This window comes from Pseudomonas sp. 14P5.3.2 (assembly GCF_057799175.1).
In genome coordinates this window covers 1-57,404 of the sequence record NZ_JBYOKU010000007.1, presented here as the reverse complement: position 1 = coordinate 57,404, position 57,404 = coordinate 1, and the positions used below count along the sequence as shown (strand labels likewise).

Annotated in this window: 49 protein-coding genes and 2 pseudogenes (1 of these 51 running past the window's edge); 30 read left to right on the top strand and 21 right to left on the bottom strand. The window is 61.1% G+C overall.

Annotation, left to right across the window (positions count from 1 at the left end; genetic code table 11):
* Positions 1-1,029 carry the 5' portion of a glutamate--ammonia ligase gene (gene glnA / locus AC27VU_RS07700; protein WP_003220788.1) on the bottom strand. The gene continues 378 nt to the left of window position 1, outside the view, so the window shows 1,029 of its 1,407 coding nt (coding positions 1-1,029); it begins with the start codon at positions 1,027-1,029; its stop codon lies beyond the left edge, outside the window.
* Between the two features lie 329 nt (positions 1,030-1,358).
* Here glnA and thiI point away from each other — a divergent pair, with 329 nt between their 5' ends.
* Positions 1,359-2,813, top strand: coding sequence for a tRNA uracil 4-sulfurtransferase ThiI (gene thiI, locus AC27VU_RS07695; RefSeq protein ID WP_003220790.1), 1,455 nt, complete (start codon positions 1,359-1,361; stop codon positions 2,811-2,813).
* Positions 2,814-2,952: 139 nt separating this feature from the next.
* On the top strand, positions 2,953-4,773 hold the full coding sequence (gene typA / locus AC27VU_RS07690; protein WP_003220792.1) for a translational GTPase TypA: 1,821 nt from the start codon (positions 2,953-2,955) through the stop codon (positions 4,771-4,773).
* 226 nt (positions 4,774-4,999) lie between these two features.
* On the opposite strand, the gene AC27VU_RS07685 is transcribed toward typA, so the two are convergent.
* Entirely contained in the window at positions 5,000-5,437 is a 438-nt protein-coding gene (locus AC27VU_RS07685; protein WP_045122258.1) for a YkgJ family cysteine cluster protein, read from the bottom strand.
* 258 nt (positions 5,438-5,695) lie between these two features.
* Here AC27VU_RS07685 and AC27VU_RS07680 point away from each other — a divergent pair, with 258 nt between their 5' ends.
* The 5 genes from AC27VU_RS07680 (at position 5,696) to AC27VU_RS07660 (ending at position 15,312) form a co-directional block, all read left to right on the top strand.
* Complete coding sequence (locus AC27VU_RS07680; protein WP_003220794.1) at positions 5,696-8,146, top strand: glycogen/starch/alpha-glucan phosphorylase; 2,451 nt, start codon at positions 5,696-5,698, stop codon at positions 8,144-8,146.
* Positions 8,147-8,417: 271 nt separating this feature from the next.
* Positions 8,418-12,005 (top strand): DUF2339 domain-containing protein, encoded by a 3,588-nt coding sequence (locus AC27VU_RS07675; protein WP_488723810.1) that lies wholly within the window; start codon positions 8,418-8,420, stop codon positions 12,003-12,005.
* On the top strand, positions 12,002-13,366 hold the full coding sequence (locus AC27VU_RS07670; protein WP_488723809.1) for a DUF3999 domain-containing protein: 1,365 nt from the start codon (positions 12,002-12,004) through the stop codon (positions 13,364-13,366). The genes AC27VU_RS07675 and AC27VU_RS07670 overlap by 4 nt, the downstream gene beginning before the upstream one ends.
* A gap of 329 nt (positions 13,367-13,695) precedes the next feature.
* On the top strand, positions 13,696-14,706 hold the full coding sequence (locus tag AC27VU_RS07665) for a class 1 fructose-bisphosphatase (protein ID WP_003220797.1): 1,011 nt from the start codon (positions 13,696-13,698) through the stop codon (positions 14,704-14,706).
* A 3-nt stretch (positions 14,707-14,709) separates the two neighbouring features.
* Positions 14,710-15,312 (top strand): DUF924 family protein, encoded by a 603-nt coding sequence (locus AC27VU_RS07660; protein ID WP_488723808.1) that lies wholly within the window; start codon positions 14,710-14,712, stop codon positions 15,310-15,312.
* A 10-nt stretch (positions 15,313-15,322) separates the two neighbouring features.
* On the opposite strand, the gene AC27VU_RS07655 is transcribed toward AC27VU_RS07660, so the two are convergent.
* The 4 genes and pseudogenes from AC27VU_RS07655 to AC27VU_RS07640 form a co-directional block, all read right to left on the bottom strand.
* Positions 15,323-15,655 (bottom strand): type II toxin-antitoxin system RelE/ParE family toxin, encoded by a 333-nt coding sequence (locus AC27VU_RS07655; RefSeq protein WP_003220799.1) that lies wholly within the window; start codon positions 15,653-15,655, stop codon positions 15,323-15,325.
* Positions 15,652-15,924 carry a type II toxin-antitoxin system Phd/YefM family antitoxin gene (locus tag AC27VU_RS07650; RefSeq protein WP_488723807.1) on the bottom strand — a complete coding sequence of 91 codons (273 nt, stop codon included), beginning with the start codon at positions 15,922-15,924 and terminating at the stop codon, positions 15,652-15,654. Before AC27VU_RS07650 ends, AC27VU_RS07655 begins: the two co-directional genes overlap by 4 nt.
* 203 nt (positions 15,925-16,127) lie before the next feature.
* Positions 16,128-16,892, bottom strand: a complete 765-nt coding sequence (locus AC27VU_RS07645) for a methyl-accepting chemotaxis protein (protein WP_371920137.1) — start codon at positions 16,890-16,892, stop codon at positions 16,128-16,130.
* Positions 16,893-16,985: 93 nt separating this feature from the next.
* Positions 16,986-18,008 (bottom strand): annotated as a pseudogene (locus tag AC27VU_RS07640) (cache domain-containing sensor histidine kinase); the annotation flags it as partial.
* A 294-nt stretch (positions 18,009-18,302) separates the two neighbouring features.
* Here AC27VU_RS07640 and AC27VU_RS07635 point away from each other — a divergent pair.
* Positions 18,303-18,557, top strand: coding sequence for a hypothetical protein (locus tag AC27VU_RS07635; protein ID WP_003220802.1), 255 nt, complete (start codon positions 18,303-18,305; stop codon positions 18,555-18,557).
* A gap of 31 nt (positions 18,558-18,588) precedes the next feature.
* The gene (locus AC27VU_RS07630; RefSeq protein ID WP_488723806.1) at positions 18,589-19,158 is read left to right on the top strand and encodes a lipocalin family protein; all 570 of its coding nucleotides are present in this window, start codon (positions 18,589-18,591) and stop codon (positions 19,156-19,158) included.
* Between the two features lie 121 nt (positions 19,159-19,279).
* Here the strand turns inward: AC27VU_RS07630 and AC27VU_RS07625 are convergent, their stop codons facing one another.
* Positions 19,280-20,644 (bottom strand): formimidoylglutamate deiminase, encoded by a 1,365-nt coding sequence (locus AC27VU_RS07625; protein WP_400498560.1) that lies wholly within the window; start codon positions 20,642-20,644, stop codon positions 19,280-19,282.
* Positions 20,645-20,832: 188 nt separating this feature from the next.
* Between AC27VU_RS07625 and hutC the strand changes: the two genes are divergently transcribed.
* The 18 genes from hutC (at position 20,833) to AC27VU_RS07535 (ending at position 43,421) form a co-directional block, all read left to right on the top strand.
* Complete coding sequence (gene hutC / locus AC27VU_RS07620; protein ID WP_232324077.1) at positions 20,833-21,501, top strand: histidine utilization transcriptional repressor HutC; 669 nt, start codon at positions 20,833-20,835, stop codon at positions 21,499-21,501.
* The gene (locus AC27VU_RS07615; RefSeq protein ID WP_488723805.1) at positions 21,498-22,067 is read left to right on the top strand and encodes a HutD/Ves family protein; all 570 of its coding nucleotides are present in this window, start codon (positions 21,498-21,500) and stop codon (positions 22,065-22,067) included. The genes hutC and AC27VU_RS07615 overlap by 4 nt, the downstream gene beginning before the upstream one ends.
* Before the next feature lie 481 nt (positions 22,068-22,548).
* Positions 22,549-24,246 carry a urocanate hydratase gene (gene hutU, locus AC27VU_RS07610; RefSeq protein ID WP_488723804.1) on the top strand — a complete coding sequence of 566 codons (1,698 nt, stop codon included), beginning with the start codon at positions 22,549-22,551 and terminating at the stop codon, positions 24,244-24,246.
* Positions 24,247-24,406: 160 nt separating this feature from the next.
* The gene (locus tag AC27VU_RS07605) at positions 24,407-25,879 is read left to right on the top strand and encodes a purine-cytosine permease family protein (protein ID WP_003220810.1); all 1,473 of its coding nucleotides are present in this window, start codon (positions 24,407-24,409) and stop codon (positions 25,877-25,879) included.
* Between the two features lie 70 nt (positions 25,880-25,949).
* Entirely contained in the window at positions 25,950-26,918 is a 969-nt protein-coding gene (locus AC27VU_RS07600; protein WP_488723803.1) for an ABC transporter substrate-binding protein, read from the top strand.
* 84 nt (positions 26,919-27,002) lie between these two features.
* Positions 27,003-27,854, top strand: a complete 852-nt coding sequence (locus AC27VU_RS07595) for an ABC transporter permease (RefSeq protein WP_488723802.1) — start codon at positions 27,003-27,005, stop codon at positions 27,852-27,854.
* Positions 27,851-28,681, top strand: coding sequence for a quaternary amine ABC transporter ATP-binding protein (locus AC27VU_RS07590; protein ID WP_003220814.1), 831 nt, complete (start codon positions 27,851-27,853; stop codon positions 28,679-28,681). The genes AC27VU_RS07595 and AC27VU_RS07590 overlap by 4 nt, the downstream gene beginning before the upstream one ends.
* Before the next feature lie 190 nt (positions 28,682-28,871).
* Positions 28,872-30,395, top strand: coding sequence for a histidine ammonia-lyase (hutH, locus tag AC27VU_RS07585; protein WP_488723801.1), 1,524 nt, complete (start codon positions 28,872-28,874; stop codon positions 30,393-30,395).
* Positions 30,396-30,512: 117 nt separating this feature from the next.
* Positions 30,513-32,045 (top strand): histidine ammonia-lyase, encoded by a 1,533-nt coding sequence (gene hutH, locus AC27VU_RS07580; protein WP_003220818.1) that lies wholly within the window; start codon positions 30,513-30,515, stop codon positions 32,043-32,045.
* A 245-nt stretch (positions 32,046-32,290) separates the two neighbouring features.
* Entirely contained in the window at positions 32,291-33,496 is a 1,206-nt protein-coding gene (gene hutI, locus AC27VU_RS07575; RefSeq protein WP_488723800.1) for an imidazolonepropionase, read from the top strand.
* 10 nt (positions 33,497-33,506) lie between these two features.
* Entirely contained in the window at positions 33,507-34,310 is an 804-nt protein-coding gene (gene hutG / locus AC27VU_RS07570) for an N-formylglutamate deformylase (protein ID WP_488723799.1), read from the top strand.
* Between the two features lie 260 nt (positions 34,311-34,570).
* A complete protein-coding gene (gene pip / locus AC27VU_RS07565; protein WP_003220824.1) occupies positions 34,571-35,542 on the top strand; it encodes a prolyl aminopeptidase in 972 nt (323 codons plus the stop codon).
* Positions 35,539-35,976 carry a D-aminoacyl-tRNA deacylase gene (gene dtd, locus AC27VU_RS07560; RefSeq protein ID WP_103519967.1) on the top strand — a complete coding sequence of 146 codons (438 nt, stop codon included), beginning with the start codon at positions 35,539-35,541 and terminating at the stop codon, positions 35,974-35,976. The genes pip and dtd overlap by 4 nt, the downstream gene beginning before the upstream one ends.
* 307 nt (positions 35,977-36,283) lie before the next feature.
* A complete protein-coding gene (locus AC27VU_RS07555) occupies positions 36,284-38,068 on the top strand; it encodes a glucan biosynthesis protein G (RefSeq protein ID WP_198286788.1) in 1,785 nt (594 codons plus the stop codon).
* On the top strand, positions 38,061-40,631 hold the full coding sequence (mdoH, locus tag AC27VU_RS07550; protein ID WP_003220831.1) for a glucans biosynthesis glucosyltransferase MdoH: 2,571 nt from the start codon (positions 38,061-38,063) through the stop codon (positions 40,629-40,631). Before AC27VU_RS07555 ends, mdoH begins: the two co-directional genes overlap by 8 nt.
* Before the next feature lie 173 nt (positions 40,632-40,804).
* The gene (locus tag AC27VU_RS07545) at positions 40,805-41,602 is read left to right on the top strand and encodes a transporter substrate-binding domain-containing protein (RefSeq protein WP_003220833.1); all 798 of its coding nucleotides are present in this window, start codon (positions 40,805-40,807) and stop codon (positions 41,600-41,602) included.
* 132 nt (positions 41,603-41,734) lie between these two features.
* A complete protein-coding gene (locus AC27VU_RS07540; RefSeq protein WP_103485248.1) occupies positions 41,735-42,694 on the top strand; it encodes an amino acid ABC transporter permease in 960 nt (319 codons plus the stop codon).
* Complete coding sequence (locus AC27VU_RS07535) at positions 42,687-43,421, top strand: amino acid ABC transporter ATP-binding protein (protein ID WP_097086999.1); 735 nt, start codon at positions 42,687-42,689, stop codon at positions 43,419-43,421. Before AC27VU_RS07540 ends, AC27VU_RS07535 begins: the two co-directional genes overlap by 8 nt.
* Before the next feature lie 147 nt (positions 43,422-43,568).
* On the opposite strand, the gene AC27VU_RS07530 is transcribed toward AC27VU_RS07535, so the two are convergent.
* The 11 genes and pseudogenes from AC27VU_RS07530 to ubiE all read right to left on the bottom strand — a co-directional run bounded on the left by AC27VU_RS07530 (position 43,569) and on the right by ubiE (position 51,771).
* On the bottom strand, positions 43,569-44,282 hold the full coding sequence (locus AC27VU_RS07530) for a methyl-accepting chemotaxis protein (protein ID WP_371851388.1): 714 nt from the start codon (positions 44,280-44,282) through the stop codon (positions 43,569-43,571).
* 141 nt (positions 44,283-44,423) lie between these two features.
* Positions 44,424-45,368, bottom strand: a pseudogene (locus AC27VU_RS07525) (methyl-accepting chemotaxis protein); the annotation flags it as partial.
* A gap of 343 nt (positions 45,369-45,711) precedes the next feature.
* Positions 45,712-46,419, bottom strand: a complete 708-nt coding sequence (locus AC27VU_RS07520) for a 16S rRNA (uracil(1498)-N(3))-methyltransferase (RefSeq protein WP_201136009.1) — start codon at positions 46,417-46,419, stop codon at positions 45,712-45,714.
* A complete protein-coding gene (tatC, locus tag AC27VU_RS07515) occupies positions 46,416-47,207 on the bottom strand; it encodes a twin-arginine translocase subunit TatC (protein WP_003220842.1) in 792 nt (263 codons plus the stop codon). The genes AC27VU_RS07520 and tatC overlap by 4 nt, the downstream gene beginning before the upstream one ends.
* Entirely contained in the window at positions 47,204-47,653 is a 450-nt protein-coding gene (gene tatB / locus AC27VU_RS07510) for a Sec-independent protein translocase protein TatB (RefSeq protein ID WP_338800592.1), read from the bottom strand. Before tatB ends, tatC begins: the two co-directional genes overlap by 4 nt.
* A 9-nt stretch (positions 47,654-47,662) precedes the next feature.
* Positions 47,663-47,944, bottom strand: a complete 282-nt coding sequence (locus AC27VU_RS07505) for a twin-arginine translocase TatA/TatE family subunit (RefSeq protein WP_003220847.1) — start codon at positions 47,942-47,944, stop codon at positions 47,663-47,665.
* Positions 47,945-47,969: 25 nt separating this feature from the next.
* Positions 47,970-48,302 carry a phosphoribosyl-ATP diphosphatase gene (locus AC27VU_RS07500; RefSeq protein ID WP_003220849.1) on the bottom strand — a complete coding sequence of 111 codons (333 nt, stop codon included), beginning with the start codon at positions 48,300-48,302 and terminating at the stop codon, positions 47,970-47,972.
* Positions 48,295-48,696, bottom strand: coding sequence for a phosphoribosyl-AMP cyclohydrolase (gene hisI, locus AC27VU_RS07495; protein WP_003220851.1), 402 nt, complete (start codon positions 48,694-48,696; stop codon positions 48,295-48,297). The genes AC27VU_RS07500 and hisI overlap by 8 nt, the downstream gene beginning before the upstream one ends.
* A gap of 80 nt (positions 48,697-48,776) precedes the next feature.
* Positions 48,777-50,381 (bottom strand): ubiquinone biosynthesis regulatory protein kinase UbiB, encoded by a 1,605-nt coding sequence (gene ubiB, locus AC27VU_RS07490; RefSeq protein WP_134785240.1) that lies wholly within the window; start codon positions 50,379-50,381, stop codon positions 48,777-48,779.
* Complete coding sequence (locus tag AC27VU_RS07485; RefSeq protein ID WP_488723798.1) at positions 50,378-51,001, bottom strand: ubiquinone biosynthesis accessory factor UbiJ; 624 nt, start codon at positions 50,999-51,001, stop codon at positions 50,378-50,380. Before AC27VU_RS07485 ends, ubiB begins: the two co-directional genes overlap by 4 nt.
* Positions 51,001-51,771, bottom strand: coding sequence for a bifunctional demethylmenaquinone methyltransferase/2-methoxy-6-polyprenyl-1,4-benzoquinol methylase UbiE (gene ubiE / locus AC27VU_RS07480; protein WP_003220857.1), 771 nt, complete (start codon positions 51,769-51,771; stop codon positions 51,001-51,003). Before ubiE ends, AC27VU_RS07485 begins: the two co-directional genes overlap by 1 nt.
* A 154-nt stretch (positions 51,772-51,925) precedes the next feature.
* Here ubiE and AC27VU_RS07475 point away from each other — a divergent pair, with 154 nt between their 5' ends.
* The 3 genes from AC27VU_RS07475 to AC27VU_RS07465 all read left to right on the top strand — a co-directional run bounded on the left by AC27VU_RS07475 (position 51,926) and on the right by AC27VU_RS07465 (position 53,768).
* Positions 51,926-52,201: a polyhydroxyalkanoic acid system family protein gene (locus AC27VU_RS07475; RefSeq protein WP_003220859.1), complete on the top strand. Its 276-nt coding sequence runs from the start codon at positions 51,926-51,928 to the stop codon at positions 52,199-52,201.
* Positions 52,202-52,450: 249 nt separating this feature from the next.
* Entirely contained in the window at positions 52,451-52,873 is a 423-nt protein-coding gene (locus AC27VU_RS07470) for a phasin family protein (protein WP_003220861.1), read from the top strand.
* Between the two features lie 10 nt (positions 52,874-52,883).
* Positions 52,884-53,768 (top strand): phasin family protein, encoded by an 885-nt coding sequence (locus AC27VU_RS07465; RefSeq protein WP_488723797.1) that lies wholly within the window; start codon positions 52,884-52,886, stop codon positions 53,766-53,768.
* A 199-nt stretch (positions 53,769-53,967) separates the two neighbouring features.
* Here AC27VU_RS07465 and AC27VU_RS07460 read toward each other — a convergent pair whose 3' ends face one another.
* From AC27VU_RS07460 to phaZ, 3 genes are all read right to left on the bottom strand, one after another.
* Positions 53,968-54,588 (bottom strand): TetR/AcrR family transcriptional regulator, encoded by a 621-nt coding sequence (locus AC27VU_RS07460; RefSeq protein ID WP_103486230.1) that lies wholly within the window; start codon positions 54,586-54,588, stop codon positions 53,968-53,970.
* Positions 54,589-54,618: 30 nt separating this feature from the next.
* A complete protein-coding gene (gene phaC / locus AC27VU_RS07455; protein WP_103486231.1) occupies positions 54,619-56,301 on the bottom strand; it encodes a class II poly(R)-hydroxyalkanoic acid synthase in 1,683 nt (560 codons plus the stop codon).
* 139 nt (positions 56,302-56,440) lie between these two features.
* Positions 56,441-57,295 carry a poly(3-hydroxyalkanoate) depolymerase gene (phaZ, locus tag AC27VU_RS07450; RefSeq protein ID WP_003220867.1) on the bottom strand — a complete coding sequence of 285 codons (855 nt, stop codon included), beginning with the start codon at positions 57,293-57,295 and terminating at the stop codon, positions 56,441-56,443.
* Positions 57,296-57,404: the final 109 nt, after the last annotated feature.

Sequence of the window (57,404 nt, the reverse complement as noted above, 5' to 3'; positions counted from 1 at the left end):
GATCGAGGCGGAACGGTTGCGAGCCGAGTAGGCCAGCATCACCGGTGCTTCGAAACCTGGCACCAGACGCTTGTAGGAGTTGGTGGCCGGGTTGGTGAAGCCGTTCAGGGCCTTACCGTGCTTGATGATACCGCCGATGAAGTACAGAGCGGTTTCGGACAGGCCGGCATAGCCTTCACCTGCGAAGGTGTTCTTGCCGTCTTTGGCGATGGACATGTGCACGTGCATGCCCGAGCCGTTGTCGCCGTACAGTGGCTTCGGCATGAAGGTCGCGGTGCGGCCGTATGCGTCGGCAACGTTGTGTACAACGTATTTCAGCGTCTGAACTTCGTCAGCTTTCTTCACCAGGGTGTTGAACTTGACACCGATTTCGTTCTGACCGGCAGTCGCCACTTCGTGGTGGTGAACTTCAACGGTCTGGCCCATCTCTTCCAGTGCGTTGCACATGGCAGTACGGATTTCGTGGTCGTGGTCGAACGGCGGAACCGGGAAGTAGCCGCCTTTGATACCAGGACGGTGGCCTTTGTTGCCGCCTTCGATGTCCTGGTCGGACATCCACGAGCCTTGTTCGGAGTAGATCTTGAACATCGAACCGGAGATGTCGGACTTGAACTTCACTTCGTCGAAGATGAAGAACTCTGGCTCGGGACCTGCGAAGACGGTGTCACCGATACCGGTGGTCTTCAGGTATTCCTCGGCACGGTGAGCGATGGCGCGCGGGTCGCGATCGTAACCTTGCATGGTCGACGGTTCGATGATGTCGCAGACCAGGATCAGGGTCGCGTCTTCGGTGAACGGGTCCAGAACGGCAGTGTCGTCGTCCGGCAGCAGGATCATGTCGGAGGCTTCGATGCCTTTCCAGCCAGCGATGGAGGAACCGTCGAACATCTTGCCGACTTCGAAGAAGTCGTCTTCCAGCGCATCGCGAGCCGGCATGGTCACGTGGTGCTGAGTGCCTTTGGTGTCCGTGAAGCGCAGATCAATCCACTTGACGTCATGATCTTTGATGAGTTGAACCGACTTCGACATAGTGTCCTCCGGGGTGGCTTAGGGCTTGGTAGTGGATGCCCTTAATATGGGTGATGCCGGCGCAGATACTCTGCCAAGGCAACCTGCCTCACAAGGGAGCAAATTGCATGCCAGTGCCCCAGCATGGGTTTTTTGCCCCAAATTCACGCTTTCACAGGACGAAAGCGCCATAAAGGCGAAAATCTCGCCCTTTAATGTAGCGTCTTAAATCAAAAATGACCCGTTTTGGTGCAAGTGAAACCTTCTGCATATTAACTGGTTAAACCTTGAGCAATTTCCGCTATAATCCGCGCCCCCCTTTTTCGGCTGGCCCTGCGCGCGCTGTTTTCATGAAACTAATCGTAAAAGTCTTCCCCGAGATCACCATCAAAAGCCGCCCTGTCCGGATGCGTTTCATCCGCCAGCTGGCCAAGAACATCCGCGCCGTGCTCCGCGATCTGGACCCGGCCGTGGTGGTGAACGGTGTGTGGGACAATCTCGAGCTGGAAACCCGTGTTACCGACCCCAAAGCCTTGAAAGAGATGGGCGAGCGCCTGACTTGCACTCCGGGTGTCGCGCACTTTCTGCAGATCGACGAGTACCCGCTGGGCGACTTCGACGACATCACCGAGAAGTGCAAACAGCACTACGGCGATGTGCTGGCCGGGAAGATTTTCTCGGTGCGCTGCAAGCGTGCAGGCAAGCATCCGTTCAGCTCGATGGACGTTGAAAAATACGTCGGCAGCAAGCTGCGTCGTGAGTGCGGTGCGGCCGGAATCGACCTCAAAGACCCGCAAATCGAAGTTCGCATCGAAGTTCGCGACCAACGGTTGTTTGTCATTCACAGCCAGCACAACGGCATCGGCGGATATCCGCTCGGCGCCCTGGAGCAGACGCTGGTATTGATGTCCGGCGGCTTTGACTCGACGGTTGCCGCGTACCAGATCATGCGCCGCGGCCTGATGGCGCATTTCTGCTTCTTCAATCTGGGCGGGCGTGCCCACGAATTGGGCGTGATGGAAGTCGCGCATTTCATCTGGAAGAAGTACGGCAGCTCGCAACGCGTGCTATTTGTCAGTGTTCCGTTCGAAGAAGTGTTGGGCGAAATTCTCGGCAAAGTCGATAACAGTCATATGGGCGTCGTATTGAAGCGTATGATGTTGCGCGCATCGTCGGCCATCGCCGATCGGCTGCACATCGACGCGCTGGTCACCGGCGAAGCGATTTCCCAGGTATCGAGCCAGACGCTGCCGAACCTGTCGGTGATCGACTGTGTGACCGACAAGCTGGTCCTGCGCCCACTGATCGTTGCGCACAAGCAGGACATCATCGACACGGCCAACGAGATCGGCACCGCCGATTTCGCCCGGCACATGCCGGAGTACTGCGGGGTCATCTCGGTCAATCCGAAGACCGCCGCCAAGCGCCACCGTGTTGAGCACGAAGAGAAAGAATTCGACATGGCGGTTCTCGAGCGTGCGCTCGAAAACGCCAAACTGGTGTCGATCGATCGGGTGATCGACGAATTGGGCCAGGATTTGCAAATCGAAGAAGTCGGCGAAGCGCTGGCCGGTCAGATCGTCATCGACATCCGTCACCCGGATGCGGCCGAGGATGACCCGCTGGAAATCGCCGGCATAGAAGTACAGACGATGCCGTTCTATGCAGTGAACGCTCGTTTCAAGGAGCTGGATCCGACTCGCCAGTACCTGCTGTATTGCGACAAAGGCGTGATGAGTCGCCTGCATGCTCACCATTTGCTCAGTGAGGGGCATGCCAATGTGCGCGTTTATCGACCGAGCTAAGTGCCCGGGGCTGTTTGCCTGTGGCCTGCGTCACCGGCCCCCCGACACTGCCGTCAAGCTGTAACGGCCATGCCGGACACTACTGTTAATCGCTGCCAAGACTTGTCAGCAAACCGAATCCTCTGATCGAGATACACAAGTGATCGAAAATCTACGTAACATCGCCATCATTGCCCACGTTGACCATGGTAAGACCACCCTGGTAGACAAACTCCTGCGTCAATCCGGCACCCTGGAGCGCAACGAGCTCAACGACGAGCGCGTGATGGACTCCAACGACCAGGAAAAAGAGCGCGGTATTACCATTCTGGCGAAAAACACCGCCATCAACTGGAACGGCTACCACATCAACATCGTGGACACCCCGGGCCACGCCGACTTCGGCGGCGAAGTAGAACGCGTAATGTCGATGGTTGACTCCGTTCTGCTGCTGGTTGACGCTCAAGACGGCCCTATGCCGCAAACCCGTTTCGTGACCAAGAAGGCGTTCGAAGCCGGCCTGCGTCCAATCGTGGTGATCAACAAGGTTGACCGTCCAGGCGCGCGTCCGGACTGGGTTCTGGACCAGATCTTCGATCTGTTCGACAACCTCGGTGCTACCGAAGAACAACTGGACTTCCAGGTTGTTTACGCTTCGGCCCTGAACGGCATCGCCGGTCTGGACCACACCGCCATGGCGGAAGACATGACCCCGCTGTACCAAGCGGTAGTCGACCACGTTCCGCCTCCGGCCGTTGACCGTGACGGTCCGTTCCAGATGCAGATCTCCGCTCTGGACTACAACAGCTTCCTGGGTGTTATCGGTGTTGGCCGTATCGCTCGTGGTCGCGTCAAGCCGAACACCCCGGTTGTCGCTATCAGCGCCGACGGCAAGCGCCGCAACGGTCGTATCCTGAAGCTGATGGGTCACCACGGTCTGCACCGCATTGACGTTGAAGAAGCAGCGGCCGGCGACATCGTCTGCATCAGCGGCTTCGACGAGCTGTTCATCTCCGACACCCTGTGCGATATCAACACCGTCGAGGCGATGAAGCCGCTGACCGTTGACGAGCCAACCGTTTCCATGACCTTCCAGGTAAACGACTCGCCATTCTGCGGTAAAGAAGGCAAGTTCGTGACCTCCCGTAACATCAAGGATCGTCTGGACAAAGAGCTGCTGTACAACGTTGCACTGCGCGTTGAAGAAGGCGACTCGGCTGACAAGTTCAAGGTTTCCGGCCGTGGTGAGCTGCACCTCTCGGTACTGATCGAAACCATGCGTCGCGAAGGCTTCGAGCTGGCTCTGGGCCGTCCTGAAGTGATCATCCGTGAAGTTGACGGCGTGAAGCAGGAACCGTTCGAAAACGTCACCATCGACATCCCTGAAGAATCGCAGGGCAAGGTCATGGAAGAGATGGGTCTGCGTAAGGGCGACCTGAGCAACATGGTGCCGGATGGCAAGGGCCGTGTTCGTCTGGAATACAACATCCCTGCTCGCGGTCTGATCGGTTTCCGTAACCAGTTCCTGACCCTGACCAACGGTGCTGGCATCCTGACCTCGATCTTCGACCGTTACGCACCAGTGAAGTCGGGCCACATGTCCGGCCGTCAGAACGGCGTTCTGGTTTCGGTTGAAACCGGCAAGGCACTGACCTACTCGCTGGAAACCCTGCAGGCTCGTGGCAAGCTGTTCGTAGAACACGGCCAGGAGATCTACAACGGTCAAATCGTTGGTCAGAACAGCCGCGACAACGACCTGGGTGTGAACCCTACCAAAGGCAAGAAGCTCGACAACATGCGTGCTTCGGGTAAAGACGAAACCATCGCTCTGGTACCACCTGTTCGCTTCACTCTGGAACAGGCTCTGGAATACATCCAGGAAGACGAGCTGTGCGAAGTCACGCCTAAGTCCATCCGTCTTCGCAAGAAGATCCTGGACGAAAGCGAGCGTACCCGCGCTGCCAAGAAAGCCAAGGCGTAATTTAGCCCGAGCTTGAAAAAACGCCCCCGGTCGCAAGACCGGGGGCGTTTTTGTTTGTCCGGGATTTAACCGAGACGGGGGCGGTGTTTGTGCTGGCCGCTTCGCGAGCAAGCCCGCTCCCACAGTAGATCTCGGTGAACACAAATCTTGTGTACGCCATAGTTCCCTGTGGGAGCGGGCTTGCTCGCGAAGGCGGCCTGACAGGCGCCGAAAATTTCAGGAACGATCAGAACTTCTCGATCGACCGCGAGTTCTGCACTCGCTCCACTTCTTTGGGCTTGTACGCGCAATACCCCGGACGCGGGCCGATTTTCGGGTGGTTACGGCAGGTGTCCGGGCGCTTGTCATAAATGGTGCACAGGCGCGATTTACGATCCAGGTAGTAGCAATCGTTGTTGCTCATGCGCTGCAGGGTGAAGATCCCCGACTTCTGGTTGAAGCGTTCGACCAGCCCTTCCTTTTGCAGGCGCTTGGCGATGTTCTTCGGCGGATCGCCCAGCTCGAACTCGTCGACCACGCCGATGCGCACCAGATCCTTGATCTTGACCTCGACCGGCAGCGTGCAGCAGCTGGAGATACAAGAACCGCACATCGGGGCCGAATATTTGGCCCACGTATCGAGACGATCGATCTCGGCGGCGGCAATCAGGTTGGGCTTCATCATCGGGAGTTACCAGGCGTGTGCATCAGGGCGCGCGATCATACCGGGACTGGTGGATTTTTGAACAACCTTTCGCCAGATTTTTTCATCGCCCGCCAAAATTGGCGCTTAACCCGGCACGGGCCATGCATCGATCAGCGTGCTCGCCAAGGTTATGCCGGGTGATCTCACACTCTCAAGAAAAACTGCCGAACCAGAGCCGCCAGCGTCGGTCAGACCGTCTAGGCTCAGACAATTCCCCGCTCGCTCGAGGTCCTATCGATGACTCAAGAACCACTAGTTCGCGAAGCAGAGGTGGCCGCATTCCGCGATGCCGTCCTGACCAAGCTCACCTATGCAGTGGGCAAAGACCCGGATCACGCCTTCGACCATGACTGGTTCGAAGCCATTGCCCTGGCGGCGCGCGACCACATGGTCGAGCACTGGATGGACCACACCCGGCAGATCTACCGCAAAGGCCAGAAGCGGGTGTATTACCTCTCGCTGGAATTTCTCATCGGTCGTTTGCTCTACGACAGCCTGAGCAACCTTGGCCTGCTCGACGTCGCCCGTGAAGCGCTGACTGAACTCGGTGTCGATCTGGAACGGATCCGCCTGCTGGAGCCGGATGCGGCACTCGGCAACGGCGGCCTCGGGCGTCTGGCGGCGTGCTTCATGGAAAGCATGTCGACCCTCGGCATCGCCGGGCACGGATACGGCATTCGCTACGAACACGGTCTGTTCCGTCAGGCCATCGTCGATGGCTGGCAGCAGGAACAGACCGAGCACTGGCTGGATTTCGGCAACCCGTGGGAGTTCGAACGTCCGGAAGTGGTGTACTCGATCGGCTTCGGCGGCAGCGTCGAAACCGTGACCGATGCGAGCGGCAAGACCAAACAGGTCTGGTCGCCTGCGGAAACCGTGCGGGCGATTGCCTATGACACGCCAGTGGTCGGCTGGCGCGGCGCGAGCGTCAACACCCTGCGCCTGTGGCGCGCCCGGGCGATGGAAGATCTGCACTTGGAGCGCTTCAACGCCGGTGACCACTTGGGCGCCGTCGCCGAAGTCGCCCGGGCTGAAAGCATTTCCCGGGTTCTCTATCCGGCCGACAGCACCGAAGCCGGGCAAGAGCTGCGTCTGCGTCAGGAGTATTTCTTCGTCGCCGCTTCGCTGCAGGATTTGCTGCGCCGCCATCGCAACATGCACACCTCGGTGCTGACCCTGGGCGATCACGCGGCGATCCAGCTCAACGACACCCACCCCTCGATTGCCGTCGCCGAATTGATGCGCCAACTGGTCGACGTCTACGACGTGGCCTGGGATGCGGCGTGGCAAGTCACCGTCGACACCCTGTCGTACACCAACCACACGCTGCTGCCGGAGGCGCTGGAAACCTGGCCGGTGGGCCTGATGGAGCGCATGCTGCCGCGGCACATGCAGATCATTTATCTGATCAACGCCCAGCACATCGACTCGCTGCGGGCCAAAGGCATTCACGATTTCGACGTGCTGCGCGCAGTATCGCTGATCGAAGAGGACAACGGTCGCCGGGTGCGCATGGGCAACCTCGCGTTCCTCGGTTCGCACAGCGTCAACGGCGTATCGGGGCTGCACACGCAGTTGATGCGCAAGACTGTATTTGCCGAACTGCACAAGCTCTACCCCGAGCGGATCAACAACAAAACCAACGGCATCACCTTCCGCCGCTGGCTGTTCCAGGCCAACTCCGAGCTGACCTCGATGCTGGTCGACTCCCTCGGCCCGGAGGTGTTGGATAACCCGGAAGAGCGCTTGCTCGATCTGGAACCGTTCGCCGAAAAACCCGCCTTCCGCAAAGCCTTCGCCGAACAACGCCTGCACAGCAAAAAGGCCCTGGCCTACCTGATTCACGAGCGGCTGGGGATCGCGGTCAATCCGGCGGCGATGTTCGACGTGCAGGTCAAACGGATCCACGAATACAAGCGTCAGTTGCTCAACCTGATGCACACCGTGGCGCTGTATCAGGCGATCCGCGCCGAGCCGGAAACCGACTGGGTGCCGCGAGTGAAAATTTTCGCCGGTAAAGCGGCAGCGAGTTATCACCAGGCCAAGCTGATCATCAAACTGACCAACGACATCGCCCGGGTGGTGAACAACGACCCGACCGTACGCGGCTTGCTGAAAGTGGTGTTCCTGCCCAACTACAACGTCAGCCTGGCGGAGAGCATCATTCCGGCGGCGGACTTGTCCGAGCAGATTTCCACGGCCGGTTTCGAGGCCTCGGGCACCAGCAACATGAAGTTCGGCCTCAATGGCGCACTGACCATCGGCACCCTCGACGGCGCCAACGTGGAAATGTGCGAGCGCATCGGCGCCGAGCACATGTTCATCTTCGGCCTCAGTGCGCAGCAGGTCGAAGCGCGTAAACAGAACCACGAGTTCAGCGCCGCACCGGATATCGCTGCGTCCCATCGTCTGAACGATGTGCTGCAAGCGATCCGTAGTGGTGTGTTTTCGCCGGACGACACGTCGCGCTACACCGGGCTGATCGATTCGCTGGTGGACTACGACCGCTTCCTGGTCTGCGCCGACTTCGACTCGTACTGGGAAGCGCAGATGCGCGTCGATGCGCACTGGCACGATTCCAACAACTGGTGGCGTTCGGCAGTGCTCAACACGGCGCGCATGGGCTGGTTCTCCTCAGACCGGACGATTCGTGAATACGCCACCGATATCTGGAAAGCGCTGGAGTAATCTTTCGCAACAAATGTGCGCAAGGCCCAGCGTTTGTTGGGCCGGATCGATATACTGAGCGCCGGTTACCGAATGTGTCAGTTAGCACAAGACCCCCTTGTGGGAGCGGGCTTGCTCGCGAAGGCGTTGTATCAGTCAATTGGATATCGACTGACACAACGCCTTCGCGAGCAAGTCGAATCGTCGCACCGCCGCTCCCACATTGGATTTTGCCTAGACTGAAGCGACTGTCGGGATTGCCCCGCCTTGGGGCTGCTTAGGGATATCGACCATGCAATGGATGTTCATGTTGATCGGGCTATTGCTCGGCTGGCTGCTCGACGAGTCGTTCAGTGATGCACTGCTGGGTGCGCTGCTCGGACTGGCGATTGGGCAAACGCTGCGCATCGCCCAGCTCGGCAGGCAGACTGCGGAGCAACAGCGCCAACTTGAACAGACGAAGGTGGCCTTGCAAGGCGTCGCGCAGCGCCTGTATCTGCTGGAAGGCTCGCCCTCTCACGCGGTGCCAGCGGCAAGCGCGGAACCGGTCAGCGAGCCTGCCATCGTCGCCGAACAAGCACCCGCCGACGCGCCGGATCTGGTCTGGGAACTGCCACCCGAGCTCGAACCGATCACCGTCACTGCCAGCGAAACCAGTCAGCCACTGCCGGCCGATGTCTGGCATCTGGACGCCGTCACTGCCGAGCCATCGCCCCCCGCACAACCTGCCGAACCCCGTGGCCCGAACCTGATCGAGCGTGGCATCCGCGCTGCGCGCAACTGGCTGTTCGGCGGCAACACCGTGCTGCGGGTCGGTGTGGTGCTGCTGTTTTTCGGTCTGGCCTTCCTGCTGCGTTACGCCACCGAAGGCATGGTGGTGCCGATCGAATTGCGTTACGCCAGCGTCGCGGCGGCGGCGTTGGCCCTGCTGGCGCTGGGCTGGTGGCTGCGTACGCGCAACAGCAGTTATGCGCTGATCCTGCAAGGCACCGGGATCGCGGTGCTGTACCTGACGGTGTTTGCGGCGATGCGTCTGCATCCGCTGCTCGATCCGTCCGCTGCGCTGGGTCTGCTGGTGGCGGTCACGGTGTTCTCGGCGATTCTCGCCATCACTCAGGATGCTCTTGGACTGGCCGCCGCCGCCGCGCTTGGCGGTTTCGCCGCACCGATCCTGACCTCGACCGGGGAGGGCAACCATGTCGCGTTGTTCAGCTATTTCGCGCTGCTCAATGCCGGCATTCTTGCCATTGCGTGGTTCAAGGCCTGGCGCCTGCTCAACCTGATCGGGTTCGTCGGCACGTTCGGTATCGGCTTCGCCTGGGGCCTGCGTTCCTACGCCCCGGAGCTGCTGTGGAGCACCGAGCCGTTCCTGATCCTGTTCTTCCTGATGTATCTGGCCATCGGCCTGCTGTTCGCCCGGCGCAAGTTGCTCGACATGCCCGATGCGCCAGCGGACGGCGATCGCGAGGCGCTGCTCCAGTGGTCGGCGCGCAAGGGCGACTACGTTGACGGCACGATGTTGTTCGGCCCGCCGATCGTGGGCTTCGGCTTGCAGTTTGCGCTGGTGCAGCACCTGGAGTTCGCCGCCGCGTTCAGCGCACTCGCACTGGGCGTGATCTATATGGGGCTGGCCCGGGTGTTGATGGGCGGCCGCGCATTGCTGCTCGGTGAAACCTGTCTGGCGCTGGGGGTGATTTTCGCCAGTCTGGCGATCCCGCTGGGCCTCGATGCGCGCTGGACTTCGGCGGCGTGGGCAGTGGAGGGCGCGGGGATTTTCTGGCTCGGCCTGCGTCAGCATCGGCCGTTCGCCCGGGCGTTTGCCTTGCTGCTGCAACTGGGTTCGGCATTGGCGTTCCTCAGTCAATTGCGGATCGGCGAAAGCAGTCTGCTCGACGGCGCACCGTTGGGCGCATTGATGCTCGGCATCGCGTTGCTGTTCAGTTTCTATCAGTTGCGCAAAGCGCAGGTCGAACACACTTCGGCGTGGGAGCGCCAGGGCCTGCCGGTGCTGGCGGCACTGGGCCTGACGTTCCTGTACTTGTTGGCGCCGCTGTTTTTCTTGGTTCAGGCGACCGCGATCAGTTGGGCCTTGGCCGGGCTGGTGACCTTGTTTGTCGGCCTGCGCCTGCAATCGCGCACGTTCCTGTTCACCGCGTTCGCCGTGCAGTTGCTCGGCGGCGCGCTGTTCCTGTTGCGCCTGCAAGGCGCGGGCGAGGATTCGGCGGCCGTATTCAGTGCCGGTTGGAGCGGTTTGCTCAGCGCATCGCTGATCGGTCTGGCGTTGATCGCCGGCATGCTGCTGGCGGCGCGCGACGAGATGGTGCGCGGCGATGTGCGGCTGCTGCGTGGCTTGTCGGTGGTGTTGCTGGCGGGGTTGGTGCTGATCAATCTGGCGGTGCTGTTCGTGCTGCCGTGGCAAACCGCGAGTGCGGTCTGGGCGGCCAGCGGTCTGTTGATCATCTGGCTCAGCCTCTACCTCAAACAGCGCGTGAGTTTTTTCTTTGGGCTGTTGTTGCAGTTGATCGGCGGCACGGCGTTTTTGCTCGCCGGCCCCGCGTTGCTCGGGCCGCTGTCCAGCGAAGGTCTGCGGCCGCTGGCCCATGGCGGCTTCTGGACGCCGCTGGTGCTGGGGTTGGCCGCGCTGGTCGGTGCCTGGCGCCTGCAATTGGGCAATCATGCCTCGGCCTTCGATGCGCTGAGTTTGCAACGCCTGTCCGAAGTGCTGCTGGTGTGGGGCGCCGGTTGGTGGGCGTTGGCGTGGGTCAGTGAGGTGCTGCGTTTTGCGCCGCTGAATTTGCAGGCGACGCTGTTGCTGCTGGTCGCTGCGCTGAGTGTGGCGTTGTGGACGCTGTTGGCGCTGCGCCTGAAATGGCCGGCGCTGGGCCTGCTCTGCACCTTGCTGATTCCGGCGGCGGGGCTGGTGTTGCTGGCGGCGTGGCATGCGCGTTATCACCCAGCGGCGAATTTCGGTTGGCTGGCGTGGGTATTGGTGTTCGCCGTGCATTTTTTCAGCCTGCGGCGTCTGGCGCCGATGCTGCCGGCTCGGGCCTTGAGCACTGCGCATGTGCTGGGTTGCTGGCTGCTGATCGGCGTGCTGGCGCTGGAGCTGCGCTACGGTCTGCTGCTGTTGTCCGAGCAATACAACGCCTGGCGCTGGCTGGGCTGGGCGATCCTGCCGAGCCTGTATCTGCTGTTGGCGGCGGCTCCGCGCAACTGGCCGTGGCCGGTGGCAGCGTTCCCTCGCGAATATCGTTTGTACGCTGCCGCGCCGCTGGCAGTGCTGATGCTGGCGTGGTTCTGGCTGGCCAACGGTGTCAGCGACGGCAACGCCGAACCGCTGCCGTATGTGCCGCTGATCAACCCGCTGGAACTGGGCCTGCTGTTCGCCCTGTTCGGGGTTTACGTGTGGTCGCGTCATGCGGTGACGCAGTTTGCCCTGCGCAAGGATTACGCCGAGTACGCCACGCAACTGGTCGCCGGTGTTTCGCTGTTCGCCTTCTGCACCGCGCTGGTGACCCGCGCCGCACACCATTGGGCGGGGATTCCGTTCGAGCTGGATCTGCTGCTCGAATCGATGCTGGTGCAGGCCGGGTTGTCCATCGTCTGGACCCTGATGGCGTTGGGTCTGATGATCGGCGGGCATCTGCGCCATCGTCGTGAAGTGTGGCTGATCGGCGCGGCGCTGATTGCGCTGGTGGTGGCCAAACTGATTTTTGTCGAATTGAGTAACCGTGGCGGCCTCGCCCGGATCGTCTCGTTTATCGGCGTCGGTGTGTTGCTGCTGGTGGTGGGCTACTTTGCACCGCTGCCACCGAAACGCGCCGAAGCCGAACCGGCGGCGGACAAACCCGTCCCGGACACCGAAGGAGTTTCATCTTGAGTCGCATGCTGAATCTGGGGTGGTTGGCGCTGGGTGTGGTGATGACTGCCGGCGCCCTGGAAAAACCGGCGGACTTCGCCACGCAGGTGCCGCTGGCGGTGAGTGGCAACGGTCCGTGGTATCGCCTCGACCTGCCGTTGAGCGCGCAATTGCAGGCACGCCAGACCGATCTCAGCGACCTGCGCATATTCAACGCTGCCGGTGAACCGCAAGCCTACGCCCTGGCCCGCGAATCGGCGCAGACCCGCGACGACGGGCAGTTGCATGAGGTGAAGTGGTTCCCGCTGTACAACGCCGCCGATGCCAGTGAGCGTGCGCCGAACGTGCGCGTGCAATCGACCACCACCGGCACATTGGTTGAAGTGCAGCCGTCGACTCAACTGGAGGCCGGCGAAGAAGTGCTGCGTGGCTGGCTGCTCGATGCCAGTGCGATCAAGGCGCCGCTGCAGCAGCTTATTCTCGACTGGACCAGCGAGCGTGACGGCTTCCAGCGCTTCAGCATCGAGGCCAGTGATGACTTGCAGCATTGGCAGGCGTGGGGTGAGGGGCAGGTGGCACGGCTGACCTTTTCCGACGAGCGCATCGAACAGCATGAGGTCGCGCTGCCGGGGCAATCGGCACGCTATCTGCGCCTGTTGTGGGAGGCGCCGACGTCGGCGCCGATCCTGACTTCGGCACAATTGAAAAGCAGCGATCCACGCAACGTGCCGCTGCCGTTGGTCTGGTCGCAAGCGCTGGCGGGCAACAGCACCAAGTCCGGTGAGTACACCTGGCAGTTGCCGATGGGCCTGAATGTCGAGCGGGTGCAGGTCGAGCTGAAGCAGCCGAATAGTCTGGCGCCGGTGACGCTCGCGGGCCGCCGCGAAAGCAGCCTGCCGTGGCAGACACTGAGCAACGGCTTGCTGTATCGCCTGACCCAGAACGGTCAGGACGTGGTGCAAAACGAATTGCAGTTGTACGGGCAGACTGTGCAGCAGCTGAAACTGAGCGTGGATGAGCGTGGCGGCGGTCTGGGTGAGCAGGCACCGAGCCTGAAGTACGCGGTGCGGGCGACCCAGGTGATTTTCCTTGCGCGTGGTGAAGGGCCGTACAGTCTGGCGCTGGGCAATCCGACGGTGAAAACCGCGAACCTGCCGCTGAGCACGCTGATTCCGGATTTCAAACCGGAAAAACTCGCGACGCTGGGCAAGGCAACGGTGCAGGGCGCAGTGGTCACCACGCAGGTGGCGAGCAGTGAGGCGGCGGCGATGCCGGAGACCAACTGGAAGAAGATCGGCCTGTGGGCGGTGTTGCTGGTGAGCGTGGTGTTCCTCGGGGCGATGGCGGCGAGTCTGTTGCGCAAGCCACCGACCAATTCCTGAGCATGGCTGGCGCTGCGCGCCATTCGCGAGCAAGCCCGCTCCCACATTGATCGCGTCCAGCAGGGCTACTCGGTCAACTGTGGGAGCGGGCTTGCTCGCGAAGGCGGCCGATCGGCCAACAAGAATTTCAGATCGGTCGCGGATCCGCATGCACCACCCGTCCCGTTTCGAACTACGCTGAATGCGGTGCCTGAACTCTCTCGACCCGTTCACGTCTGATGGAAGCAATTGCGCCCCAATGCACGTTACCGGGCGTCATCGCTCGCTACGTTTTCAGACTCCCTGTAAACTGCGCGGGTTTTTAGCCCCCCATTCCACCGGAGCCGTCCATGTCCCGCGTTACCCTGAGTCGCTATTTGATTGAGCAGACCCGCAGCAATAACACTCCTGCCGATCTGCGCTTCCTGATCGAAGTGGTGGCGCGTGCTTGCAAAGAGATCAGCCACGCCGTGTCCAAAGGCGCCCTGGGTGGTGTTCTGGGCAGCATGGGCACTGAAAACGTCCAAGGCGAAGTGCAGAAGAAACTCGACGTGCTGTCGAACGAAATCCTGCTCGAAGCCAACGAATGGGGCGGTCACCTGGCCGGCATGGCGTCCGAAGAAATGGACAATGCCTACCAGATCCCGGGCAAATACCCGAAAGGCGCCTACCTGCTGGTATTCGACCCACTGGACGGCTCGTCGAACATCGACATCAACGCCCCGGTCGGCACCATTTTCTCGGTACTGCGTTGCCCGAACGAATACCTGAGCCAGAACGAAGCGCTGAACGAAAAAGCCTTCCTGCAGCCAGGCACCCAGCAGGTTGCTGCCGGTTACGCGATCTACGGCCCGCAGACCATGTTGGTACTGACCCTGGGCGACGGCGTCAAAGGCTTCACCCTGGACCGCGAAATGGGCAGCTTCGTGCTGACCCACGAAGACATCACCATTCCTGAAACCACCCAGGAATTCGCGATCAACATGTCCAACCAGCGCCACTGGGAAGCCCCGGTACAACGCTACGTCAGCGAACTGCTGGCTGGCGAAGAAGGCCCGCTGAAGAAGAACTACAACATGCGCTGGGTCGCCGCGATGGTGGCCGACGTACACCGCATCCTGACCCGTGGCGGTCTGTTCATGTACCCACGCGACAGCCGTGAGCCATCCAAGCCCGGCAAACTGCGTCTGATGTACGAAGCCAACCCGATGTCGTTCCTGGTGGAACAGGCCGGCGGCGCGTCCACCGACGGTCACCAGCGCATCCTCGACATTCAGCCGGAAGGCCTGCACCAGCGTGTAGCGGTATTCCTCGGTTCGAAAGAAGAAGTCGCCCGCGCCACGGCTTACCACAAGGAATAAGCCATGAACGCGCCCTGGCAGCCGTTGCTCGACTGGTGGTTCGGACACGCCGAATCACCGGACGAGATATCGGCTGACAAGGGCAAGTTGTGGTTCGGCAAGAAAGACAGCCAAGACCTCGAAGCGCGTGAGCGTTTCGGGGTCTTTGTCGATCAGGCTCTCGCTGGCGAATTGACCGAGTGGACGCAACGTCCCGAAGGTTGGCTGGCGCTGGTGCTGCTGCTTGATCAACTGCCGCGCATGATCTTTCGCGACACGCCCAAAGCATTCTCGGGTGATCTGCGTGCGCAGAAACTTGTCGCCCAAGGCATTGCGGCGGACTTCGACCGGCAACTGAAGCCGATCCAGCGGGTATTCATTTATCTGGTGTTCGAACACTGCGAAAACCTCGCGGTGCAGAACGAAGCCGTTTCGCGCTTTATCGCTCTGCTGGCCGAACAGCCGGAAGCCGAGCGGGCGGTGTTTGCCGACAATCTGGACTATGCCGAGCGGCATCGGAAAGTGATTGCGCGGTTTGGAAGGTTTCCGCATCGCAATGCGGTGTTGGGGCGGGAGTCTACGGCTGAGGAGTTGGCGTTTCTCAGTCAGCCTGGGTCACGGTTCTGATTTGTTGAGTTCAAGGATTGCCGTTCAACAGCCTCTTCATCAAAAGTGAAGGCAGGCTTTTTCTTGAGTCGACAATGATATGAACGAAGACGGTTTTTTCTCTGACTTCATAAATGACTCGGTTCATCCCGGAAATGATTTGTCGGTATTGACCAAGGTTGAGCTTCTCGATTTCCTCGGGGATTGAACCGGAATAAGGAAGGTCTGCGAGACCAAGAATGGCGTTCTTGAGGTTAGCGTAGGTACTCTGCCACGTCTGACTCGAGGACTGTTTGATAAGGTAGGTCCGGAGTTCTTTGAGATCTGTCTGTGCGGACTGAAGAATAACGACCTTCAAACTCATTGATGGTCGGCCCTGTCCACGTCCGCGAAAACATCCTCAGCGTCTCGATACTTGCCTTCCTCAATCTCCCGATTGCCCATTGCCAATAGCTTCAGCAAAGCCATTGTGTCTTCCTGCTCCTCAAAGCTTTTCACGTCCATAACTACAAGCTTGGCTTCACCATTTTGGGTGATGATCAATGGCTCACGGCTTTCAGTGATCGACTTGACGATCTCCGCTGTATGACTTTTGAGGTAGCTGATCGGTTTGATTTGCGATGAAAGCTTCATGGTTGAGTCTCGCCAAATTGAACAGGACTGAGTTTAGTCTTAATTCAGTCCTGCGTCATTGCGAGCTGACCAGCGTATTTCAACTCAAAATTCAATCGTCGCTAACGCCGTCATCGCCAGCAGGCTGCCTCCCAAAGGAGATCTGTGTCGTTCACAAAAACCTGTGGGAGCGAGCCTGCTCGCGAGAGGCCAGTGGCCGCGCCTTAGATCCTGAAGCTGCCTACCAGCTGCTTCAACCGTGCCGCCTGCTGCTCCAGATCCGAGCAAGCCCGCAAGGTCGCCTGCAGGTTCTCCACACCTTCCTGGTTCAGCGTGTTGATCTCGTTGATGTCGACGTTGATCGACTCGACCACCGCGGTCTGCTCTTCGGTCGCGGTAGCCACCGACTGGTTCATGCCGTCGATCTCGCCGATGCGTTGGGTCACGCTGCCCAGACGTTCGCCGGCCTGGTTGGCGATGCCGACGCTGCTTTCGCTCTCGCGCTGGCTCTCGGTCATGATGCTGACTGCCTGGCGTGCGCCGACCTGCAGTTCTTCGATCATCTTCTGCACTTGCTGCGCCGAATCCTGGGTACGGTGTGCGAGGTTGCGTACTTCGTCAGCAACTACGGCGAAACCACGGCCAGCCTCACCGGCGCGGGCCGCTTCGATCGCGGCGTTGAGCGCCAGCAGGTTGGTCTGTTGCGAGATGCTGGTGATCACTTCCAGAATCTGCCCGATGTTCACCGTGTTGCTGTTGAGGGTTTCGATGTTGCCGCAGGAGTCGCTGATTTTTGCCGACAGCTGCTGCATGGCCTGAATGGTTTTATCCACAACCTGCTGGCCGTCGACCGCCAGGCTGCGCGCGTCGCTCGAATGCTGCGAGGCGAGCGCGGCGTTCTGAGCGATTTCCTGAGCGGCGGCGCCGAGCTGGTTGATCGCGGCGGCCACACTGTTGGTACGGCTGGCCTGCTGATCGGAGTTGTACATCGACGAATTCGACGCGGCGACCACGCGCAGGGCGACTTCGTTGACTTGGCCGGTGGCCGAGGACACTTCGCGGATCGAGGTGTGAATACGCTCGACGAAGCGGTTGAACGACAGGCCCAGCGCGCCGAACTCGTCATGGCCGTGGATCACCAGACGTTTGGTCAGGTCGCCTTCACCTTCGGCGATGTCGTGCATGGCGCGACCCATGGTCAGCAGCGGCTGCATCAGCACGCGGATCAGCATGCCGAGCAGGGCGATGATGATCACCACCGCGATCACCATGGCGATCAGCGCCGAGGTGCGGAATTCGCTGAGCATCGAGAACGCGGTGTCTTTGTCCAGCACCAGCGCCACGTACCAGTCAGCCGATGGCACGCCGTTGACGCGGGTGAACGAGATCAGTTGGGTCTTGCCGTCGAATTCGACTTCTTTCAGGCCCGGGCTGACTTTCGGTGCGCCGTTGGGATAGGCCTCGGCGAGGGTCTTCAGGACCAGTTTGCTGTCCGGGTGAATCAGGATCTTGCCATCGGCGCTGACGATGAACGCATGGCCGTGGCCACCGAAATTCAGCGAGTTGATGATTGCGCTGACGCTGGTCAGATCGATATCCGCGCCGGCCACACCGATCATCTGGCCCTGACGCTGCACCGGGGTGGCGACGGTGATCACCAGTTTGCCCGACGACGCGGCGATGTAGGGTTCGGTGACGATGGTCTGCTGCGCGCTGTTGGCTGCCTTGTACCAGCCACGGGCGCGCGGGTCGTAGTCCGGCGCGCGGTTGCCGGCGGGCACCGAGAACATCACGCCGTCAGCGCCGCCGAAGTAGCTGAGCTGGAAATTGCCGGTGTAGGCGGGCAGGTCGATGATGCGCTTGAGGCTGGCCGGGGCGCTGCCGTCGGCGGCGACCTGCTGCGACAGCGATTGCAGCAACTGGATACGGCTTTCCAGCCAGGTCTGGATGTTGCTGGTGGTCAGGCTGCCCAGTTCCTGCATCGAGGCTTCGGTGCTGCTGCTCAGGGCTTCGCGTTGTCGATAGTCGTTGAACAAAATGAAACAGGCGAATGCAACGGCCACCACAAGGGCGGCAGCCAACAAGATCTTGTGGCTGAATTTCATGTTTCTGGTCATCGAATGAACTACCGCGAAGGGGCTGGTCGAGAAAGGGCGGCAATTTGCCACACTCGGGGGCTTTGCGCTGCTCTTATTTCGGCCTCGGCGCGCCAAAGATTAGGGGGCTTTTGTGAAAAGCGACGAAATGCTCAGAAGCCCTGCAAAGTGTCTGATTTATCGGCAAAAGCCAGACGAGCGGAGCAATAAATAGCCATTTCTGAAGGGAACCAGATGAGGGTTTTCTCTTCTAAGCTTCTGGTTGGCCCCATGCCATCCCCCTTCCGCTCCAGGAGTTACTTCATGTCGCTGCGATCTATCGCCCTTCTGACCTTTTGCGTGCTGCTCGCCGCATGCAGCAAGGTCAATCAGGAAAACTACTCGAAACTGTCGGCCGGCATGGCCAAGGCCGAAGTCGAGACGTTGCTCGGCAAACCTACCGACTGCTCGGGCGCGCTCGGCATGTCCAGTTGCACCTGGGGCGACAAGAACAGCTTTATCAGCGTGCAGTACGCCGGTGACAAAGTGCTGATGTTTTCCGGCCAAGGCCTGAAGTAAACCGGGGCTGTGCGCCCACGGGAGAAAAACAATGAAGCGGTTATTGCTTGTCCTTTTTGCCGGCCTGGTACTGGCCGGCTGCGCCACGCACGGTGAAGATACGCTGGCGCCCAAGACGGCCCACGAGGTCAACCTCAAGCGTTACCAGGGTACCTGGTACGAACTGGCGCGGATGCCGATGTACTTTCAGCGCAACTGCGCGCAATCCGAGGCCCATTACACGCTCGAGACCAACGGCAACGTCGATGTGCTCAACCGTTGCCTGACGGCCGACTGGCAGTGGGAAGAGGTCAAGGGTACGGCTTATCCACAGGTGCCGGGCAAGACCGACAAGTTGTGGGTCGAGTTCGATACCTGGTTCTCGCGGCTGATTCCGGGTGTGGCGAAGGGGCAATACTGGGTGCTGTACGTCAGCGATGACTACAAGACCGCCATCGTTGGCGATCCGAGTCGCAAGTACATGTGGCTGCTGTCGCGTACGCCGACCGTCAACGCTGAAGTGCGTGAAGAGTTGCTGAGCAAGGCGCGGCAGCAGGGTTACGACACCACGCGCCTGATCTGGCGGGCGTCGGATCGGCAGATGGCCAAGACCTCGAATTAAGCATCACCGAAGATCAAATGTGGGAGCGGGCTTGCTCGCGAAGAGGGCGTATCAGTCGATTGAAATATTGACTGCTACACCGCTTTCGCGAGCAAGCCCGCTCCCACATTTTTGTTTTGTGTCAGCCCAAAAGTTCGCGCAGAACCTGGGTGAAGGCTCTAGCACTTTCCTCTTCGCCGGCATGCCGCCCGTCACGCACCACCCATTGGCCGTTGACCAGCACGTCGCGCACCTGCCGATCGCCACCGGCAAACAACCAGCGATTCAAGATCCCGTCACCACTGGCCGTGGCCAGATACGGGTCATTGCCGTCGAGCACGATCCAGTCCGCACGCTTGCCGACTTCCAGCGCACCGATCGGCTGCCCCAAAGCCTGGGCGCCGCCATCCAGTGCCGCGTCATATAGCGTGCGCCCGACCATCGGCTGATCCGCGCCATACAAACGATTACGCCGCTGGTCGCGCAGCCGCTGGCCGTATTCCAGCCAGCGCAACTCTTCGACCACGCTGAGCGACACATGGCTATCGGAGCCGATGCCCATGCGGCCGCCCTGAGCGAGGAAATCCACCGCCGGGAAAATCCCGTCGCCGAGGTTGGCTTCGGTGGTCAGGCACAGGCCGGCGATGGCGCGACTCTTGGCCATCAGCGTGACTTCTTCCGGGTTGGCGTGAGTCGCGTGGACCAGACACCAGCGCTGATCGACTTCGGTGTTTTCGTACAGCCACTGCAATGGACGGCGGCCGCTCCAGCTCAGGCAGTCATCGACTTCCTTCTGCTGTTCGGCGATGTGGATATGCACCGGGCATTGCTTGTCGCTGGCGGCCAATACTTCGCTGATCTGCTGCGGGGTGACCGCGCGCAACGAGTGGAAGCACAGACCCAGCGATTGGGCTTTTTGCTGCGCCAGTAGAGGTTGCAGGCGCGATTGCAGCTTCAGGTAGTTTTCGCTGCTGTTGATGAAGCGGCGCTGGCCATCGTTCGGCGTCTGACCGCCGAAGCCCGAGTGGCTATAGAGCACCGGCAGCAGGGTCAGGCCGATGCCGCTGTCGCTTGCGGCCTGACTGATGCGCAGCGCCAGCTCGGCCGGATCGGCATACGGCTGACCGTTGTTGTCGTGGTGCACGTAGTGGAATTCGGCGACCGAGGTGTAACCGGCCTTGAGCATTTCGATGTACAGCTGACGGGCAATGACGCCGAGTTGCTCCGGGCTGATTTTTCCGACCAGCCGATACATCAGGTCACGCCAGGTCCAGAAACTGTCGTTCGGATTACCGGCCACTTCGGCCAGCCCGGCCATTGCGCGCTGGAAGGCGTGGGAGTGCAGATTGGGCATCCCCGGCAGCAGCGGACCGCTTAGCCGCTCGGCGCCATCTGCGGTGGAATCGGCCAGGATTCGGGTCAGCAGGCCATCGGCGCTGACCTCAAGACGTACATTGTTGGCCCATCCATTAGGCAGCAGCGCGCGTTCGGCAAAGAAGGCGGACATGGTTCAGCACCCCATCGTGTGTTATTTGTATATACATATACAGACGTTTGCCTGCCCGGTAAACTCCGGCAAGCTAGCAACTTTCAGCCAATAAACAGGGATCAACCGTGCCGACTCCGCCTCCAGTCTCTCCGTTGGCCGCGAACCTGGGCGACAGTCCGGCGCCCTTGTACGCCCGCGTCAAACAGATGATCACCCAGCAGATCGACAGCGGTAACTGGCCACCGCACTACCGCGTGCCATCGGAAAGTGAACTGGTCAGCCAGCTCGGTTTCAGCCGCATGACCATCAACCGCGCCCTGCGCGAGATGACCGCCGACGGTCTGCTGGTGCGCATGCAAGGTGTCGGTACGTTTGTCGCCGAACCGAAGAGCCAGTCCGCGCTGTTCGAAGTGCACAACATCGCCGACGAAATCGCCTCCCGTGGCCATCGCCACACCTGCCAGGTGATCACCCTCGAAGAAGAGGCCGCCGGTTCCGAGCGCGCGCTGGCGCTGGACATGCGCGAAGGGCAGAAGGTCTTCCACTCGCTGATCGTGCATTACGAAAACGATATTCCGGTGCAGATCGAAGACCGTTTCGTCAACGCGCTGGTCGCCCCGGACTACCTCAAGCAGGACTTCACCCTGCAGACCCCTTACGCCTATCTCAATCAGGTCGCGCCGCTGACCGAAGGCGAGCACGTGGTTGAAGCGATCCTCGCCGAGCCGTCCGAGTGCAAGTTGCTGCAGATCGAAAAAGGCGAGCCGTGCCTGCTGATCCGTCGCCGCACCTGGTCAGGGCGGCAGCCGGTGACTGCGGCGCGCCTGATCCACCCAGGTTCCCGTCATCGTCTGGAAGGACGCTTTCATAAATGAGTGCACTGAAAGTTTTACGCGCCGAAGGCTACCCGCGCATGCCGTGGAAAAACGGCGGCGGCAGCACCGAAGAAATCACCCGCGATGCAGGCGCAGGCCTGGAGGGGTTCGGCTGGCGCCTGTCGATCGCCGACATCGCCGAGTCCGGTGGTTTCTCCACCTTCAGCGGTTATCAGCGGGTGATCACTGTGTTGCAGGGCGATGGCATGACCCTGTGTGTCGGCGGTGATGACACACGCCCACTGTTACCGCTCGACCCGTTTGCGTTCAGCGGCGAAAGCCAGGTCTCCTGCACCTTGCTCGGCGGCGCGATCCGCGACTTCAACCTGATCTACGCGCCACAGCGTTACAGCGCGCGCTTGCAGTGGCTGGACGGCGAGCAGCGGTTCTTCAGCTCGGCGGGGACGGTGGTGGTTTTCAGTGTCAGTGAGTTGCTTGAGGCGAAAGTCGCTGACAGCGTCGCGCAACTGGGCCGACATGATTGTGTGCAACTGGACGGTAACAGCGGTCTGGTTGAGGTCGCGGTGAATGCTCCGTGCTGCGTGATCGAGCTGACGGCACGCTGATTATCCTGCTCATATAAAACACATTGTGGCGAGGGAGCTTGCTCCCGCTGGGCTGCGAAGCAGCCCCACTTCGGTAAATGCCGGAATGGGAGTCCTTCGGCCTCCAGCGGGAGCAAGCTCCCTCGCCACATTTGCATTTACACAGGCTGTTTCCCTTCACGCACCAACTTGTTACCGAACGCCCCAGCGTGGCGCAAAACCACGGGTTCGTAACGATCCGCCGCTACCTCATTTCCTCCCTGCAAAAAATTTCATCCACGCCACAACCCTTGTGTCAGGCGCTCTCCAGCGCTGTCCGCAATTTTTCCTGAACTGCCCGCCGGCAAGTTGGCCGCTTGATTGCATATGCTTGTATGTACAAGTAAAGACGTATGCGTATAAGTCCGCAGCGTCCACTGATTCGCTTGTCGCGCATTGAGGCGCACAGGCTGCTTGCCCACTGCCAGGGTTGGTTTGAATTGATCGCTGAGGAGTCTTTTTCGTGACTGACAATAAGCCTACAACTGCCGTTTATACAAAGAGACGTGACGTCGAAATCCGTGCATCGCGCGGCAACAAGCTGACCGCCAAGAGCTGGCTGACCGAAGCGCCGCTGCGCATGCTGATGAACAACCTCGATCCGGAAGTGGCCGAGAACCCGAAAGAGCTGGTGGTTTACGGTGGTATCGGTCGCGCGGCGCGTAACTGGGAGTGCTACGACAAGATCGTCGAGAGCCTGACCAATCTTAACGACGACGAGACCCTGCTGGTGCAATCCGGCAAGCCGGTCGGCGTGTTCAAGACTCACAGCAACGCCCCGCGCGTACTGATCGCCAACTCCAACCTGGTGCCGCACTGGGCGAGCTGGGAACACTTCAACGAACTCGACGCCAAAGGCCTGGCCATGTACGGCCAGATGACCGCCGGCAGCTGGATCTACATCGGCAGCCAGGGCATCGTTCAGGGCACCTACGAAACCTTCGTCGAAGCCGGTCGTCAGCACTACAACGACAACCTCAAGGGCAAGTGGGTGCTGACCGCCGGCCTCGGCGGCATGGGCGGTGCCCAGCCACTGGCCGCCACCCTGGCCGGCGCCTGCTCGCTGAACATCGAATGCCAGCAGGTGAGCATCGATTTCCGCCTGAAAAGCCGCTACGTCGATGAGCAGGCCAAAGACCTCGATGACGCCCTGGCGCGCATCGCCAAGTACACCGCCGAAGGCAAAGCGATTTCCATCGCCCTGCTGGGCAACGCGGCAGAAATCCTGCCTGAACTGGTCAAGCGTGGCGTGCGCCCGGACATGGTCACCGACCAGACCAGTGCTCACGACCCACTGAACGGCTACCTGCCGGCGGGCTGGACCTGGGAAGAGTACCGCGCTCGTGCCAAGACCGAGCCGGCGGCCGTGATCAAAGCCGCCAAGCAATCGATGGCGGTCCACGTCAAAGCGATGCTGGACTTCCAGAAGCAAGGCATTCCGACCTTCGACTACGGCAACAACATCCGTCAGATGGCGCAGGAAGAAGGTGTGGAAAACGCGTTCGACTTCCCGGGCTTCGTCCCGGCCTATATCCGTCCGCTGTTCTGCCGTGGCATCGGTCCATTCCGCTGGGCGGCGCTGTCGGGTGATCCGCAGGACATCTTCAAGACCGACGCCAAAGTCAAAGAGCTGATCCCGGACGACGCGCACCTGCACAACTGGCTGGACATGGCCCGCGAGCGCATCAGCTTCCAGGGTCTGCCGGCACGTATCTGCTGGGTCGGTCTGGGCCTGCGCGCCAAGCTCGGTCTGGCGTTCAACGAAATGGTGCGCAGCGGCGAGCTGTCGGCGCCGATCGTCATCGGTCGCGACCACCTCGACTCCGGCTCGGTAGCCAGCCCGAACCGTGAAACCGAATCGATGCAGGACGGTTCCGACGCCGTGTCCGACTGGCCGCTGCTTAACGCTCTGCTCAACACCGCGAGCGGCGCGACCTGGGTGTCCCTGCACCACGGTGGCGGTGTCGGCATGGGCTTCTCCCAGCACTCGGGCATGGTAATCGTCTGCGACGGTACCGACGAAGCGGCCGAGCGCATTGCCCGCGTCCTGCACAACGACCCGGCCACCGGTGTCATGCGCCACGCCGATGCCGGTTACCAGATCGCCATCGACTGCGCCAAGGAGCAGGGGCTGAACCTGCCGATGATTACCGGTAAATAAACGCACAACCTTGTGGGAGCGAGCCTGCTCGCGAATGCGCTGGATCAATCAGCACATGTTTCGAATGTGCCGGCCCCTTCGCGAGCAAGCCCGCTCCCACCAAAAGCACCCCGCGCAAGACGCTCAGTGAACTCGAATAACAATCCACAGAGGTTGAATCATGGCTGTAACCCCTGATCGTGCAAGCAACAAACCGTTGATCGAAAGGCGTTCGATCGACTACATCCCGGAAGCGGAAAGACACGGTCGTCTGTTTAGCCAGTTCACCTTGTGGATGGGTGCGAATCTGCAAATCACTGCGATTGTCACCGGGGCTCTGGCCGTGGTGCTGGGCGGTGATGTGTTCTGGTCGTTGATCGGTCTGTTGCTCGGGCAACTGCTGGGCGGTGGCGTGATGGCGCTGCATGCGGCGCAAGGGCCGAAGCTGGGCCTGCCGCAGATGATTTCCAGCCGCGTGCAATTTGGCGTGTACGGTGCAGCGATCCCGATCGTGCTGGTGTGCCTGATGTACCTGGGTTTCACCGCCACCGGTACGGTGCTTTCCGGTCAGGCGCTGGGCCAGTTGTTTGGCGTCAGCGACACCGTCGGCATCCTGCTGTTCGCCAGTGTCATCGTGCTGGTCACGGTGCTCGGTTATCGGGTGATCCACTGGATCGGCCGGGTCGCCAGTGTGATTGGCGTGATTGCCTTTGTGTATCTGTTCAGCCGTCTGCTGAGCCAGGTGGACGTTGGCGCACTCCTGCAAATTCGCCACTTCAGCTGGAGCAGCTTCCTGCTGGCGGTGTCGCTCGCGGCGTCCTGGCAGATCGCTTTCGGCCCTTATGTGGCGGACTACTCGCGTTACCTGCCGAGCAAGATTTCCTCGGTGAAAACCTTCTTTGCCGCTGGCGCAGGTTCGGTCATCGGCGCGCAGGTGGCGATGGTCCTCGGCGTGTTCGCGGCAGCTTCGGCCAACGGCCAGTTCGCCGGTCACGAAGTGGCCTACATCGTCGGGCTGGGCGGCACCGGGGCCACCGCCGCGCTGCTGTACTTCAGCATCGCGTTCGGCAAGGTGACCATCTCGACGCTGAACTCCTATGGCAGCTTTATGTGCATCGCGACCATCATCAGCGGCTTCCGTGGCCACCTGACGGTCTCGCGCCTGCAGCGTCTGGTGTTCGTGCTGGTGATTGTCAGTGCGGCCACCCTGATCGCCTTGCTCGGTCAGCACTCGTTCCTCGGTGCGTTCAAGTCTTTCATTCTGTTCCTGCTGGCGTTCTTCACGCCATGGAGCGCGATCAACCTGGTCGACTACTACTGCATCACCCGCGAGCGCTATGACGTGCCGGCGCTGGCCGATCCGAACGGTCGTTACGGGCGCTGGAACCTGCTCGGGATCAGCATCTATGTGTTCGGTGTGCTGGTGCAGTTGCCGTTCATCTCCACCAAGTTCTACACCGGCCCGCTGGTGGCGGCCCTCGGTGATGTGGATATCTCCTGGATCATCGGTCTGGTGTTGCCTGCCGCGCTGTATTACTTGTGCGCGAAAAAATGGCACGGCTCGGTGCCCGATCACCTGATTCTGCCGGTCGAGCAGAACAGCGATGTACAACCTGAAAAAAGTGGGGCCAGTCGCGCTGCGGCGCAGGCCTGACGGGACGTGGACAGGGCTGGATGCCTCTTGAACTGCCGTAAGCCAATTCATGATTAGGAGCGTCGCGACAATGAAATCGAACAAGACCCTGCTGACCACATTGCTGTCCATGGGCCTGTTGGCCAGTGCCGGTGCGACTCAGGCGGCTGGCTGGTGCGAATCGGGCAAACCGGTGAAGTTTGCCGGCCTGAACTGGGAAAGCGGCATGCTGCTGACCGACGTCCTGCAAGTGGTGCTGGAGAAAGGCTACGACTGCAAGACCGACAGCCTGCCGGGCAACTCCATCACCATGGAGAACGCCCTGAGCAGCAACGACATTCAAGTGTTTGCCGAAGAGTGGGTCGGCCGCAGCGATGTCTGGAACAAGGCCGAGAAGGCCGGCAAGGTCGTCGGTGTCGGCGCGCCGATCGTCGGTGCGGTCGAAGGCTGGTACGTGCCGCGCTACGTGATCGAAGGCGACGCCAAGCGCAAGCTTGAGCCGAAAGCCCCGGACCTGAAAAACATCGCCGATCTGGGCAAATACGCGGCCATTTTCAAAGACGCCGAAGAGCCGTCCAAGGGCCGTTTCTACAACTGCCCGGCCGGCTGGACCTGCGAGCTGGACAACAGCGAAATGCTCAAGAGCTACGGCCTGGAAAACAGCTACACCAACTTCCGTCCGGGCACCGGCCCGGCGCTGGATGCGGCGGTGCTGTCGAGCTACAAGCGTGGCGAGCCGATCCTGTTCTACTACTGGACGCCAACCCCGCTGATGGGCCAGATCGATGCGGTCAAACTCGAAGAAAAACCGGGCGTCGACAAGAGCCTGAGCATCAAGGTCGGCCTGTCGAAAACCTTCCACGAGCAAGCCCCGGAACTGGTGGCCGTGCTGGAGAAGGTCAACCTGCCGATCGACCTGCTGAACCAGAACCTGGGACGCATGGCGAAGGAACGTATCGAGTCGCCGAAGCTGGCGAAAATCTTCCTCAAGGAACATCCTGAAGTCTGGCATGCGTGGGTCAGTGACGACGCTGCCAAAAAAATCGACGCGGCGCTGTAGGTCGATACCTCCCGGTCAACCGTGAGGCTGGCCGGGAGATATGCCGTAAATCGCTTGATTGAGATTTCTGATTGAGAGCCGCTTATGTTTCCCGAAAGATTTACCTTTTCCATCGCCGACTGGGTCAACGGTTGGGTCGATGCGCTGGTCACCAACTACGGTGATGTGTTTCGCCACATCTCGGACACGCTGCTGTGGGCCATCGTCAACCTCGAAGGCCTGCTGCGTGCGGCGCCGTGGTGGTTGATGCTGGCGATCGTCGGCGTCGTCGCCTGGCACGCCACGCGCAAAGTGCTGACCACTGCCGTCATCGTCGGTCTGCTGTTCCTCGTCGGCGCTGTCGGCCTGTGGGACAAACTCATGCAGACCCTGGCGCTGATGATGGTCGCGACGATCATATCGGTGCTGATCGGCATACCGCTGGGGATTCTCTCGGCGCGCAGCAATCGCCTGCGTTCGGTGCTGATGCCGCTGCTCGACATCATGCAAACCATGCCCAGCTTCGTGTACCTGATTCCGGTGCTGATGCTGTTCGGTCTGGGCAAGGTTCCGGCGATTTTCGCCACGGTGATCTACGCCGCACCGCCGCTGATCCGCCTGACTGATCTGGGCATCCGCCAGGTCGACGGCGAAGTGATGGAAGCGATCAACGCTTTCGGTGCCAACCGCTGGCAGCAACTGTTCGGCGTGCAACTGCCGCTGGCCCTGCCGAGCATCATGGCCGGGATCAACCAGACCACCATGATGGCCCTGTCGATGGTGGTGATCGCGTCGATGATCGGCGCCCGTGGTCTGGGTGAAGACGTGCTGGTGGGGATTCAGACCCTCAACGTCGGACGCGGCCTCGAAGCCGGTCTGGCGATCGTGATTCTCGCGGTGGTCATCGACCGCATTACTCAGGCGTACGGTCGGCCACGGCATGAGGTGAGCAAATGAGCAACGCAACCGTGAGCAAGATCGAAGTCAAAAACGTCTTCAAGATTTTCGGCAACCGCGCCAAGGATGCACTGGCGATGGTCGGCCAGGGCAAGACCAAGGATCAGGTGCTCAACGAGACCGGTTGCGTGGTCGGGGTCAACGACCTGTCGCTGAGCATCGGCACTGGCGAGATCTTCGTGATCATGGGCCTGTCCGGTTCCGGCAAATCAACCCTGGTGCGCCACTTCAATCGCCTGATCGACCCGACCAGCGGCGCGATCCTGGTCGATGGCGTGGACATCCTGCAATACGACATGGAAGCCCTGCGCGAATTTCGCCGGCACAAGATCAGCATGGTGTTCCAGAGCTTCGGCCTGCTGCCGCACAAGACCGTGATCGAGAACGTCGCCTACGGCCTGAAAGTGCGCGGCGAGAGCAAGCAACTGTGCAACGAGCGCGCCTTGCACTGGATCAACACCGTCGGCCTCAAGGGCTACGAAAACAAATACCCGCACCAGCTCTCCGGTGGTATGCGTCAACGCGTGGGCCTGGCCCGGGCCTTGGCGGCGGACACCGACATTATTCTGATGGACGAAGCGTTCAGTGCGCTGGATCCGCTGATCCGCGCCGAGATGCAGGACCAGTTGCTGGAGCTGCAAAAGACCCTGCACAAGACCATCGTCTTCATCACCCACGACCTCGACGAGGCCGTACGCATCGGCAACCGCATCGCGATCCTCAAGGACGGCCGCCTGATTCAGGTCGGCACCCCGAGAGAGATCCTGCATTCGCCGGCGGATGAGTATGTCGACCGGTTCGTGCAGCGGCGGGCGGCGGTGGTTTGACAGATTTTGTGGTGAGACAGCTTGTGGTGAGGGGATTTATCCCCGATGGGTGGCGAAGCCGCCCCAAAAATCTGCAGCCTGGCTGCTTCAGGTACAGCGCATGCAATCCTGAGGGCTGCTGCGCAGCCCATCGGGGATAAATCCCCTCACCACAGGTTTTTGTATCAACAGAATAGGCATGAGGTTTTAGATGTCCCAGGCTGAAAAACTCATCATCACCGGTAACCCCCTGCGTTGGCAGGACGTGGTCGCCGTCGCCCGTCACGGCGCCACTTTGGAGCTGTCGGGCGAAACCTGGGCGCGCATCGAAAATGCCCAGGCCATCGTCCAGCGCATCGTCGAAAGTGGCGAGCGCGCTTACGGCGTCAACACCGGTCTGGGTGGCCTGTCCAACGTCTCGCTGAAGGACGAACAGCTCAGCCAGCTCTCGCGCAATACCTTGCTCAGCCACGCCTGCGGTGTCGGCCCGGTGCTGCCTGATGAGCAGACCCGCGCGATCCTCTGCGCGGCGATCCACAACTACAGCCACGGCAAATCCGGCCTGCATCGGCGGGTAGTCGAAGCGCTGCTGGCACTGCTCAATCGCGGCATCACCCCGCAAGTGCCATCGCAAGGCTCGGTGGGTTACCTGACGCACATGGCGCACATCGGCATCGCCCTGCTGGGCGTCGGTCATGTCAGCTATCGCGGACAGATCACCTCGGCGCAACAGGCGCTGGCCGAAGAAGGCCTGCAACCGGTGCAGCTCGGTGCGAAGGACGGTTTGTGCCTGGTCAACGGCACCCCGTGCATGACCGGCCTCAGCTGCCTGGCGATTGCCGACGCGATGCGGCTGGCGCAGTGGGCCGACGTGATCGGCGCCATGAGTTTCGAAGCGCAGCGCGGGCAGATTGCCGCGTTCGATGCCGAGATCATCGCGCTCAAGCCACACCCGGGCATGCAGCAGGTCGGGATCAATCTGCGCGCCTTGCTCGACGGCAGTGAAGTGATCGCGGCGAGCCAAGGCATTCGTACTCAGGATGCGCTGAGCATTCGTTCGATCCCGCAGGTGCACGGCGCGGCGCGTGATCAACTGGCGCACGCGATCAAACAGGTCGAAGCCGAGCTCAACGGCTGCACCGACAACCCGTTGCTGCTGGGCACGCCGGACAACTTCCGGGTGATGTCGCAGGCCAACCCGCACGGTCAGTCGGTAGCGATGGCGGCGGATCTGCTGGCGATTGCCATGGCTGAAATCGGCTCGATTGCCGAGCGTCGTCTCGATCGTCTGGTCAACCCGCACGTCAGCGGTCTGCCGGCGTTTCTGGTGGCCAACCCGGGGGTGAACTCCGGGATGATGATCGTGCAATACGTCGCCGCTTCGCTGTGTGCCGAGAACCGCCAACTGGCGCAACCGGCCGTGCTCGACAACTATGTCACCTCCGGCTTGCAGGAGGACCACTTGAGCATGGGCACCAGCGCTGCGCTGAAGCTGCACCGCGCTCTGGAAAACTGCACGAAGATTCTTGCCATCGAGTACCTGCTGGCGGCGCAGGCGTTTGAATTTCTCAAGGAACAACGCTTCGGCGCGGGCACTGACCGGGCGTGGCGCCTGCTGCGCGAAACAGTCCCGGCCTACGATCAGGATCGCTGGCTGGCGCCGGATATCGCCGCCGCCGCGAACGTTTTGAAAGACCCGAATTCGCTGCACAACGTACTACCGAATCTGCACTGATTTTTACAACGCCAGCGTGCCAAGGCGCGGATCGTCCAAAAGGCGAAATGCGACGGACAACGGAATTATCCGGAGCGACTGGCGAGCCAATAACAAACTCTCAAAAGGAGCATTTTAATGACTGCGCTGAACCTGATTCCCGGCCAACTGAGCCTGGCCCAACTGCGTGACGTCTATCAACACCCGGTCAAACTGACCCTCGACCACAGCGCCTCCGCGCAGATCGAGGCCAGCGTGGCCTGCGTCGAGCAGATCCTCGCGGAGAACCGCACCGCCTACGGCATCAACACCGGTTTCGGCCTGCTGGCTTCGACCCGCATCGCCAGCGAAGACCTGGAAAACCTCCAGCGTTCGCTGGTGCTGTCCCACGCCGCCGGTGTCGGCCAGCCGATCAGCGATGAGTTGGTGCGCTTGATCATGGTGCTCAAGGTCAACAGCCTCAGCCGTGGTTTCTCCGGCATCCGCCGCGTGGTGATCGACGCGCTGATCGCGCTGATCAACGCCGAGGTTTATCCGCACATTCCGCTCAAGGGGTCGGTCGGTGCATCGGGTGACCTCGCACCGCTGGCGCACATGTCGCTGGTGCTGCTGGGCGAGGGCAAGGCGCGTTACAAAGGCGAGTGGATGGAAGCCACCGAAGCGCTGAAAGTCGCTGGTCTGACCCCGCTGACACTGGCGGCGAAAGAAGGTCTGGCACTGCTCAACGGCACTCAAGTGTCTACCGCATTTGCCCTGCGCGGTCTGTTTGAAGGTGAAGACCTGTTTGCCGGTGCGCTGGCAATCGGCGGTCTGACGGTTGAAGCGGTGCTCGGTTCGCGCTCGCCGTTTGACGCGCGCATCCACGCGGCCCGTGGGCAGAAAGGCCAGATCGACGCCGCCATGGCTTACCGCGATCTGCTCGGTGAGCGCAGCGAAGTCTCTGATTCGCACCAGAACTGCGAGAAGGTTCAGGACCCGTACTCGCTGCGTTGCCAGCCGCAAGTCATGGGCGCCTGCCTGACCCAGTTCCGTCAGGCCGCTGAAGTGCTGGTGGTCGAAGCCAACGCCGTGTCTGACAACCCGTTGGTGTTCGCCGCTGAAGGCGACGTGATTTCCGGCGGTAACTTCCACGCCGAACCGGTGGCCATGGCCGCCGACAACATGGCCCTGGCCATCGCCGAAATCGGCTCGCTGAGCGAGCGCCGCATCTCGCTGATGATGGACAAGCACATGTCGCAGCTGCCGCCGTTCCTGGTGGCCAATGGCGGCGTCAACTCCGGTTTCATGATCGCCCAGGTGACCGCCGCGGCACTGGCCAGCGAGAACAAGGCACTGTCCCATCCGCATTCGGTGGACAGCCTGCCGACCTCGGCCAACCAGGAAGACCACGTGTCGATGGCTCCGGCCGCTGGCAAGCGCCTGTGGGAAATGGCCGAGAACACCCGCGGGATTCTCGCGGTGGAATGGCTGGCGGCGGTGCAGGGGCTGGATTTGCGTAACGGTCTGAAGACCTCGGCCAAGCTGGAGCAGGCGCGGGCGATTCTGCGCAAGGAAGTGCCGTTCTATGAGAAGGACCGCTTCTTTGCGCCGGACATCAATGCGGCGACTGAGCTGCTGGCTTCGCGGTGCTTGAGCGAATTGGTTCCGGCGAAATTGCTGCCTAGTTTGTAAGTGTTTTTCAGGGGGAGTTTTGTTGTTGCTGAAATCGATCCCCCTCACCCCAGCCCTCTCCCCCAAGGGGGAGAGGGGGAAGGGAGCCAATCCTCATTGTTTTCAGAGCCGGAGTTCGGCTCAAGATTCTCAGGTCGATGTATCTCGACAGAACAACCCGGTCAGTCCCCTCTCCCTCCGGGAGAGGGCTAGGGTGAGGGGCTTTTGAAGGCTTCCCACCAAACCAATTCCAACGGAGGCCAACAGTGAAAACCCTCTGGCAACACTGCCACGTCGCAACCATGGCGCAGGGCGTCTACTCGATCATCGAGGATGCAGCCATCGTCACGTCCGGTGCGCACATCGAGTGGATCGGCCCGCGCACTCAATTGCCCTCCGGCGAATACCCGGCGGTCAACGATCTGCAAGGCGCGTGGGTCACCCCGGGGCTGATCGACTGCCACACCCACACAGTGTTCGGCGGCAACCGCAGCGGCGAATTCGAGAAGCGCCTGCAAGGCGTCAGCTACGCCGAGATCGCCGCGCAGGGCGGCGGCATCGCCAGCACCGTGCGCGCCACCCGTGAAGCGACTGAAGACGAGCTGTTTGCCAGCGCCGCCAAGCGCCTGAAAAGCCTGATGCGCGACGGCGTGACCACGGTCGAAATGAAGTCCGGCTACGGTCTGGACCTGGCCAGCGAACGCAAGATCCTGCGGGTGATTCGCCGGCTCGCCGCGGAACTACCGATCAGCGTGCGCAGCACCTGTCTGGCGGCTCATGCGCTGCCGCCGGAGTACAAGGATCGCGCTGACGACTACATCGAGCACATCTGCGCCGAGATGCTTCCGGCGCTGGCCGCCGAAGGGCTGGTCGATGCGGTGGACGCGTTCTGTGAATACCTGGCGTTCTCGCCGGAGCAGGTCGAGCGGGTGTTCATCACCGCGCAAAAGCTTGGTCTGCCGGTGAAGCTGCACGCCGAACAACTGTCGTCGCTGCATGGTTCCAGTCTGGCCGCGCGGTATCAGGCGTTGTCCGCCGATCATCTGGAGTTCATGGACGAAGATGACGCCATCGCCATGGCCAAGTCCGACACCGTCGCCGTGCTGCTGCCGGGCGCTTTTTATTTCCTGCGCGAAACCCAGTTGCCGCCGATGGACGCCCTGCGCAAACACAAGGTCAAGATCGCCATCGCCAGCGACCTCAACCCCGGCACCTCGCCCGCGCTGTCGCTGCGCCTGATGCTGAACATGGCCTGCACCTGTTTCCGCATGACCCCGGAAGAAGCCCTGGCCGGCGCGACCATTCATGCCGCGCAGGCGCTGGGCATGGCCGACACGCACGGTTCGCTGGAAGTCGGCAAGGTCGCGGATTTCGTCGCCTGGCACATTGATCGTCCGGCGGATCTGGCCTATTGGCTCGGCGGTGATCTGGACAAACGCGTCGTGCGTCACGGCGTCGAATCAAGTCTGTAGGAGAGCGGTTGTGGATAAGGTTCTGAGTTTCAAACAAGGTCGCGTACCGCTGCTGATCAGCATGCCGCATGCCGGCGTGCGTCTGACGCCAGCGGTCGAGGCCGGGCTGATCGCCGATGCGAAAAGCCTGCCGGACACCGACTGGCACATTCCGCAGCTCTATGACTTCGCCGAGGCGCTGGGCGCCAGCACGTTGGCCGCCGAGTACTCGCGGTTCGTCATCGACCTCAACCGTCCGTCTGATGACAAGCCGTTGTACGCCGGTGCCACCACCGGGCTGTATCCGGCGACGCTGTTCGATGGCATTCCGTTGTTCCGCGAAGGGCACGAGCCCTCGAAAGAAGAACGCGCGACCTACCTGGAACAGATCTGGACGCCGTATCACCGCACCCTGCAACAGGAGCTGGCGCGGCTGAAAGCCGAGTTCGGCTATGCGCTGTTGTTCGACGCGCATTCGATCCGTTCGATCATCCCGCACCTGTTCGACGGCAAACTGCCGGACTTCAACCTCGGCACCTTCAACGGCGCGAGCTGTGATCCGCAATTGGCGGAGCAACTGGAGGCGATCTGCGCCCGGCATGGCAATTACAGCCACGTGCTCAACGGGCGCTTCAAGGGCGGCCACATCACCCGCCATTACGGCAACCCGGCCGAGAACATCCACGCCGTGCAACTGGAGTTGTGCCAGAGCACCTACATGGAAGAGTTCGAACCGTTCCGCTACCGCGCCGATCTGGCAGAGCCGACGCGGGTGGTGCTGAAGGAGTTGCTGCAGGGCTATCTGGCTTGGGCAAAGTCGCATTACACCGCCTGACCGCATAGAAAACTGTGGCGAGGGAGCTTGCTCCCGCTCGGCGGCGCAGCCGTCGTAAAGCGGCAATCCGGATTCAACCGGGAACACTCGGCTGACTGTTTTGGGGCTGCTCCGCAGCCCAGCGGGAGCAAGCTCCCTCGCCACAGGTTTTGATTCATGTCCTCAGGCATGCTCATTGACGTAAATCGGGTTTATGATGCCGAACGGCAGAATAATAGAAGTCCCCCCAGGGATGACCTCGACCCCTTACGGAGCGCGCAATGCAGACATTGTTTCCGCAGATCAAACCCCATGCCCGGCACGATCTGGCTGTCGATGACACCCACACGCTGTACGTCGACGAAAGCGGTTCGCCGGAAGGCTTGCCGGTGGTGTTCATCCACGGCGGCCCGGGTGCCGGTTGCGACGCGCAGAGCCGTCGCTATTTCGATCCGAACCTGTATCGCATTGTTACCTTCGACCAGCGCGGCTGCGGTCGTTCCACCCCGCACGCCAGCCTGGAAAACAACACCACCTGGGATCTGGTCGCCGACCTCGAGCGTATCCGCAAGCACCTGGGCATCGACAAATGGGTGCTGTTCGGCGGTTCGTGGGGTTCGACCCTGGCGCTGGCCTACGCGCAAACCCATCCGGAGCGCGTGCACGGTCTGATCCTGCGAGGGATCTTCCTCTGCCGCCCACAGGAAATCGAGTGGTTCTATCAGGCCGGTGCCAGCCGTCTGTTCCCCGATTACTGGCAGGACTACATCGCGCCGATCCCGCTGGACGAGCGCGACGATCTGCTCAGCGCCTTCCACAAGCGTCTGGTCGGTAACGATCAGATCGCCCAGATGCACGCGGCCAAGGCCTGGTCGACGTGGGAAGGGCGCACCGCGACCCTGCGGCCGAATCCGCTGGTGGTCGACCGCTTCTCCGAGCCGCAGCGCGCCCTGTCGATCGCGCGGATCGAGTGTCACTACTTCACCAACAATGCGTTCCTCGAGCCGAATCAACTGATCCGCGACATGGGCAAGATCGCCCATCTGCCCGGGGTGATCATTCACGGTCGTTACGACGTAATCTGCCCGTTGGACAACGCCTGGGAGCTGCATCAGGCCTGGCCGAACAGCGAACTGCAGGTGATTCGCGACGCCGGTCACGCCGCGTCCGAACCGGGCATCACCGATGCGCTGGTGCGTGCCGCGAGCAACATGGCCCGTCGCCTGCTCGACCTGCCGCCCGAAGAAGCATGAAGGGGCTTTTACAACGCGTGCGCGGTGCGCGAGTCGAAGTCGCCGGAGAGATAGTCGGTGCGGTGGATCAGGGTTTGCTGGTACTGGTGGCGGTCGAACCCGACGATACCCGTACCAGCGCCGACAAACTTCTGCATAAGCTGCTTAACTATCGTGTATTCAGTGACGCCGAGGGCAAGATGAATCTGTCCCTGGCGGATGTAGGTGGCGGGTTGCTGCTGGTCTCTCAGTTCACCCTGGCTGCCGACACCAAGAGCGGCTTGCGCCCGAGTTTCTCGACCGCGGCCTCTCCGGCATTGGGCGAGGAATTGTTCGACTATCTATTAAGCAAAGCGAAACAGATGCATGGCACTGTGGCATCAGGTAGATTCGGCGCGGATATGCAGGTGCACCTGGTCAACGATGGCCCGGTAACCTTCCTGTTACAGACATGAAAGCGCTTGAAACATCTTTTCAAGGGCTTTTCGACTGAAAACAGGCGTTTTTCGCGATAAATACTTTGTTACCCCTGATGCGTTGTCACGCGGGCTACTAGATAATCGCGCGCTATGGGGATCAGCGTTCGCTGTTCCATTTTTGACTTAGGTAGAGACTTGTCTGGATCCGATTGGGGAATCATTTTGCCCTAGCGGAGTCGGAACAATGCTCGCCAACCTGGCATATAGATAGCTGGCCGTTGGTTTTTTGATCTGTTTTCGGCGAGGGTTGCTCGTGATTGTTAGTCCCTGTAATGCAGCAAAAATGTCTGCCAAACGCATGCGAAGTGCCCTGGTAGCGGGTTCGGCGCTCCTGTGCCTGCTCAGCGCCGGCCAGCTTTGGGCGTTCAATCTTGACGATGTATCGGCCAAGGCTAAAGAGCTGGCCGGGCAGAAGTTCGAAGCCCCGCGCAGCAACCTGCCGAACGAATTCCGTGACATGAAGTTCGCGGACTACCAGAAAATCCGCTTCCTCACCGAAAAGGCGGAGTGGGCCGATCAGAAGACTCCATTCAAGCTGTCCTTCTACCACCAGGGCATGCACTTCGATACGCCGGTGAAAATCAACGAAATCACGGCGAACACCGTCGAAGAGATCAAATACGATCCGACCCGCTTCGATTTCGGCGACCTCAAGTTCGATCCGAAGGCCACTGAGCAACTGGGCTACGCCGGTTTCCGTGTGCTGTACCCGATCAACAAGGCCGACAAGCAAGACGAAATCATGACCATGCTCGGCGCGAGCTACTTCCGCGTCGTCGGCAAAGGTCACACCTACGGTCTGTCGGCCCGTGGCCTGGCGATCGATACCGCGCTGCCGTCGGGCGAAGAATTCCCGCGTTTCCGCGAGTTCTGGATTCAACAGCCGAAGCCGGGCGACAAGCACCTGGTGATCTTTGCCCTGCTTGATTCGCCGCGTGCCACCGGTGCCTACCGCCTGATCGTGCGCCCGGGCAGCGACACCATTGTCGACGTCAAAGCGCAGATGTTCCTGCGTGACAAGGTCGGCAAACTGGGCATCGCGCCGTTGACCAGCATGTTCCTGTTCGGCGCCAACCAGCCGTCGAAAGTCCTCAACTACCGTCGTGAGCTACACGACTCCAGCGGTCTGTCGATTCATGCCGGCAACGGCGAGTGGATCTGGCGTCCGCTGAACAACCCGAAACACCTGTCCGTGAGCAACTTCAGTGTCGAGAACCCGCGTGGTTTCGGCCTGCTGCAGCGCGGCCGTGACTTCAGCCACTACGAAGACCTCGACGATCGCTACGACAAGCGCCCAAGCGCCTGGATCGAGCCGAAGGGCGAGTGGGGCAAGGGCACCGTTGATCTGGTAGAAATTCCGACTGCCGACGAAACCAACGACAACATCGTTGCCTTCTGGAGTCCGGAAACCATGCCGGAGCCAGGCAAGCCGCTGGACTTCGCCTACCGCATGCACTGGACAATGGACGAAGCGGCGATTCACGCCCCCGACAGCGCCTGGGTCAAGCAGACCCTGCGTTCGACCGGCGACGTCAAACAGTCGAACCTGATCCGTCAGCCTGACGGCAGCGTCGCTTACCTGGTCGACTTCGAAGGTCCATCGCTGGCGGCTCTGGCCCCGGATGCCGACGTGCGCAGTCAGGTCAGCGTTGGCGATAACGCCGAACTGGTCGAGAACAGCGTGCGCTACAACCCGGAAACCAAGGGCTGGCGCCTGACTCTGCGGATGAAGATCAAGGACGCGAGCAAGGCCACCGAGATGCGCGCCGCACTGGTACAGCCAGTCGTGACCGCTGATCTGGCCAAGTCTTCGGTACCGGCGTCGAACTCGTCGGTGGCCAAGGCTGACAAGGTCGCGGCCAAGCAACAAGAGAAGGAAGACAAGGAAGCCAAGGCCGCCGAAGCCAAACAGGCCGACGCCAAGCCAACCGCAGATGCCAAGGACAAGGCCAACAAAGACGCCAAGCAGCCAACCGCTGCAAACGCGGCCCCAGCCACACCGGAATCGGCACCGACTGAAGAAGTCCTGACCGAGACCTGGAGCTATCAGTTGCCTGCCGATGAGTAATTCTCAAGTACAGCCGGAGACTCTGTCCGAGTATCTGGCGCATCTGCCGATGACCGACGAGCAGCGCGCGGAACTCGCGGGCTGCCAGTCCTTCAGCGAACTGCACCAACGCCTGTCGTCGTCGACGTTCGACGCCCCTGCCGAAGCCGCCCAGGCTTCGGTGGGCAAGCGTCTGACCCTGAGCACCGCCGAAGAACTCGAAGAGGCGGAAATGCTGGTGCTGGACGCCAGTGGCCGGGTCAGCCTGAAAGCCACGCCGCCGATTCGCCGCACGAAGGTCGTGCCGGAGCCGTGGCGCACCAATATTCTGGTGCGTGGCTGGCGCCGCCTGACCGGGCGCACCAATCCGCCGAAGCCGCCGAAAGACGAGCGCGTTCTGCCGGCTGCGCGCTGGCGCACCGTCGGTTCGATCCGTCGCTACATTCTGTTGCTGCTGATGCTCGGTCAGACCATCGTTGCCGGCTGGTACATGAAAGGCATCATGCCGTACCAGGGCTGGTCGTTCGTCGATCTGGACGAAGTCCTGCACCAGCCGCTGCTGCAAACCGCCACGCAAGTGCTGCCGTACGCACTGCAAACCAGCATCCTGATTCTGTTCGGGATTCTGTTCTGCTGGGTCTCGGCCGGTTTCTGGACCGCGCTGATGGGCTTCCTCGAGTTGCTCACCGGTCACGATAAATACCGTATCTCCGGCAAAAGCGCGGGCAACGAGCCGATTCCGAAAGACGCCCGTACTGCGCTGGTGATGCCGATCTGCAACGAAGACGTGCCGCGGGTATTCGCCGGTCTGCGCGCCACGTTCGAATCGGTCGCGGCCACCGGTGATCTGGATCGCTTCGACTTCTTCGTCCTCAGCGACAGTAACGACACCGATATCTGTGTCGCCGAGCAACAGGCCTGGCTGGACGTCTGCCGCGAAGCCAAAGGCTTCGGCAAGATCTTCTATCGCCGCCGTCGCCGTCGTGTGAAACGCAAGAGCGGCAACCTCGACGACTTCTGCCGTCGCTGGGGTGGTGACTACAAGTACATGGTCGTGCTCGATGCCGACTCGGTGATGAGCGGCGAGTGCCTGACCAGTCTGGTGCGCCTGATGGAAGCCACGCCGGACGCCGGGATCATCCAGACCGCGCCGCGTGCGTCGGGCATGGACACGCTGTATGCGCGTATGCAGCAGTTCGCCACCCGTGTGTACGGTCCGCTGTTCACCGCCGGTCTGCACTTCTGGCAGTTGGGTGAATCCCACTACTGGGGTCACAACGCGATCATCCGCATGAAGCCGTTCATCGACCATTGCGCCCTGGCGCCGTTGCCGGGCAAAGGTGCGTTCTCCGGGGCGATCCTGTCTCACGACTTCGTCGAAGCCGCGCTGATGCGTCGTGCCGGTTGGGGCGTGTGGATTGCCTACGACCTGCCGGGCAGTTACGAAGAGTTGCCGCCAAACCTGCTCGATGAACTCAAGCGTGACCGTCGCTGGTGCCACGGTAACCTGATGAACTTCCGCCTGTTCCTGGTCAAGGGCATGCACCCGGTGCACCGTGCGGTGTTCCTGACCGGCGTGATGTCGTACCTGTCGGCGCCGTTGTGGTTCTTCTTTCTGGTGCTGTCGACCGCGCTGCTGGCGGTGAACACGCTGATGGAGCCGCAGTATTTCCTCGAACCGCGTCAACTCTATCCGCTGTGGCCACAATGGCACCCGGACAAGGCGATCGCGCTGTTCTCGACCACCATCGTGCTGCTGTTCCTGCCGAAACTGCTGAGCATCATCCTGATCTGGGCCAAAGGCGCGAAAGAGTTCGGCGGCAAGTTCAAGGTGACCCTGTCGATGCTGCTGGAGATGCTGTTCTCCATGCTGCTGGCGCCGGTGCGGATGATTTTCCACACCCGTTTCGTGCTCGCCGCGTTCCTCGGCTGGGCCGCGACCTGGAACTCGCCGCAACGTGACGACGACTCCACGCCGTGGAGCGAGGCGGTCAAGCGCCACGGCCCGCAGACCCTGCTGGGTTTCTGCTGGGCACTGCTGGTGATCTGGCTGAACCCGAGCTTCCTGTGGTGGCTGGTGCCGATCGTCGGTTCGCTGATGCTGTCGATCCCGGTGTCGGTGATTTCCAGCCGTGTCGGTCTGGGCCTCAAGTCCCGTGACGAGAGCCTGTTCCTGATCCCCGAGGAATACAATCCGCCGCAGGCGCTGCTGGCGACCGACCAGTACACCCACGAGAACCGTTGGCATGCACTGAACGACGGCTTCGTCCGCGCCGTGGTCGATCCGCAGCAGAACGCCCTGGCGTGCTCGCTGGCGACGGCCCGTCACGGTCAGGCCGAGCCGATCGAGTTGCTGCGTCAGGAGCGTGTGCGTCACGCCCTGAAGGCGGGTCCGGCGGCACTGAGCAACCATGATCGCCTGCAATTGCTGAGCGATCCGGTGGCACTGGCGCGTCTGCACGAACTGGTCTGGGCCGAAGGCCACAACGAGTGGCTGGATGCCTGGCGGGCCTCGGTGAAAGCCGATCCGCATGCACCGCTGTTGCCGTTGCGACCGCTGAGCATGCAGGCTCAGCCGGCCTGATAAGAAGCCCCGCTAACTAGCGGGGCTTTTTTATTGTTAAACAAATCGTCCATTAACTCTTGTGCAAAAGAACGAGTGCGTTAGCATCCGTCCCCGAATTGGCGCACCCGGGCATTTTTGCCCATCACTGCTGGTTTTCGCGCCGCACATGCAATGGTTTTGGGGACTTGAAGATGAAGAAGTATCTGTCGATGCTGCTGGTCGGCGTCACGGCACTGGTTGCAGTCAATGCGGCGCACGCCGGCGCAATCGATGACGCGGTCAAGCGCGGCACGTTGAAAGTCGGTATGGATCCGACTTACATGCCGTTCGAAATGACCAACAAGCGCGGCGAGATCATCGGCTTCGAAGTCGACATCCTCAAAGCCATGTCCAAGGCCATGGGCGTCAAGCTCGAGCTGGTGTCCACCGGTTACGATGGGATCATCCCGGCCCTGATGACCGACAAGTTCGACATGATCGGCAGCGGCATGACCCTGACCCAGGAACGCAACCTGCGCCTGAATTTCAGCGAACCGTTCATCGTCGTCGGCCAGACCCTGCTGATCCGCAAGGAGCTGGAAGGCACCATCAAGTCTTATAAAGACCTGAACACTGCCGACTACCGCATCACCTCCAAGCTCGGCACCACCGGTGAAATGGTCGCCAAGAAGCTGATCGCCAAAGCCAAGTACCACGGCTACGACAACGAGCAGGAAGCCGTGCTCGACGTGGTCAACGGCAAGGCCGACGCGTTCATCTATGACGCGCCGTACAACGTGGTCGCGGTGAACAAGGTCGGCGCCGGCAAACTGGTGTTCCTCGACAAGCCGTTCACCTACGAACCGCTGGCCTTCGGCCTGAAGAAGGGTGATTACGACAGCATCAACTTCATCAACAACTTCCTGCACCAGATCCACGAAGACGGCACCTACGATCGCATCCATGACAAGTGGTTCAAGAGCACCGAGTGGCTCAAGGACATGGAATAACACTGGGTCAGTCAGACCGAGTCGCCCCATTCGCGAGCAAGCCCGCTCCCACATTTGAAATGCAGTCCAAATGTGGGAGCGGGCTTGCTCGCGAAGAGGGCCTGCCAGGCAACACAAAATCCGGAACCTGCAATGAAACAGAAAAAAGCCCAATGGCCCTGGCACGTCCTGACCGTGCTGGTGCTGGTCGGCCTGGCGGGCGCGTTGTATTACGCCACGTCGCTGATGTCCTACGAATGGCGCTGGAATCGCGTGCCGCAGTACTTCGCCTATCAGGCCGAAGAATCCCAGCGTGCCACCGATATCTCCACCGTCACCGAACTGGTGCGCAAGGGCGGCAGCGCGCAGGTCACCCTGCGCAACGACGCCGGTGACGAGCAGCACCTGACTGTCGACGAGAACAGCCTGCAATTCGCTCAGGGCGACGATGTGGCTGAAGGTGACGTCGTGGGCGTGACCCGGCACTGGGCGGCAGGGCCGCTGTTGTGGGGCCTTTGGACCACGCTGTGGCTGTCGGTGGTGTCTGGGGTACTCGGTCTGCTGATCGGTCTGGTCACCGGGCTGTGCCGCCTGTCGAACAACCCGACCCTGCGCGACCTGTCGAGCATCTACGTCGAACTGGTGCGCGGCACGCCGCTGCTGGTGCAGATTTTCATTTTCTACTTCTTCATCGGCACGGTGATGAACCTGTCCCGCGAGTTCGCCGGGATCGCCGCGCTGTCGCTGTTCACTGGCGCGTACGTCGCCGAGATCATCCGTTCCGGCGTGCAGTCGATTGCCCGTGGCCAGAACGAAGCGGCGCGTTCGCTGGGTCTGAGCGCCGGCCAGTCGATGCGCCACGTGGTACTGCCGCAAGCGTTCAAACGCGTGCTGCCACCGCTGGCCGGACAGTTCATCAGTCTGGTGAAAGACACCTCGCTGGTGTCGGTGATTGCGATTACCGAGCTGCTGAAAAGCGGTCGCGAAGTCATCACTACCTCGTTTTCGCCGTTCGAGATCCTGTTCTGCGTCGCCGGCCTGTACCTGTTGATCAACCTGCCGCTGTCGAAAATCGCCAGCCGGCTTGAGCGGAGGCTCGCGCAAAGTGATTGAAGTCCGCGAACTGGTAAAAGTCTTCGACACCCGTGGCCAGGTAGTCCGGGCTGTGGATAACGTCAGCACCACGGTGGCCAAGGGCGAAGTGCTGGTGGTGATCGGCCCGTCGGGTTCGGGCAAATCGACCTTCCTGCGCTGCCTCAATGGCCTGGAAGAATTCGACTCGGGCTCGGTGAGCATCGACGGCCTGCAACTGGCCGACCCGAAAACCGACGTCAACGCTTACCGCCGCGAAGTCGGCATGGTCTTTCAGCACTTCAACCTGTTCCCGCACATGACCGTGCTGGAAAACCTCTGCCTGGCGCAGAAAGTCGTGCGCAAGCGCGGGCAGAAGGAAAGCGAGGCCAAGGCCCTGGCGTTGCTGGAGAAGGTTGGTATTGCGCAGAAGGCGCGGGAATACCCGTCGCGTTTGTCTGGCGGTCAGCAACAGCGCGTGGCGATTGCCCGGGCGCTGGCGATGGACCCGAAAGTGATGCTGTTCGACGAACCGACTTCGGCCCTCGACCCGGAAATGGTCGGTGAAGTGCTGGACGTGATGAAGAACCTGGCCGTGGAAGGCATGACCATGGTTTGCGTGACCCACGAAATGGGTTTCGCCCGGGAAGTGGCGGATCGGGTGCTGTTCTTCGATCACGGCAAACTGCTGGAAGATGCTTCCCCAGCCGAGTTCTTCGATGCACCGAAGGATCCACGGGCGCAGGCTTTCCTGCGGCAGGTCCTATAATTTTCAGCGCCTGATCTGGCGCCTTCGCGAGCAAGCCCGCTCCCACAGTTGACCGAGTTGTCCAGGCGGACGCGGTCTAATGTGGGAGCGGGCTTGCTCGCGAAGGCATCACCTCGGGTTTCAATCAACCGAGGTTTTCGGATCACCTCAAACCTTGAACCGCCCCACCAGCATCTGCAGATGCGTCCCCAGCCGCGCCAGCTCAACACTCGACGCCGCGGTCTCTTCACTCGCCGCCGACGTCTGATCCGACACATCCCGCACATTCAGCACGCTACGGTTGATCTCCTCGGCCACGGCACTCTGCTGCTCGGCTGCCGCTGCAATCTGCTGGTTCATCGCCTGAATCGCCGAGACGGTGCGGGTGATGCTTTCCAGCGAACCGCCGGCACGGCGGGTCAGTTCGACGCTGCTGTCGGTCAGGCTGCGGCTGTTGTCCATGATCGTTGCCACTTGCTGGGTGCCGTTCTGCAGGCCGACGATCAGCTCCTCGATCTCTTCGGTGGACTTCTGCGTGCGCTGGGCGAGGCTGCGGACTTCGTCGGCGACCACCGCAAAACCACGCCCGGCCTCACCGGCACGCGCCGCTTCGATCGCGGCGTTGAGCGCCAGCAGGTTGGTTTGCTGGGCCACCGACTTGATCACGTCAAGCACGCTGCCGATCTTGTCGCTCTCACGTTTGAGTTCGCCCATGGCTTCGGTCGAATGACCGACTTCAGCGGCCAAACGCTCGATCTGTGCGATCGCTTCACCCACCACTTTGTCGCCTTCGCGGGCCTGTTGATCGGCGGCCACAGCGGCTTCGGAAGCTTCCTCGGCGTTGCGCGCGACTTCCTGCACGGTGGCGGCCATTTCGTTCATGGCGGTGGCGACCTGATCGGTCTCGATCTTCTGATTGTTGACCCCGGCGCTGGTCTGCTCGGTCACCGCTGACAATTCCTCGGCAGCGCTGGCGATTTGCGTAACGCCGTCGCTGATGCCACCGATCAGGTCGCGCAGGCCTTGGGTCATGCTCTGCATCGAGCGCTGCAACTGGCCGAGTTCGTCGCGGCGTTGCGACACCAGGTTGTGGGTCAGGTCGCCGGCAGCCACGCGTTCGGCGACTTTCAGGGTCTGGTTCAGCGGAATGATGATCTGCCGAGTGATCGCCCACGCCGCCAGCAGGCCGAAGGCCACGGCCAGCAAGGTGGCGATGATCAACTGGTTTTTGGCTGCTGCGGCATCCGTGTCGCGCACGATAGTCTGAGAGTCGGTGAGTTGTTTGCTGACGTCGGACAGCAGGTCACCCTGCGTCGACATGCGGGCCAGGGCCTTGGCACTGGCGACCTGCGAGTCGCGGAACTGGCTGACCGCCGCGCGATAAGCCTTGAGCGAGTCAGTGGCCTGTTGCAGGTTGGCGATGTGCTGCTCAGGCAATTTGGCCGGCAGGGCTTCGAGGTTTTTCAGGGCATTGTCGATGGCGTCGAGTGCAGGCTGCTCGGCTTCGGTCTTGCCGCTGTAGGTGTAGCCGCGCACCTGGAAGCGCGCCTGCTGGATCAGTTTGCTCAGGTCGATGACCGCGTTGAACTGGGCGACGCTGTCGCCCTGCAACATGGACTTCTCCACCTCGGCGACCTTGGCCACGGCGTTGTCGGCGGTGGCACCGAGTTTGCTGCGGGCGTCTTCGCGGTTGGCGCCGGCCTGGATCAAGTCGTTGAAGGCGCGCTTGTATTCGGCGACGGCGGCCAGTTGCTGGTCGACCTTCGCTGCGTCAGCCGGCTGTTCAATCTCGCCACGCGCAGTTTGCAGACCACTTTCGAGTTTGCCGAGCAAGTCGTTGACCGCTCCTGGACCTTGTTCGCCCCGGCGCATTTCGTAGTCCAGACGCGCCAGACGCAGATCCTTGGTCAGCTCGTTGAGACTGGAGATAAACCCCAGCTTGTCGCCGCGACTGATGATGCCGTTCATCCCGGTCCAGCCGGTGAAGGTGATCAATAGCGTCAGCAACAGCACCAGGCCGAAACCGATCCCCAGCTTGCGTTTGACGCTGACGTTTCCAAGATTCTCGGCTAACCAACGGTACATGCGACGACTCCCCTCGGACCACTAATTGGACTTATGGGGACTGTATCGGCTGGGGGGTGGCAATCTGTAACCCGATTTGTCCGGAACGCAGCGGCATTGTGGCGAGGGAGCTTGCTCCCGCCCGGCGGCGCAGCCGTCGCGAAACCGGCAAACACATTTTCACCTGAAGGAAGAGCAATGGCCGCTTCGCGCCCAAGCGGGAGCAAGCTCCCTCGCCACAGTCCTTTTAGAACAGGCGGGCGAGCAGGGCGGTGACGGCGGTTTCGACGCGCAGGATGCGCTCGCCCAGTTGCACCGGTTGCAGGCCGGACTTGCCCAGCAGGTCGATTTCGTAGGGGATCCAGCCACCCTCGGGGCCGATCGCCAGCGTCACCGGTTCGCTCAATGCGCGCGGGCAGGGCGGGAAGTTACCGGGATGGCCGACGAGACCGAGGGTGCCTTCGCTGATCGCCGGCAGGCGATCTTCGACGAACGGCTTGAAGCGTTTCTCGATGATGATTTCCGGCAGCACGGTATCGCGGGCCTGTTCGAGGCCGAGGATCAGATTCTCGCGAATCGCTTCCGGCTCGAGAAACGGCGTCTGCCAGAAGCTCTTCTCGACGCGGTAGCTGTTGACCAGAATCACCTTCGACACACCCATGGTCGCCACGGTCTGGAACACCCGCCGCAGCATCTTCGGACGCGGCAGGGCCAGTACCAGGGTCAGCGGCAGCTTGGCCGGCGGTGACTGATCGAGGCTGACGCGCAATTCCGCTTCGCCGGCCTCAAGGCGCAGCAGTTCGGCCGAGCCCATCAAGCCATTGATGCGCCCGACCCGCAGGCTGTCGCCGACTTCCGAGCGATGCACTTCCTGCATGTGGGTCAGGCGCCGGTCACGCAGCACGACGCGGTCGGCCGCGATGAAGTCGGCCTCTTCGAGCAACAGCAGGTTCATGCCTGGGTCGCTGGCGGCTGGTCGTTGTGATCGTCGGCCGGATTTTCGTCCGGGCGTTCGCGCTTGCTGACCAGGCTGCCGAACAGAATGCCGATTTCAAACAGCATCCACATCGGTACCGCCAGCAGGGTCTGCGAGAAGATGTCCGGCGGCGTAAGGATCATGCCGACCACGAAGCAGCCGATGATCACGTACGGGCGAATCTTCTTCAGGTATTTGACGTCGACCACGCCGATCCACACCAGCAGCACCACGGCCACCGGGATTTCGAACGCGACGCCAAAGGCGAAGAACAGCGTCATCACGAAGTCGAGGTAACTGGTGATGTCGGTCATCATTTCCACGCCGGCCGGGGTGGCGGCGGCGAAGAACTTGAAGATCAGCGGGAACACGAAGTAATAGGCGAACGCCATGCCGGTGTAGAACAGCAGGATGCTGGACACCAGCAGCGGCACCGCGATGCGTTTCTCATGCTTGTACAGGCCCGGCGCGATGAAGCCCCAGATCTGGTGCAGGATCACCGGAATCGCGAGGAACAGCGAGACCATCATCGTCAGCTTCAGCGGCGTCAGGAACGGCGACGACACATCCGTGGCGATCATCGTCGCGCCGACCGGCAGGTACTGGCGCAGCGGCGTCGAGACGAAGGTGTAGATCTGCTGGGTGAACGCGAACAACCCGGCAAAGATGATGAACACCGCCGCCACACAACGCAGCAGGCGGGTGCGCAACTCGGTGAGGTGCGATACCAGCGGCATGTGCTGGTCGTTTTCGGGGAGATCGCTCATGGGGCTCGCGGCGGCAGTGTGGAGTCGTGAGGAGCTGACGCAATAGGCGCAGCCGCAGGTGCAACGGGTTCGACAGGCTTCATGATCGGCGCAGCTTCAGCGGCTGCAGCAGAGACGTGTTCGACGCTCGCCGGCTGCTCCGCAACGGGAGCCGCAGGCGTCTGCTCTGCCACTGGCTGCACGGGCGTCGGCTCCTGCTGAACCGGCGTGAAAATCTTCCGCGCCTCCTGCTCCAGCGACAGGATGTGCTCGTTGTGCAGTTGCCGACGGATCTCGTCGGCACCGATCTCACGTTCAACTTCCTGTTTGATCGCGTTGAAGCTGCGCTTCAGTCGGCCGACCCACAGGCCGGCGGTGCGCGCAGCGCCCGGCAGACGCTCGGGGCCCAGCACCAGCAGGGCGACGAGGCCGACGAGCAGCAGTTCAGAGAAGCTGATACCAAACATTTGTCAGTCTCACACGTCTTTGCGGATCGGCTCTTCGACTTTCTGCGCCTGCACGTCGATGGTGTGCGGCGGGTTGGCCTGAGCGGTGGCCTGCGGTTGCACCGGTGGAACGGGCTGAGCAGGCGTTACGGTCGGATCGGCGGCCGGTTTTTCGTCATCGTTCATGGCTTTACGGAAGCCCTTGATCGACTCGCCGACGTCGGTGCCGAGGTTTTTCAGTTTCTTGGTGCCGAACACCAGCACCACGACTACCAGAATGACGATCCAGTGTTTCCAGTCAAAAATGCCCATGTTGCTGTTCCTCTCTAAAAATTGTTCAGGCGGACGGACGCGAGGCTTTCTCGACGTGTCCGGACAGACCGAAGCGACGATCCAGTTCATCCAGCACGGCCTGCGGATGCTGCCCCAGTTGGGCGAGCATGACCATGCTGTGGAACCACAGGTCGGCAGTCTCGTAGATCACATCGCTGCAGTCACCGCTGATGGCGGCGTCCTTGGCGGCAATAATGGTTTCGACCGACTCTTCGCCGACTTTCTCCAGAATCTTGTTCAGGCCCTTGTGATACAGACTAGCTACATATGAGCTGTCGGCAGCGGCGCCCTTGCGCTCTTCAAGCACCTGAGCGAGGCGGGTCAGGGTGTCACTCATGTTTGTGTCCTGCGGAATAGATAGCGTGCGGGTCTTTCAGAACCGGGTCGACCGTTTTCCAGTCACCGTTTTCGTAGACGCGGTAAAAGCAGCTTTGACGGCCGGTATGGCAAGCGATGTCGCCGATCTGTTCGACCATCAGGATGATCACGTCGGCATCACAGTCCAGGCGCATTTCATGCAGGGTCTGTACGTGGCCGGACTCTTCGCCCTTGCGCCACAGCTTGCCACGGGAACGTGACCAGTAGATTGCACGGTTTTCCGCAGCGGTCAGTTCCAGCGCTTCGCGGTTCATCCAGGCCATCATCAGCACGCGTCCGGTCTTGTGATCCTGGGCAATCGCCGGCACCAGGCCATCGGCGTCCCACTTGATCTCGTCCAGCCAGTTTTTCATCTTCGACTCCGACAGCGAACCCCCACTTCGATAGTCGGGTTCAAGCGTTGAAACAGTGTGCCAGCCGATCAGCAAACTGGCTATCGGCGAACGACCAGATACAAGCCGACTGCCACCATGATGCCCGCCGGCCAATGCCCCAGTTCGTGCAACGGGCCGCCGGCGGCGAGGATCGTCCCGCCCGCCAGATGCGCGCAACCGAGCAGGCGCAGGAACCAGTCGTCCTTGCGTTTGTGCCACGGTGGCGGCGGGTCGTAGGCGTGCGGTTGCGACATGCGTTCGAGCAGATCGCGGGCCATGTTGGCCAGGTGCGGCAGCTGTTCGAACTGGCTCTGCACGTTGCCGAGCAAGGCTTTCGGGCTGACGCGCTCGCGCATCCAGCGCTCGAGGAACGGCTGCGCGGTGTTCCACAGATCCAGATCCGGGTACAGCTGACGGCCGAGGCCTTCGATGTTCAGCAGGGTCTTCTGCAGCAGCACCAACTGCGGCTGCACTTCCATGTTGAAGCGTCGCGCAGTCTGGAACAGGCGCATCAGCACCTGACCAAATGAAATATCTTTTAACGGTTTTTCGAAGATCGGCTCGCACACGGTGCGGATCGCCGCTTCGAATTCGTTGAGTTTGGTTTCCGCCGGCACCCAGCCCGAATCGATGTGCAACTGCGCCACGCGGCGGTAGTCGCGCTTGAAGAAGGCGAACAGATTGCGCGCCAGGTAGTCCTGGTCTTCCGGGGTCAGGCTGCCGACGATGCCGCAGTCGATCGCGATGTACTGCGGGCTCCACGGGTTGACGGTGCTGACGAAGATGTTGCCCGGGTGCATGTCGGCGTGGAAGAAACTGTCGCGGAACACCTGGGTGAAGAAGATCTCCACGCCGCGCTCGGCGAGCATTTTCATGTCGGTGCGCTGGTCGGCGAGGGTCGCCAGATCCGTCACCTGAATCCCGTAGATGCGCTCCATCACCAGCACTTTCGGCCGGCACCAGTCCCAATAGACTTGCGGCACGTAGAGCAGCGGCGAGCCTTCGAAGTTGCGCTTGAGCTGGCTGGCGTTGGCCGCCTCGCGCAGCAGGTCGAGTTCGTCGTAGATGGTTTTTTCGTAGTCCTGCACCACGTCCACCGGGTGCAGCAGGCGGGCGTCGGCGGAGACCTTTTCGGCGGCGCGGGCGAGGATGAACAGCCACGCCAGATCCTGAGCGATCACCGGTTTCAGGCCCGGGCGGATCACCTTGACCACCACTTCTTCACCGGTTTTCAGCTGCGCGGCATGCACTTGCGCCACCGAGGCCGAGGCCAGCGGTTCGACGTCGAAACGGCTGAACACTTCGCTGATTTTCTTGCCCAGCTGTTCTTCGATCAGCTTGATCGACAGCTGCGAATCGAACGGCGGCACGCGGTCCTGCAGCAGCATCAGCTCATCGGCGATGTCTTCCGGCAGCAGGTCGCGGCGGGTCGAGAGAATCTGCCCGAACTTGATGAAGATCGGCCCCAGATCCTGCAGCGCCAGACGCAGACGCGCGCCACGGCTCAGCTCCAGCGGCTTGCGCGGGAACCAGCGCCACGGCAGCACGTAGCGCAGCGCCAGAAGAAACCAGGGCAGCGGCAGCTCGAACAGCAGGTCATCGAGGCGGTAGCGGATCACGACGCGCTGAATGCGCAACAGACGGCGGACGGCAAGCAGCTTCATGCGTTATCGCTTGGGTCGAGGGATCGGGAAAGGCGCTCGAAACGCGCCTCGAGACGTTCCAGATCAAGTTTGATCCGGTCCAGTTCGCTGAACCGCGCTTCGGCTTCGCGCTGCCCGACCAGGGTGCGCGATTCTTCGGCGAGGTATTCGGCGAGGTTCTGGTTGAGGCTGGCAAATCCTTGTTGATACCAGCGTGCGCGGCTGCGCAGGTGGCCACCGATCAGTTGCGTGGCGACCGGGCCGAGCCAGCGTGAGAGTTCGTACTCCCAGTCCAGCTCGAGGTCCTGCAGCACGCCGGCCAGCTCCAGCAGCACGCCGCTGTCACCGTCGAGCTCGACTTCCGGGGCGTGCAGCACCGCGGTCTTGTCTTTGCTCACGGCCAGTTTCGCCAGGCTTGAAGCCGGGGCGCGCAGGGTGCAGTCGACGCCGGTTTCCCAGTGCGAGGCGAGCATCAGGCCCTCATCGCTGGGCAGAATGAACAGTTGCAGCGCCGGGCTGCGGCAATCGACGGCAATCACTTTGCCAGTCAGATGCGCCAGCCGCGGCAGTGCCGTGCTGTCGAGACGCAGCACCCGGTTGAGGCCGAGTTCGACGCTGGCGAGCAGCCCGGTGAGCAACATCAGGGCTTGATGCCGCGGTGCAGGGCGACGATGCCTGCGGTCATGTTGTGATAGGTCACGCGGTCGAAACCGGCGTCGACCATCATCGACTTCAGGGTTTCCTGATTCGGGTGCATGCGGATCGATTCGGCCAGGTAGCGATAGCTTTCCGAATCGTTGGTGATCAGCTTGCCCATCAGCGGCATGAACGCGAACGAGTAAGCGTCGTAGGCCTTGGACATCAGCGCGTTGGTCGGTTTGGAGAACTCCAGCACCAGCAGGCGGCCGCCGGGCTTGAGCACGCGCAGCATCGAGCGCAGGGCGTCTTCTTTGTGCGTCACGTTGCGCAGGCCGAAGGCGATGGTCACGCAGTCGAAATGGTTGTCCGGGAACGGCAGCTTTTCCGCGTCCGCCTGAACGAATTCGACGTTGCCCGACACACCCAGATCCAGCAGGCGGTCACGGCCGACCTTGAGCATGGATTCGTTGATGTCGGCCAATACCACCTGACCGGTAGGGCCAACCAGGTGCGAGAATTTCTTGGTCAGGTCACCGGTGCCGCCGGCGATGTCGAGCACGCGGTTACCGCTGCGCACACCGGACAGTTCGATCGCGAAACGCTTCCACAGACGGTGCATGCCGCCCGACAGAAGGTCGTTCATCAGGTCGTATTTCGCGGCTACGGAGTGGAACACCTCAGCGACTTTTTCCGCTTTCTGGCTTTCCGGAACGTTTTTGAAGCCGAAGTGAGTGGTGGGTTCGGCATCGCTGCCTTTGCGCTGATCAGTCATATCGCTGTCACCAAAAGAGAATGCGCGACATTCTAATCCCCAAGCCATGCTTTGTCTTGGAATGGCTAAAGGTAAGATGGGCGACCTTCGGGACGATTTGCCGCAGACGCGGTCAAGATTTACCGTCACCTATTCATCAAGCAGGAGTCATTCGATGGCCAAAATCAGTGTTGAGCGTGCCCACAGCCTGGGCAAGGAAGCCGCCCGCGAGAAGGCCGACAAGCTGGCGCAGAAACTCTCCGATCAATATGGCCTGGAGCCGCAGTGGTCGGGCGACACCCTGAACCTCAAGCGCTCGGGCGTGAAAGGCGCGGTGCATGTGGCTGACGATTCGATCCGCGTCGACGTGGAGCTGGGCATCATGATGTCGGCCATGAGCGGCATGATCAAAGCCGAGATCGAGAAGGCGCTGGACAAGGCGCTGGTCTGAACATGATTCTTCGGTAACCCGAGATCCCTTGTGGGAGCGAGCCTGCTCGCGAAAGCGGTGTGTCAGTCGACTCGAATATTGACTGGTACACCGCATTCGCGAGCAAGCCCGCTCCCACATTTGTTTGGTGGTGCTCCTGTTGTTTATGTCAGTTGTTAGGGTGCCGTTTCTAATTTTTCTCCCTACTTTGTGCCTGAGCCCGACACCTTTGCGGGCAGTTCCTCAAACCTTCTGCGCGTGAGGTGCACCATGGCCAAAGTAATTCTGAAGAAAAAAATCGACGCTTCGACTTCTACCCTGAGCGACGTCAAATCCTATGCCCGCAAGATCTGGCTGGCAGGCCTGGGTGCCTACGCCAAGGTTGGCCAAGAGGGCAGCGACTACTTTCAGGAGTTGATCAAGGCTGGTCAAACTGTTGAAAAGAAAGGCAAAAAGGTTGTCACCGAAAAGCTCGAAGCCGCCAATGCCGAGATCGATGAAGCCAAGGGTGAAGTCAGCTCGTTCAAAGGTCGCGTCGAAGTTCAGCTCGACAAGGTCGAGAAGGCGTTCGACTCCCGCGTGGCAAGCGCCTTGAATCGTATCGGCATTCCGTCTAAACATGACGTTGAGACACTCTCTGCTAAGCTCGATGAGCTGACGGCATTGCTCGAACGCGTCGCGCGTAAATCTTAAGGAGAACGGGATGGCTGGTAAAAAGAACACCGATAAAGAAGGCAGCTCGTGGATTGGGAAAGTCGAAGACTACTCCCGCAAAATCTGGCTGGCTGGTTTAGGCGTGTACTCGAAGATCGACACTGACGGCAGCAAGCTCTTCGAGTCACTGGTCAAAGACGGCGAGAAAGCCGAGAAGCTCACCAAGTCTGCAGTCGGCAAGAAAGTCGATGCCGCCAAGGATTCCGCTTCTTCGGCCAAATCGCGCATCAGCGGCGTGAAAGATCGCGCACTGGGCAAGTGGGACGAGCTGGAAGGGGCTTTTGACAAGCGCCTGAACAGCGCCATTTCGCGCCTGGGTGTGCCTAGCCGCAATGAAGTCAAAGCGCTGCACAGCAAGGTCGAAACCCTGACCAAGCAGATCGAGAAACTCACCGGTCTGAAAACCCAACCGGTCGCGGCGAAAACCGCAGCGGCCAAACCGGCAGCCAAAACGGCCGCCAAGCCACTGGCCAAAGCGACTGCGAAACCAGCCGCCAAGCCTGCGGCAAAAACCGCTGCCGCCAAGCCTGCCGCTAAAACGGCCGCTGCCAAACCAGCCGCCAAGGCTGCCGCGAAACCGGTTGCTGCCAAAGCTGCTGCGAAACCTGCCACCAAAGCCGCAGCCAAGCCAGCGGCGAAAACCGCAGCGGCCAAACCTGCTGCCAAGCCAGCGGCCAAACCGGCTGCGGCGAAAAAACCGGCAGTGAAAAAACCGGCCGCGCCGAAAGCCGCTGCGCCAAAACCGGCCGCTCCGGCAGCCAAGCCAGCTACCCCGGCAACCCCGGCCAGCGCGTCGAACTCCGCCGCTGCACCGACCCCGGTAGCAACTCCGACTGCTGCATTGACACCGTCGACGCCAACCAGTCAGTCCTGATTTTTCAGGGCAAAACAAAACGCCCGGCCTGTGAAGGTCGGGCGTTTTTGTTTGTGCAGATAATCGCTGGTACAACGTCATTCCCCTGTGGGAGCGGGCTTGCTCGCGAAGGCGGTGTGTCATTCAGCATTGATGTTGGCTGAACCACCGCTTTCGCGAGCAAGCCCGCTCCCACAGGGGGGGACAATGTGTAGCCCATTCAGCCGTGATCTTCGAGGTATTGAAGGGCCATCCGCTCCGTAGCCACTTTCACCGGCGGCAGCAGATGCGGTGCCACCAGCATCATGATCTGGTACACCACCAGTTTGACCTCACCCTCGCGATCGAGAATCCGCTGATAGTCCAGCGAGAACAGCAAGGTCATGGTGATCTGCTCCACCAGTTGCCCCAACGCCTGGGTATCACTGACCAATTGCCCCGACGCCTTCAGGCGCGCCAGCAATGACGCCAGCGTGCGCTTGAGGGCGTTGAGCAGATTGCGGATGCCCTTGGCCAGTTTTGGCAGGCGCCCGGCGAGGTTCGACAGGTCCTGGAACAGAAACCGGTATTGCGCCAGGCGCTCGACGATCAAGTGCAGGAACAGCCAGTAATCCTCCGGCGCCAACTCGGCATCCGATGGAGGATCGAGCAGCGGCGCCAGTTCATTCTGGAAGCGTTCGAACAGGCCGAGAATCAGCGGCTCCTTGCCGTGGAAGTGGTAGTAGAGGTTGCCGGGGCTGATCCCCATTTCATTGGCAACTTCCATGGTGGAGACGTTCGGTTCGCCTTTCTCATTGAACAACTGCAGAGCACATTCGAGAATCCGGTCGCGGGTTTTCATCCAGTCTTCTTAGAAAAGTTCGGTTAAGCGTCAGCGCACATGCACGTAGGTGCCGGGTGCTGCCTCCATCGGTGGATAGTTCGGGTTGCCGAGGGTAAACGTGGTTTCGTGCTGCGTGCCGGAGCGCTGCTGAATCCATTCCAGCCACTGCGGCCACCAACTGCCGTCAACGCGTTTGGCGTCGTAATACCAGGCGCGCGGATCGCTGCTGAGCTTGCCGTTCTCGACGTAATTGGCTTTTGGGTTGCTGGGCGGGTTGAGGATGCTTTGCACGTGGCCGCTGTTGGACAGCACGAAGCGCCGCTCGCCACCGAGCAGCAGGGTCGAGCGGTACACCGCGTCCCACGGCGTGATGTGGTCGTTCATGCCGGCCACACTGAAGCTGTCGACGGTGACTTTCTGCAGGTCGATCGGCGTGCCGCAGACTTCCAGGCCACCCGGGTGGGTCAGCGGGTTGTGCTTGAAGAAGTCCAGCAGGTCGCCGTGGAATGCGGCGGGCAGGCGCGTGTTGTCGTTGTTCCAGTACAGAATGTCGAAGGCTGGCGGCTCCTTGCCGAGCAGGTAGTTATTGACGAAGTAACTCCAGATCAAATCGTTGGGCCGCATCCAGGCGAACACCTTGGCCATGTCGCGACCGTCCAGCACGCCTCTCTGATAGGAACGGCGCTTGGCGGCTTCGATGGTCTGTTCGTCGGCGAACAGGGTGGTCGGGGTTTCGATCTCGCTGTCGAGCAGGCTGACCAGATAGGTCGCACTGGAGATCCGTCGCAGCTGCCGTTTGGCCTGCAGATGCCCTTGCAGCGCGGCAATGGTCAGGCCACCGGCGCAGGCGCCCATCAGGTTGACCTCGCGTGCGCCAGTGATCGCCCGGCAGATGTTCATCGCTTCTTCCACCGCTTCGACGTAGGTCGAGAGGCCCCATTCCCGGTGGCGTACGTCCGGGTTGCGCCAACTGATCATGAAGGTCTGCAGGCCGTTTTTCAGCGCGTACTGGACAAAGCTGTTCTGCGGGCTGAGGTCGAAAATGTAGTACTTGTTGATTTGCGGCGGCACCACCAGCAACGGCTTGGCGTACTGTTTTTCGCTCATCGGCTTGTACTGGATAAGCTCCAGCAGCTCGTTGCGAAACACCACGGCACCGGGGGTGGTCGCGACGGTCTTGCCAACTTCGAAAGCCTGTTTGGTGACCTGCCGCGGCAGACCATCGTTGTGCAGCAGATCATCGAACAGATGACTCAGGCCGCGCACCAGACTCTGGCCGCCGGAATTGAACAGCTCCTTGACCGCCAGCGGGTTGAGCAAGGTATTGGAGGGCGCCACGGCATCGTTGAGCAGGGTGAACGCGAAGTGCGCGCGGGCGCGGTCGTCCTCGCTCATGCTGCTTTCATCGATCCAGCTCTTGACCTGTTTCTGCCAGGCCAGATACGCCTGCAGGCTGCGCCGGTAGAACGGATTGAGGCTCCACGCCGGGTCGGCAAACCGCGCGTCCTGCGGGTTGGTCGGATGCAGGGTTTCACCGAGCAGCACGCGACCGAGTTGGCCGCCGAGTTTCAGCGCGTGTTTGGCACTGTGGATCGGGTTGCGCAGACCGTGGGCTGCGACGCTGCGCAAGGTCGAGAGCAGGTCCCGCCCACGCAGCCCGGTCATTGCACTCTGTGCATTGATGAACACGGCGGGACTGGGCACTACGCCCGTCGCAGGTTTGTCGCGCATGACTCAACACTCCTTCGTCTTCAGGTCAAAAACAAACTCACCGAACCAGAACACCATAGTCGCTGTTACGGGTTGCTGCCTGCGCGGCGTCCTGCCGCGCACGTTGTTCAAAACCCTGCATAAAGCCTGCCGCCGTGATTTATCCGCCCAGCGGCGAGGGTTGCGGATGCATGACCGCTCGCTGACGCTCCTCCTGGAGGAATTTCATGATGATCGGCGCCACCGCTTCGGCGCGGGTGATCAGAAACAGATGACCGTCGTCGATGATGTGCAACTGGGCGTTGGGAATCCGCCAGGCGAGCATGCGCATATTGATCAACGGGATCAGCGGATCGTCGTCACCGGCCAGCACCAGGGTCGGCTGATGGATCTTGTGCAGCCAATGAATGCTGGTCCAGCCGAGGCCGGCGAACAGCTGCCAGTAGTAACCGAGCTTGCCTGCCGAACGCACTTTCGCCGCGTGGCTGGCGGCCAGCGTCGGGTCGCGACGGAATGAGCCGCCGTAGATCAACGGCGCAATGCGGATCACGTGGGACGGCTGGATGTAGCGTCGCGGGCTGGCCATCATCCACAGCACTTTCGGTTTGCCCGGCACCATGAAGGCACCGGCCGCGGTCGCCGCCAGCACCAGTTTCTTGCAGCGTTCCGGGTAGTCGTGGGCGAATTGCTGCGCCAGTGCACCACCCCAGGACACGCCGATCACATTGACCTGGCCGTAGTCGAGGTAGTCGAGCATCCGCGAGGTCAGCTTCGCCAACCCGGGAAAGCGATACGGCCGGTTCGGCGTCGACGAGCCGCCGACACCGGGCACGTCGAAGGCGATCACTTCGAGATCCGGGTCCAGCGCCGCGACAAACGGAAACACCAACTCCAGGTTGGCGCCGATGCCGTTGAAAATCAGCAAGGGCGTCAAATGAGGCTTGCCGGGGCGTACCGCGGTGCGGAGGGTCTGCCCATCCAGATCGACGGTACGGAAAATGAACGGTTGCGGCATGCTTCAGGCCCTGTGGGTCAATCTCAATATCACCTCCAATCCCTTGTGGGAGCGGGCTTGCTCGCGAAAGCGGAGTGTCATTCACCCACTTTTTTTGTTGGTCCCCCCC

Coding starts and splice junctions, on each gene's coding strand:
- thiI (WP_003220790.1), top strand. CDS start 1,359: ATGAAACTAATCGTAAAAGTCTTCCCCGAGATCACCATCAAAAGCCGC.
- AC27VU_RS07685 (WP_045122258.1), bottom strand. CDS start 5,437: ATGATGAAGCCCAACCTGATTGCCGCCGCCGAGATCGATCGTCTCGAT.
- AC27VU_RS07680 (WP_003220794.1), top strand. CDS start 5,696: ATGACTCAAGAACCACTAGTTCGCGAAGCAGAGGTGGCCGCATTCCGC.
- AC27VU_RS07675 (WP_488723810.1), top strand. CDS start 8,418: ATGCAATGGATGTTCATGTTGATCGGGCTATTGCTCGGCTGGCTGCTC.
- AC27VU_RS07665 (WP_003220797.1), top strand. CDS start 13,696: ATGTCCCGCGTTACCCTGAGTCGCTATTTGATTGAGCAGACCCGCAGC.
- AC27VU_RS07660 (WP_488723808.1), top strand. CDS start 14,710: ATGAACGCGCCCTGGCAGCCGTTGCTCGACTGGTGGTTCGGACACGCC.
- AC27VU_RS07655 (WP_003220799.1), bottom strand. CDS start 15,655: ATGAGTTTGAAGGTCGTTATTCTTCAGTCCGCACAGACAGATCTCAAA.
- AC27VU_RS07650 (WP_488723807.1), bottom strand. CDS start 15,924: ATGAAGCTTTCATCGCAAATCAAACCGATCAGCTACCTCAAAAGTCAT.
- AC27VU_RS07645 (WP_371920137.1), bottom strand. CDS start 16,892: ATGTACAACTCCGATCAGCAGGCCAGCCGTACCAACAGTGTGGCCGCC.
- AC27VU_RS07635 (WP_003220802.1), top strand. CDS start 18,303: ATGTCGCTGCGATCTATCGCCCTTCTGACCTTTTGCGTGCTGCTCGCC.
- AC27VU_RS07630 (WP_488723806.1), top strand. CDS start 18,589: ATGAAGCGGTTATTGCTTGTCCTTTTTGCCGGCCTGGTACTGGCCGGC.
- AC27VU_RS07625 (WP_400498560.1), bottom strand. CDS start 20,644: ATGTCCGCCTTCTTTGCCGAACGCGCGCTGCTGCCTAATGGATGGGCC.
- hutC (WP_232324077.1), top strand. CDS start 20,833: ATGATCACCCAGCAGATCGACAGCGGTAACTGGCCACCGCACTACCGC.
- AC27VU_RS07615 (WP_488723805.1), top strand. CDS start 21,498: ATGAGTGCACTGAAAGTTTTACGCGCCGAAGGCTACCCGCGCATGCCG.
- AC27VU_RS07605 (WP_003220810.1), top strand. CDS start 24,407: ATGGCTGTAACCCCTGATCGTGCAAGCAACAAACCGTTGATCGAAAGG.
- AC27VU_RS07600 (WP_488723803.1), top strand. CDS start 25,950: ATGAAATCGAACAAGACCCTGCTGACCACATTGCTGTCCATGGGCCTG.
- AC27VU_RS07595 (WP_488723802.1), top strand. CDS start 27,003: ATGTTTCCCGAAAGATTTACCTTTTCCATCGCCGACTGGGTCAACGGT.
- AC27VU_RS07590 (WP_003220814.1), top strand. CDS start 27,851: ATGAGCAACGCAACCGTGAGCAAGATCGAAGTCAAAAACGTCTTCAAG.
- hutH (WP_488723801.1), top strand. CDS start 28,872: ATGTCCCAGGCTGAAAAACTCATCATCACCGGTAACCCCCTGCGTTGG.
- hutH (WP_003220818.1), top strand. CDS start 30,513: ATGACTGCGCTGAACCTGATTCCCGGCCAACTGAGCCTGGCCCAACTG.
- pip (WP_003220824.1), top strand. CDS start 34,571: ATGCAGACATTGTTTCCGCAGATCAAACCCCATGCCCGGCACGATCTG.
- dtd (WP_103519967.1), top strand. CDS start 35,539: ATGAAGGGGCTTTTACAACGCGTGCGCGGTGCGCGAGTCGAAGTCGCC.
- AC27VU_RS07555 (WP_198286788.1), top strand. CDS start 36,284: ATGTCTGCCAAACGCATGCGAAGTGCCCTGGTAGCGGGTTCGGCGCTC.
- mdoH (WP_003220831.1), top strand. CDS start 38,061: ATGAGTAATTCTCAAGTACAGCCGGAGACTCTGTCCGAGTATCTGGCG.
- AC27VU_RS07545 (WP_003220833.1), top strand. CDS start 40,805: ATGAAGAAGTATCTGTCGATGCTGCTGGTCGGCGTCACGGCACTGGTT.
- AC27VU_RS07540 (WP_103485248.1), top strand. CDS start 41,735: ATGAAACAGAAAAAAGCCCAATGGCCCTGGCACGTCCTGACCGTGCTG.
- AC27VU_RS07530 (WP_371851388.1), bottom strand. CDS start 44,282: ATGAACGAAATGGCCGCCACCGTGCAGGAAGTCGCGCGCAACGCCGAG.
- AC27VU_RS07520 (WP_201136009.1), bottom strand. CDS start 46,419: ATGAACCTGCTGTTGCTCGAAGAGGCCGACTTCATCGCGGCCGACCGC.
- tatC (WP_003220842.1), bottom strand. CDS start 47,207: ATGAGCGATCTCCCCGAAAACGACCAGCACATGCCGCTGGTATCGCAC.
- tatB (WP_338800592.1), bottom strand. CDS start 47,653: ATGTTTGGTATCAGCTTCTCTGAACTGCTGCTCGTCGGCCTCGTCGCC.
- AC27VU_RS07505 (WP_003220847.1), bottom strand. CDS start 47,944: ATGGGCATTTTTGACTGGAAACACTGGATCGTCATTCTGGTAGTCGTG.
- AC27VU_RS07500 (WP_003220849.1), bottom strand. CDS start 48,302: ATGAGTGACACCCTGACCCGCCTCGCTCAGGTGCTTGAAGAGCGCAAG.
- hisI (WP_003220851.1), bottom strand. CDS start 48,696: ATGAAAAACTGGCTGGACGAGATCAAGTGGGACGCCGATGGCCTGGTG.
- ubiB (WP_134785240.1), bottom strand. CDS start 50,381: ATGAAGCTGCTTGCCGTCCGCCGTCTGTTGCGCATTCAGCGCGTCGTG.
- AC27VU_RS07485 (WP_488723798.1), bottom strand. CDS start 51,001: ATGTTGCTCACCGGGCTGCTCGCCAGCGTCGAACTCGGCCTCAACCGG.
- ubiE (WP_003220857.1), bottom strand. CDS start 51,771: ATGACTGATCAGCGCAAAGGCAGCGATGCCGAACCCACCACTCACTTC.
- AC27VU_RS07475 (WP_003220859.1), top strand. CDS start 51,926: ATGGCCAAAATCAGTGTTGAGCGTGCCCACAGCCTGGGCAAGGAAGCC.
- AC27VU_RS07470 (WP_003220861.1), top strand. CDS start 52,451: ATGGCCAAAGTAATTCTGAAGAAAAAAATCGACGCTTCGACTTCTACC.
- AC27VU_RS07465 (WP_488723797.1), top strand. CDS start 52,884: ATGGCTGGTAAAAAGAACACCGATAAAGAAGGCAGCTCGTGGATTGGG.
- AC27VU_RS07460 (WP_103486230.1), bottom strand. CDS start 54,588: ATGAAAACCCGCGACCGGATTCTCGAATGTGCTCTGCAGTTGTTCAAT.
- phaC (WP_103486231.1), bottom strand. CDS start 56,301: ATGCGCGACAAACCTGCGACGGGCGTAGTGCCCAGTCCCGCCGTGTTC.
- phaZ (WP_003220867.1), bottom strand. CDS start 57,295: ATGCCGCAACCGTTCATTTTCCGTACCGTCGATCTGGATGGGCAGACC.